This window comes from Phyllobacterium sp. P30BS-XVII, from assembly GCF_014138335.1.
Taxonomy (GTDB): Bacteria; Pseudomonadota; Alphaproteobacteria; order Rhizobiales; family Rhizobiaceae; genus Phyllobacterium; species Phyllobacterium meliloti.
Window position 1 is genome coordinate 738,816 of sequence record NZ_JACGXO010000001.1, and the last position, 56,208, is coordinate 795,023.

At 55.6% G+C, this 56,208-nt stretch carries 62 protein-coding genes (2 of these 62 running past the window's edge); 38 read left to right on the plus strand and 24 right to left on the minus strand.

Annotation, left to right across the window (positions count from 1 at the left end; translation table 11 throughout):
• The 9 genes from mdh to lpdA all read left to right on the plus strand — a co-directional run.
• Positions 1–639, plus strand: the 3' portion of a protein-coding gene (gene mdh, locus FHW17_RS03635; protein ID WP_091879456.1) for a malate dehydrogenase. The gene continues 324 nt to the left of window position 1, outside the view; 639 of the gene's 963 nt are visible here — the last part of the coding sequence; its start codon lies beyond the left edge, outside the window; its stop codon occupies positions 637–639.
• Between the two features lie 65 nt (positions 640–704).
• Entirely contained in the window at positions 705–1,901 is a 1,197-nt protein-coding gene (sucC, locus tag FHW17_RS03640) for an ADP-forming succinate--CoA ligase subunit beta (protein WP_112522829.1), read from the plus strand.
• A 3-nt stretch (positions 1,902–1,904) separates the two neighbouring features.
• Positions 1,905–2,819 (plus strand): succinate--CoA ligase subunit alpha, encoded by a 915-nt coding sequence (sucD, locus tag FHW17_RS03645; RefSeq protein WP_112522830.1) that lies wholly within the window; start codon positions 1,905–1,907, stop codon positions 2,817–2,819.
• Positions 2,820–3,005: 186 nt separating this feature from the next.
• Positions 3,006–6,014 (plus strand): 2-oxoglutarate dehydrogenase E1 component, encoded by a 3,009-nt coding sequence (locus FHW17_RS03650; protein WP_112522831.1) that lies wholly within the window; start codon positions 3,006–3,008, stop codon positions 6,012–6,014.
• A 47-nt stretch (positions 6,015–6,061) separates the two neighbouring features.
• Positions 6,062–7,345, plus strand: a complete 1,284-nt coding sequence (gene odhB, locus FHW17_RS03655; RefSeq protein WP_112522832.1) for a 2-oxoglutarate dehydrogenase complex dihydrolipoyllysine-residue succinyltransferase — start codon at positions 6,062–6,064, stop codon at positions 7,343–7,345.
• Positions 7,346–7,529: 184 nt separating this feature from the next.
• Positions 7,530–7,976 (plus strand): VOC family protein, encoded by a 447-nt coding sequence (locus tag FHW17_RS03660; protein ID WP_112522833.1) that lies wholly within the window; start codon positions 7,530–7,532, stop codon positions 7,974–7,976.
• Between the two features lie 5 nt (positions 7,977–7,981).
• Complete coding sequence (locus FHW17_RS03665; RefSeq protein WP_182509230.1) at positions 7,982–8,617, plus strand: LysE family transporter; 636 nt, start codon at positions 7,982–7,984, stop codon at positions 8,615–8,617.
• A 7-nt stretch (positions 8,618–8,624) separates the two neighbouring features.
• Complete coding sequence (locus FHW17_RS03670) at positions 8,625–9,155, plus strand: hypothetical protein (RefSeq protein WP_162700336.1); 531 nt, start codon at positions 8,625–8,627, stop codon at positions 9,153–9,155.
• Between the two features lie 33 nt (positions 9,156–9,188).
• Complete coding sequence (gene lpdA, locus FHW17_RS03675; RefSeq protein ID WP_182509231.1) at positions 9,189–10,595, plus strand: dihydrolipoyl dehydrogenase; 1,407 nt, start codon at positions 9,189–9,191, stop codon at positions 10,593–10,595.
• A gap of 70 nt (positions 10,596–10,665) precedes the next feature.
• On the opposite strand, the gene FHW17_RS03680 is transcribed toward lpdA, so the two are convergent.
• The 3 genes from FHW17_RS03680 to FHW17_RS03690 form a co-directional block, all read right to left on the minus strand.
• Positions 10,666–10,917: a hypothetical protein gene (locus FHW17_RS03680; RefSeq protein WP_112522836.1), complete on the minus strand. Its 252-nt coding sequence runs from the start codon at positions 10,915–10,917 to the stop codon at positions 10,666–10,668.
• Positions 10,918–11,059: 142 nt separating this feature from the next.
• Positions 11,060–12,127, minus strand: coding sequence for a TraB/GumN family protein (locus FHW17_RS03685; RefSeq protein ID WP_182509232.1), 1,068 nt, complete (start codon positions 12,125–12,127; stop codon positions 11,060–11,062).
• An 80-nt stretch (positions 12,128–12,207) separates the two neighbouring features.
• Entirely contained in the window at positions 12,208–13,164 is a 957-nt protein-coding gene (locus tag FHW17_RS03690; protein WP_182509233.1) for a tyrosine recombinase XerC, read from the minus strand.
• Positions 13,165–13,304: 140 nt separating this feature from the next.
• Between FHW17_RS03690 and rimM the strand changes: the two genes are divergently transcribed.
• From rimM to FHW17_RS03720, 6 genes are all read left to right on the plus strand, one after another.
• Complete coding sequence (gene rimM / locus FHW17_RS03695) at positions 13,305–13,883, plus strand: ribosome maturation factor RimM (protein WP_112522839.1); 579 nt, start codon at positions 13,305–13,307, stop codon at positions 13,881–13,883.
• On the plus strand, positions 13,880–14,593 hold the full coding sequence (trmD, locus tag FHW17_RS03700) for a tRNA (guanosine(37)-N1)-methyltransferase TrmD (protein ID WP_182509234.1): 714 nt from the start codon (positions 13,880–13,882) through the stop codon (positions 14,591–14,593). Before rimM ends, trmD begins: the two co-directional genes overlap by 4 nt.
• Positions 14,594–14,607: 14 nt before the next feature.
• Entirely contained in the window at positions 14,608–15,135 is a 528-nt protein-coding gene (locus tag FHW17_RS03705; protein ID WP_182509235.1) for a GNAT family N-acetyltransferase, read from the plus strand.
• A gap of 192 nt (positions 15,136–15,327) precedes the next feature.
• Complete coding sequence (rplS, locus tag FHW17_RS03710) at positions 15,328–15,780, plus strand: 50S ribosomal protein L19 (protein WP_091880211.1); 453 nt, start codon at positions 15,328–15,330, stop codon at positions 15,778–15,780.
• A 211-nt stretch (positions 15,781–15,991) separates the two neighbouring features.
• Positions 15,992–16,786: a basic amino acid ABC transporter substrate-binding protein gene (locus tag FHW17_RS03715; RefSeq protein ID WP_112522841.1), complete on the plus strand. Its 795-nt coding sequence runs from the start codon at positions 15,992–15,994 to the stop codon at positions 16,784–16,786.
• 9 nt (positions 16,787–16,795) lie between these two features.
• Positions 16,796–17,608, plus strand: coding sequence for an amino acid ABC transporter permease (locus FHW17_RS03720; RefSeq protein ID WP_348643707.1), 813 nt, complete (start codon positions 16,796–16,798; stop codon positions 17,606–17,608).
• On the opposite strand, the gene FHW17_RS03725 is transcribed toward FHW17_RS03720, so the two are convergent.
• Positions 17,605–18,258 carry a DUF1287 domain-containing protein gene (locus FHW17_RS03725; RefSeq protein WP_112522843.1) on the minus strand — a complete coding sequence of 218 codons (654 nt, stop codon included), beginning with the start codon at positions 18,256–18,258 and terminating at the stop codon, positions 17,605–17,607. The two genes, FHW17_RS03720 and FHW17_RS03725, sit on opposite strands and share 4 nt — an antisense overlap.
• Positions 18,259–18,453: 195 nt before the next feature.
• Here FHW17_RS03725 and leuC point away from each other — a divergent pair, with 195 nt between their 5' ends.
• Positions 18,454–19,863 (plus strand): 3-isopropylmalate dehydratase large subunit, encoded by a 1,410-nt coding sequence (gene leuC, locus FHW17_RS03730; RefSeq protein ID WP_112522844.1) that lies wholly within the window; start codon positions 18,454–18,456, stop codon positions 19,861–19,863.
• 113 nt (positions 19,864–19,976) lie between these two features.
• On the opposite strand, the gene FHW17_RS03735 is transcribed toward leuC, so the two are convergent.
• From FHW17_RS03735 to FHW17_RS03760, 6 genes are all read right to left on the minus strand, one after another.
• Positions 19,977–20,405: an OsmC family protein gene (locus tag FHW17_RS03735; protein ID WP_112522845.1), complete on the minus strand. Its 429-nt coding sequence runs from the start codon at positions 20,403–20,405 to the stop codon at positions 19,977–19,979.
• A 19-nt stretch (positions 20,406–20,424) separates the two neighbouring features.
• Positions 20,425–20,886: a preQ(1) synthase gene (gene queF, locus FHW17_RS03740; protein WP_112522846.1), complete on the minus strand. Its 462-nt coding sequence runs from the start codon at positions 20,884–20,886 to the stop codon at positions 20,425–20,427.
• A complete protein-coding gene (locus FHW17_RS03745; protein ID WP_112522847.1) occupies positions 20,883–21,269 on the minus strand; it encodes a 6-carboxytetrahydropterin synthase in 387 nt (128 codons plus the stop codon). The genes queF and FHW17_RS03745 overlap by 4 nt, the downstream gene beginning before the upstream one ends.
• Before the next feature lie 49 nt (positions 21,270–21,318).
• On the minus strand, positions 21,319–21,978 hold the full coding sequence (gene queE / locus FHW17_RS03750) for a 7-carboxy-7-deazaguanine synthase (RefSeq protein WP_182509237.1): 660 nt from the start codon (positions 21,976–21,978) through the stop codon (positions 21,319–21,321).
• On the minus strand, positions 21,975–22,685 hold the full coding sequence (queC, locus tag FHW17_RS03755; RefSeq protein WP_112522849.1) for a 7-cyano-7-deazaguanine synthase QueC: 711 nt from the start codon (positions 22,683–22,685) through the stop codon (positions 21,975–21,977). The genes queE and queC overlap by 4 nt, the downstream gene beginning before the upstream one ends.
• A 76-nt stretch (positions 22,686–22,761) precedes the next feature.
• Entirely contained in the window at positions 22,762–23,178 is a 417-nt protein-coding gene (locus FHW17_RS03760; protein WP_182509238.1) for a hypothetical protein, read from the minus strand.
• Between the two features lie 194 nt (positions 23,179–23,372).
• On the opposite strand from FHW17_RS03760, the gene FHW17_RS03765 reads away from it, so the two are divergent.
• From FHW17_RS03765 to FHW17_RS03785, 5 genes are all read left to right on the plus strand, one after another.
• On the plus strand, positions 23,373–23,846 hold the full coding sequence (locus FHW17_RS03765) for a GNAT family N-acetyltransferase (protein ID WP_091879490.1): 474 nt from the start codon (positions 23,373–23,375) through the stop codon (positions 23,844–23,846).
• 383 nt (positions 23,847–24,229) lie between these two features.
• The gene (gene sdhC, locus FHW17_RS03770; protein WP_182509239.1) at positions 24,230–24,628 is read left to right on the plus strand and encodes a succinate dehydrogenase, cytochrome b556 subunit; all 399 of its coding nucleotides are present in this window, start codon (positions 24,230–24,232) and stop codon (positions 24,626–24,628) included.
• Between the two features lie 13 nt (positions 24,629–24,641).
• Entirely contained in the window at positions 24,642–25,025 is a 384-nt protein-coding gene (gene sdhD, locus FHW17_RS03775; RefSeq protein WP_112522851.1) for a succinate dehydrogenase, hydrophobic membrane anchor protein, read from the plus strand.
• Positions 25,026–25,027: 2 nt separating this feature from the next.
• Positions 25,028–26,875 carry a succinate dehydrogenase flavoprotein subunit gene (sdhA, locus tag FHW17_RS03780; protein ID WP_112522852.1) on the plus strand — a complete coding sequence of 616 codons (1,848 nt, stop codon included), beginning with the start codon at positions 25,028–25,030 and terminating at the stop codon, positions 26,873–26,875.
• 18 nt (positions 26,876–26,893) lie between these two features.
• A complete protein-coding gene (locus FHW17_RS03785) occupies positions 26,894–27,673 on the plus strand; it encodes a succinate dehydrogenase iron-sulfur subunit (RefSeq protein WP_182509240.1) in 780 nt (259 codons plus the stop codon).
• 178 nt (positions 27,674–27,851) lie between these two features.
• Here FHW17_RS03785 and FHW17_RS03790 read toward each other — a convergent pair whose 3' ends face one another.
• Positions 27,852–28,289: an OsmC family protein gene (locus FHW17_RS03790; protein WP_112522853.1), complete on the minus strand. Its 438-nt coding sequence runs from the start codon at positions 28,287–28,289 to the stop codon at positions 27,852–27,854.
• A gap of 190 nt (positions 28,290–28,479) precedes the next feature.
• Between FHW17_RS03790 and FHW17_RS03795 the strand changes: the two genes are divergently transcribed.
• A complete protein-coding gene (locus FHW17_RS03795) occupies positions 28,480–29,010 on the plus strand; it encodes a hypothetical protein (RefSeq protein ID WP_112522854.1) in 531 nt (176 codons plus the stop codon).
• Between the two features lie 21 nt (positions 29,011–29,031).
• Positions 29,032–30,069: an aldo/keto reductase gene (locus FHW17_RS03800; protein WP_182509241.1), complete on the plus strand. Its 1,038-nt coding sequence runs from the start codon at positions 29,032–29,034 to the stop codon at positions 30,067–30,069.
• Positions 30,070–30,086: 17 nt separating this feature from the next.
• Here FHW17_RS03800 and FHW17_RS03805 read toward each other — a convergent pair whose 3' ends face one another.
• The gene (locus FHW17_RS03805; RefSeq protein ID WP_182509242.1) at positions 30,087–31,340 is read right to left on the minus strand and encodes a ubiquinone biosynthesis hydroxylase; all 1,254 of its coding nucleotides are present in this window, start codon (positions 31,338–31,340) and stop codon (positions 30,087–30,089) included.
• Between the two features lie 121 nt (positions 31,341–31,461).
• Between FHW17_RS03805 and tesB the strand changes: the two genes are divergently transcribed.
• The 6 genes from tesB to FHW17_RS03835 all read left to right on the plus strand — a co-directional run bounded on the left by tesB (position 31,462) and on the right by FHW17_RS03835 (position 39,233).
• Complete coding sequence (gene tesB / locus FHW17_RS03810; RefSeq protein WP_112522857.1) at positions 31,462–32,331, plus strand: acyl-CoA thioesterase II; 870 nt, start codon at positions 31,462–31,464, stop codon at positions 32,329–32,331.
• A gap of 253 nt (positions 32,332–32,584) precedes the next feature.
• Positions 32,585–32,923, plus strand: coding sequence for a P-II family nitrogen regulator (locus FHW17_RS03815; RefSeq protein WP_091879505.1), 339 nt, complete (start codon positions 32,585–32,587; stop codon positions 32,921–32,923).
• 26 nt (positions 32,924–32,949) lie between these two features.
• A complete protein-coding gene (locus FHW17_RS03820; RefSeq protein ID WP_112522858.1) occupies positions 32,950–34,329 on the plus strand; it encodes an ammonium transporter in 1,380 nt (459 codons plus the stop codon).
• A gap of 463 nt (positions 34,330–34,792) precedes the next feature.
• Positions 34,793–37,423: a DNA translocase FtsK gene (locus tag FHW17_RS03825; RefSeq protein ID WP_112522859.1), complete on the plus strand. Its 2,631-nt coding sequence runs from the start codon at positions 34,793–34,795 to the stop codon at positions 37,421–37,423.
• Between the two features lie 210 nt (positions 37,424–37,633).
• On the plus strand, positions 37,634–38,302 hold the full coding sequence (locus tag FHW17_RS03830; RefSeq protein WP_112522860.1) for an outer membrane lipoprotein carrier protein LolA: 669 nt from the start codon (positions 37,634–37,636) through the stop codon (positions 38,300–38,302).
• A 124-nt stretch (positions 38,303–38,426) separates the two neighbouring features.
• Entirely contained in the window at positions 38,427–39,233 is an 807-nt protein-coding gene (locus tag FHW17_RS03835) for an exodeoxyribonuclease III (protein WP_112522861.1), read from the plus strand.
• A 15-nt stretch (positions 39,234–39,248) separates the two neighbouring features.
• On the opposite strand, the gene FHW17_RS03840 is transcribed toward FHW17_RS03835, so the two are convergent.
• Together FHW17_RS03840 and FHW17_RS03845 are read right to left on the minus strand one after the other, a co-directional pair.
• Complete coding sequence (locus FHW17_RS03840) at positions 39,249–39,707, minus strand: cyclic nucleotide-binding domain-containing protein (RefSeq protein WP_112522862.1); 459 nt, start codon at positions 39,705–39,707, stop codon at positions 39,249–39,251.
• Positions 39,708–39,847: 140 nt separating this feature from the next.
• Positions 39,848–40,531, minus strand: a complete 684-nt coding sequence (locus tag FHW17_RS03845) for a response regulator transcription factor (protein WP_112522863.1) — start codon at positions 40,529–40,531, stop codon at positions 39,848–39,850.
• Positions 40,532–40,670: 139 nt separating this feature from the next.
• Between FHW17_RS03845 and FHW17_RS03850 the strand changes: the two genes are divergently transcribed.
• Positions 40,671–41,195, plus strand: a complete 525-nt coding sequence (locus FHW17_RS03850; RefSeq protein WP_112522864.1) for a L,D-transpeptidase family protein — start codon at positions 40,671–40,673, stop codon at positions 41,193–41,195.
• On the opposite strand, the gene FHW17_RS03855 is transcribed toward FHW17_RS03850, so the two are convergent.
• From FHW17_RS03855 to tsaD, 5 genes are read right to left on the minus strand one after another with little or no spacing between them, the layout of a single operon-like run.
• Positions 41,192–41,863: a methyltransferase gene (locus FHW17_RS03855; RefSeq protein WP_112523110.1), complete on the minus strand. Its 672-nt coding sequence runs from the start codon at positions 41,861–41,863 to the stop codon at positions 41,192–41,194. The two genes, FHW17_RS03850 and FHW17_RS03855, sit on opposite strands and share 4 nt — an antisense overlap.
• A gap of 57 nt (positions 41,864–41,920) precedes the next feature.
• Entirely contained in the window at positions 41,921–42,349 is a 429-nt protein-coding gene (locus tag FHW17_RS03860; protein WP_112522865.1) for an EVE domain-containing protein, read from the minus strand.
• A gap of 8 nt (positions 42,350–42,357) precedes the next feature.
• Positions 42,358–42,648, minus strand: a complete 291-nt coding sequence (locus FHW17_RS03865; RefSeq protein WP_112522866.1) for a YciI-like protein — start codon at positions 42,646–42,648, stop codon at positions 42,358–42,360.
• A gap of 30 nt (positions 42,649–42,678) precedes the next feature.
• Positions 42,679–43,665 (minus strand): NAD(P)H-dependent glycerol-3-phosphate dehydrogenase, encoded by a 987-nt coding sequence (locus FHW17_RS03870; RefSeq protein WP_112522867.1) that lies wholly within the window; start codon positions 43,663–43,665, stop codon positions 42,679–42,681.
• On the minus strand, positions 43,662–44,741 hold the full coding sequence (tsaD, locus tag FHW17_RS03875) for a tRNA (adenosine(37)-N6)-threonylcarbamoyltransferase complex transferase subunit TsaD (protein WP_112522868.1): 1,080 nt from the start codon (positions 44,739–44,741) through the stop codon (positions 43,662–43,664). Before tsaD ends, FHW17_RS03870 begins: the two co-directional genes overlap by 4 nt.
• 96 nt (positions 44,742–44,837) lie before the next feature.
• Between tsaD and hemC the strand changes: the two genes are divergently transcribed.
• The 6 genes from hemC (at position 44,838) to FHW17_RS03905 (ending at position 50,962) form a co-directional block, all read left to right on the plus strand.
• The gene (gene hemC, locus FHW17_RS03880) at positions 44,838–45,767 is read left to right on the plus strand and encodes a hydroxymethylbilane synthase (protein ID WP_112522869.1); all 930 of its coding nucleotides are present in this window, start codon (positions 44,838–44,840) and stop codon (positions 45,765–45,767) included.
• A complete protein-coding gene (locus tag FHW17_RS03885; protein WP_112522870.1) occupies positions 45,767–46,492 on the plus strand; it encodes a uroporphyrinogen-III synthase in 726 nt (241 codons plus the stop codon). The genes hemC and FHW17_RS03885 overlap by 1 nt, the downstream gene beginning before the upstream one ends.
• 91 nt (positions 46,493–46,583) lie before the next feature.
• Positions 46,584–47,906, plus strand: coding sequence for a mitofilin family membrane protein (locus FHW17_RS03890; protein WP_182509243.1), 1,323 nt, complete (start codon positions 46,584–46,586; stop codon positions 47,904–47,906).
• A 12-nt stretch (positions 47,907–47,918) separates the two neighbouring features.
• Entirely contained in the window at positions 47,919–49,628 is a 1,710-nt protein-coding gene (locus FHW17_RS03895) for a heme biosynthesis protein HemY (protein WP_182509244.1), read from the plus strand.
• 112 nt (positions 49,629–49,740) lie between these two features.
• On the plus strand, positions 49,741–50,217 hold the full coding sequence (locus tag FHW17_RS03900) for a TerB family tellurite resistance protein (protein WP_113095551.1): 477 nt from the start codon (positions 49,741–49,743) through the stop codon (positions 50,215–50,217).
• Positions 50,218–50,227: 10 nt separating this feature from the next.
• On the plus strand, positions 50,228–50,962 hold the full coding sequence (locus tag FHW17_RS03905; RefSeq protein ID WP_112522873.1) for a glutamine amidotransferase: 735 nt from the start codon (positions 50,228–50,230) through the stop codon (positions 50,960–50,962).
• Here the strand turns inward: FHW17_RS03905 and FHW17_RS03910 are convergent.
• A complete protein-coding gene (locus tag FHW17_RS03910; protein WP_112522874.1) occupies positions 50,959–52,200 on the minus strand; it encodes an MFS transporter in 1,242 nt (413 codons plus the stop codon). The genes FHW17_RS03905 and FHW17_RS03910 overlap by 4 nt on opposite strands.
• A gap of 148 nt (positions 52,201–52,348) precedes the next feature.
• Positions 52,349–53,038 carry an aquaporin Z gene (gene aqpZ, locus FHW17_RS03915; protein ID WP_112522875.1) on the minus strand — a complete coding sequence of 230 codons (690 nt, stop codon included), beginning with the start codon at positions 53,036–53,038 and terminating at the stop codon, positions 52,349–52,351.
• 258 nt (positions 53,039–53,296) lie between these two features.
• Between aqpZ and FHW17_RS03920 the strand changes: the two genes are divergently transcribed.
• Both FHW17_RS03920 and FHW17_RS03925 read left to right on the plus strand, forming a co-directional pair.
• On the plus strand, positions 53,297–53,587 hold the full coding sequence (locus tag FHW17_RS03920; protein ID WP_091879534.1) for a YggT family protein: 291 nt from the start codon (positions 53,297–53,299) through the stop codon (positions 53,585–53,587).
• 8 nt (positions 53,588–53,595) lie between these two features.
• On the plus strand, positions 53,596–53,913 hold the full coding sequence (locus FHW17_RS03925; protein ID WP_182509245.1) for a DUF167 family protein: 318 nt from the start codon (positions 53,596–53,598) through the stop codon (positions 53,911–53,913).
• 5 nt (positions 53,914–53,918) lie between these two features.
• On the opposite strand, the gene ppa is transcribed toward FHW17_RS03925, so the two are convergent.
• The 3 genes from ppa to typA form a co-directional block, all read right to left on the minus strand.
• A complete protein-coding gene (gene ppa / locus FHW17_RS03930) occupies positions 53,919–54,455 on the minus strand; it encodes an inorganic diphosphatase (RefSeq protein ID WP_091879537.1) in 537 nt (178 codons plus the stop codon).
• Between the two features lie 221 nt (positions 54,456–54,676).
• Complete coding sequence (locus FHW17_RS03935; RefSeq protein ID WP_112522877.1) at positions 54,677–55,183, minus strand: GNAT family N-acetyltransferase; 507 nt, start codon at positions 55,181–55,183, stop codon at positions 54,677–54,679.
• A gap of 129 nt (positions 55,184–55,312) precedes the next feature.
• Positions 55,313–56,208, minus strand: the final stretch of a protein-coding gene (gene typA / locus FHW17_RS03940) for a translational GTPase TypA (protein WP_112522878.1). 934 nt of this gene lie beyond the right edge of the window; only the last 896 of its 1,830 coding nucleotides appear in the window; its start codon lies beyond the right edge, outside the window; its stop codon occupies positions 55,313–55,315.

Consider the following 56,208-nt stretch of genomic DNA (forward strand, 5'->3'; position numbering starts at 1 on the left):
AAATATGCACCTAACGCTTTCGTCATCTGCATCACCAACCCGCTCGATGCGATGGTCTGGGCCCTGCAGAAGTTCTCCGGCCTGCCAAAGAACATGGTTGTCGGCATGGCTGGTATTCTCGACAGCGCCCGCTTCCGTTATTTCCTCGCCGATGAGTTCAAGGTTTCGGTCGAAGACGTCACAGCTTTTGTTCTCGGCGGTCACGGCGATTCGATGGTGCCGCTGGCCCGTTACTCAACCGTTGCCGGTATTCCACTGCCGGATCTCGTCAAGATGGGTTGGACCAGCCAGGAAAAGCTCGACCAGATCATCCAGCGTACCCGTGATGGCGGCGCAGAGATCGTTGGCCTGCTGAAGACCGGTTCGGCCTTCTACGCACCGGCTTCCTCGGCAGTCCAGATGGCTGAAGCCTTCCTGAAGGACAAGAAGCGCGTTCTGCCTGTTGCGGCGCATCTTTCCGGTCAGTACGGCGTCAAGGACATGTATGTCGGCGTGCCTGTCATCATCGGTGCTGGCGGCGTGGAACGCATCATCGAAATCGATCTCAACAAGACCGAAGAAAAGGCCTTTGAAAGTTCAGTGGCTTCCGTCGCTGGTCTTTGTGAAGCCTGCATCGCCATCGCGCCGAACCTCAAGTAATTCGGCCTGAACATTCTGAAACGATCCTGTGTTTGTGCCGGATTTTTCGTAGAGGAAATTAACTGATGAATATTCACGAATATCAGGCCAAGCGCCTGCTCCACTCCTTCGGTGCGCCGATAGCCAATGGTGTTGCCGTCTATTCCGTCGAACAGGCGGAAGAGTGGGCAAAGACGCTGCCCGGTCCGCTTTATGTGGTGAAAAGCCAGATTCATGCGGGCGGTCGTGGCAAGGGTAAGTTCAAGGAACTCGGTCCTGACGCGAAAGGCGGCGTTCGCCTTTCGAAGTCGGTCGAGGAAGTCGTTGCCAATGCCAAGGAAATGCTCGGCAATACGCTTGTTACCAAGCAGACGGGCCCGGCTGGCAAGCAGGTCAATCGCCTCTACATCGAAGACGGTGCCGACATTGACCGCGAGCTTTATCTCTCGATCCTCGTTGATCGTTCGGTTGGCCGTCCGGCTTTTGTGGTTTCCACGGAAGGCGGCATGGACATCGAAGGTGTAGCGCACGACACTCCGGAAAAGATCATCACCGTGGCGATTGATCCGGAAAAAGGCGTGACAGCGGATGATGTAAAGAAGATCAGCGATGCTTACGGCCTGACCGGCGAAGCACGTACGGACGGCGAAACGCTGTTCCCGATCCTCTACAAGGCCTTCACCGAGAAGGATATGAGCCTGCTCGAAGTTAACCCGCTGATCGTCATGAAGAATGGCCGTCTGCGCGTTCTTGATGCCAAGGTCTCCTTCGATGGCAACGCGCTGTTCCGTCATCCTGATGTGGTTGAACTGCGTGACACCACGGAAGAAGACGCCAAGGAAATCGAAGCTTCCAAGTATGATCTCGCCTATGTCGCCCTCGACGGCAATATTGGCTGCATGGTCAATGGTGCCGGTCTTGCCATGGCAACGATGGACATCATCAAGCTTTATGGTGCGGAGCCTGCAAACTTCCTCGACGTTGGCGGCGGCGCCAGCAAGGAGAAGGTTACGGCTGCGTTCAAGATCATCACTGCCGATCCGGCGGTTGAAGGTATCCTGATCAATATTTTCGGCGGCATCATGAAATGTGATGTGATTGCTGAAGGTGTGATTGCGGCGGTCAAGGAAGTGGGCCTCAAGGTTCCGCTGGTTGTCCGTCTTGAAGGCACCAATGCTGAGCTTGGCAAGAAGATCATCAATGAAAGCGGCCTTAACGTCGTTTCTGCTGATGATCTTGATGACGCGGCTCAGAAAATCGTCAAGGCTGTGAAGGGAAACTAAGGCATGTCTATTCTTGTTAACAAAGACACCAAGGTTCTCGTTCAGGGCCTGACCGGAAAGACCGGAACATTCCACACCGAGCAGGCGCTTGCCTATTACGGTACCCAGATGGTTGGTGGTATCCACCCGAAAAAGGGCGGTGAGACCTGGGAAGGCAAATTGCCGACCGGTGCTGGCGCCCAGTTGCCGATCTTCGCATCGGTTGCCGAAGGCAAGGATCGCACCGGCGCCAACGCCTCGGTGATCTATGTGCCGCCAGCAGGCGCTGCGGAAGCCATTCTTGAAGCAATCGAGGCGGAAATCCCGCTGATCATCTGCATCACCGAAGGTATTCCGGTTATCGACATGGTTCGCGTCAAGGCTCGCCTCGACCGCTCCAGTTCGCGCCTGATCGGCCCGAACTGCCCCGGCGTCCTGACCCCTGAAGAATGCAAGATCGGCATCATGCCGGGCAATATCTTCCAGAAGGGTTCGGTGGGTGTTGTATCCCGCTCCGGCACACTTACCTATGAAGCTGTGTTCCAGACAACGAATGAAGGCCTTGGCCAGACAACAGCAGTCGGTATTGGCGGCGATCCTGTAAAGGGCACCGAATTCATCGACGTGCTCGAGATGTTCCTTGCGGACGAAGCAACCAAGTCGATCATCATGATCGGCGAAATCGGCGGCTCGGCTGAAGAAGACGCAGCACAGTTTATCGCTGACGAAGCCAAGCGCGGTCGCAAGAAGCCAATGGCCGGTTTCATCGCCGGACGTACGGCTCCTCCCGGACGCACCATGGGCCATGCCGGCGCTGTTATTTCGGGCGGCAAGGGTGGCGCAGAAGACAAGATCGCGGCCATGGAAGCTGCAGGTATCCGCGTTTCGCCATCACCGGCGCAGCTCGGCAAGACATTGGTTGAAGTCCTCAAGGGCTAAAACCTCAGCCGGGCAGATTTCTGCCCGGATTGAAGACCAAGACAGATCGGGGCGGATGTTCGCCCTGATCAATCCACGGGGATTTCCCGGCAAGGGCCGGAAACCTCAACCCAGAGTGTTCTTGGGTCACGATGATCCCGGACGCTCTCATCAAGGGAGACGGAGCGGGTGCTCCGGTCAACACACATGGCACGTCAAGAACAGGCCAACGACATTTTCGCGCTCACATCATTTCTCTATGGTGGCAATGCCCACTATATCGAGGAACTGCATGCGCAGTATGAGAAGGACCCGGCATCGGTTGGTCCCGAATGGCAGGAATTCTTTGCCAATCTCAATGACACCAAAGCCGATGTCATCAAGAACGCGCAGGGCGCATCCTGGGAGAAGCCAAACTGGCCAATCGCTGGCAATGGCGAACTCGTCTCCGCGCTCGACGGCAATTGGGGTGAAGTCGAAAAACACATCACCGACAAGCTGAAGGCCAAAACAGCCAATGGCGCAGCGAACGGTGCGGCAGTATCGGCCGCCACAGCCACGGCGGACATTATCCACGCGGCCCGCGATTCCGTACGCGCCATCATGATGATTCGTGCCTACCGCATGCGCGGTCATCTGCATGCCAAGCTCGATCCGCTTGGCCTTGCCGAGGTGAAGGAAGATTACAACGAACTGTCGCCCGAGAGCTATGGTTTCTCGCCCGCAGACTATGACCGCAAGATCTTCATCGACAATGTGCTGGGTCTCGAATATGCGACGATCCCGCAGATGCTCGACATTCTGCAGCGTACTTACTGCTCGACCATCGGTGTTGAGTTCATGCACATTTCCGATCCGGTCGAAAAGTCGTGGATTCAGGAACGTATCGAAGGCCCGGATAAGGGCGTTGCCTTCACCGCTGAGGGCAAGAAGGCCATTCTGTCGAAACTGATCGAGGCCGAAGGCTTTGAGCAGTTCATCGACGTCAAGTATAAGGGCACGAAACGTTTCGGTCTTGACGGCGGTGAATCACTCATCCCCGCGCTGGAACAGATCGTCAAGCGCGGCGGCTCGATGGGCCTCAAGGAAATCGTCCTTGGCATGGCGCACCGCGGCCGTCTCAATGTGCTCAGCCAGTTTATGCGCAAGCCGCATCGCGCAATCTTCCACGAATTCAAGGGCGGCTCCTACGCGCCTGATGACGTCGAAGGTTCCGGCGACGTGAAGTACCATCTGGGTGCATCATCGGACCGTGAGTTCGATGGCAACAAGGTCCATCTGTCGCTGACAGCCAATCCGTCGCACCTGGAAATCGTTAATCCGGTTGTCATGGGCAAGGCGCGCGCCAAGCAGGATCTGCTGGCCGGTCGTGATCGCGATGACATGGTTCCCTTGTCCGAGCGCGCCAAGATCATGCCGCTGCTGCTGCATGGCGATGCGTCGTTTGCCGGTCAGGGTGTGGTTGCAGAATGTCTTGGCCTTTCCGGCCTGCGCGGTCATCGCGTTGGCGGCACGGTGCATTTCATCATCAACAACCAGATCGGTTTCACCACCAATCCGCGCCTGTCGCGTTCTTCGCCCTATCCATCCGATGTGGCGAAGATGATCGAGGCACCGATTTTCCACGTCAATGGCGACGATCCGGAAGCGGTTGTTTATGTGGCAAAGATCGCCACCGAATACCGCATGACATTCCACAAGCCTGTTGTCATCGACATGTTCTGTTATCGCCGCTTTGGTCACAATGAAGGCGACGAGCCTGCATTCACGCAGCCGCTGATGTACAAGACCATCCGCGGCCAAAAGACAACGGTTCAGCTCTACTCTGCCAAACTGATCGAGCAGGGCCTGATTACTGAAGCCGATGTCGAGAAGATGCGCTCCACCTGGCGTGAAAATCTCGAACAGGAGTTCGAAGCCGGCCAGCATTACAAGCCCAACAAGGCCGACTGGCTGGATGGTGCGTGGAGTGGTCTGCGTACGGCTGACAATGCCGACGAACAGCGTCGTGGCAAAACGGGTCTTCCATTGAAGACAGTCAAGGAAATCGGCAAGAAGCTTGCCGAAGTTCCAGCTGGTTTCAATGTACACCGGACGATCCAGCGCTTTCAGGACAACCGCGCCAAGATGGTCGAAACCGGCGAAGGTTTCGATTGGGCTATGGCTGAAGCCCTGGCTTTTGGCTCGCTGGCCATTGAAGGTCATCCGATCCGTCTGTCGGGCCAGGATGTCGAGCGCGGTACATTCAGCCAGCGTCATTCGGTTCTCTATGATCAGGAAACCGAACAGCGTTATATTCCGCTCAACAACCTGCAAAAGGGTCAGGCGATCTACGAAGTCATCAACTCGATGCTTTCGGAAGAAGCTGTCCTTGGTTTCGAGTATGGCTATTCACTGTCCGATCCGCGTGCGCTGACCCTGTGGGAAGCCCAGTTCGGCGATTTCGCCAACGGTGCGCAGGTCGTGTTCGACCAGTTCATCTCGTCGGGCGAACGCAAATGGCTGCGCATGTCTGGCCTCGTCTGCCTTCTGCCGCATGGTTATGAAGGTCAGGGTCCGGAGCATTCCTCGGCTCGTCTTGAGCGTTATCTGCAGCTTTGTGCGGAAGACAATATGCAGGTGGCCAACTGCACCACACCTGCCAATTACTTCCATATCCTTCGCCGCCAGATGAAGCGCGACTTCCGCAAGCCGCTGATCCTGATGACGCCGAAGTCCCTGCTGCGTCATAAGCGGGCCGTGTCGTCGATCAGCGACTTTACCGGTGATTCCTCGTTCCACCGTCTGCTGTGGGATGATGCGCAGCTGCTGAAGGATCAGGTTATCAAGCTGCAGAAGGACTCGAAGATTCGCCGCGTCGTCCTGTGCTCGGGTAAGGTCTATTACGACCTTTACGAAGAGCGCGAGAAGCGCGGCATAGACGATGTCTATCTCTTGCGCGTCGAACAGCTTTATCCATTCCCGGCCAAGGCGCTGATCACTGAACTGTCCCGTTTCCGCAATGCGGAAATGGTCTGGTGTCAGGAAGAGCCCAAGAACATGGGTGCCTGGGCCTTTATCGATCCTTATCTGGAATGGGTTCTGGCGCATATCGATGCCAAGCATCAGCGCGTTCGTTACACCGGACGTCCTGCCGCTGCATCGACTGCAACAGGCCTTATGTCCAAACACCTTGCACAGCTCGAAGCATTCCTTGAAGATGCCCTCGGCTCCTAAACCACAACAAACAGAAGTCATCTGACGATCAACGGAAGAGCAAGATCATGGCAACCGAAATTCGCGTCCCAACGCTGGGCGAATCCGTTTCTGAAGCGACCATTGGCAAATGGTTCAAGAAGGTCGGCGAGGCAATTGCTGCCGACGAGCCGCTGGTAGAACTCGAGACCGACAAGGTAACACTTGAGGTTCCGGCTGCCGCTGCCGGTGTCCTTGAAGAAATTACCGCCAAGGAAGGCGATACGGTCGAGGTTGGTGCTTTGCTCGGAATGATCGGCGCAGCTGGTGCTGCACCGGCTGCCAAGAAGGAAGAAGCCAAGCCGGAAGCCGTTGCACAGGCATCGGGTAGTGCAGCTGCGGCCTCCACTGCTGAAGCGTCTGTCAAGACTGCCGAAGTTGCCGGTGAACCAGCGATAACCGCACGCAAGGAAAGCGAAATGCCCGCTTCTCCTGCAGCCTCCAAGCTGCTGGCTGAAAAGGGTGTTTCCGTTTCGCAGGTCGATGGTTCCGGCAAGCGCGGTCAGGTACTCAAAGGTGATGTGCTCGATGCCGTTGCCAAGGGTATCGCTGCACAGCCAGCCGCCGCTCCTGCACCGCAGGCCGCCCGTCCAGCCTCTTCGGCGGATGACGCGTCGCGCGAAGAGCGCGTGAAGATGACCCGCCTGCGCCAGACCATTGCGCGCCGCCTCAAGGATGCGCAGAGCACCGCAGCGATGCTGACCACTTACAATGAAGTGGACATGTCGGCGGTGATGGATCTGCGCAACCGCTACAAGGAAATCTTTGAAAAGAAGCATGGCGTAAAACTCGGCTTCATGGGCTTCTTCACCAAGGCCGTGACCCATGCGCTGAAGGAAATTCCTGCGGTTAATGCAGAAATCGACGGCACTGACATCATCTACAAGAACTTTGCCCATGTCGGCGTTGCTGTCGGTACGGATAAGGGGCTGGTGGTTCCGGTTGTGCGCAATGCTGATCAGATGTCGATTGCGGAAATCGAGAAGGACATTGGCCGTCTCGGCAAGGCAGCCCGCGATGGCGCGCTTTCGATGGCCGATATGCAGGGCGGCACCTTCACCATCTCCAATGGCGGTGTCTATGGCTCGCTGATGTCATCGCCGATCCTGAATGCACCGCAGTCCGGCATTCTCGGCATGCACAAGATTCAGGATCGTCCGGTTGTTGTCGGCGGCCAGATCGTCATCCGCCCGATGATGTATCTTGCCCTGAGCTATGACCACCGCATCGTTGACGGCAAGGAAGCCGTAACCTTCCTCGTCCGCGTCAAGGAAAGCCTGGAAGATCCGGAACGTCTGGTTCTCGACCTCTAAGGACAGCAATCGCCGGCCCTGTTCTCTCAAAGGAACGGGGCTGCACTTTGCGGTGTGGTGAATCGGATCAGGTTGAGTTATTTTCGCTACCCGATCACAAGGCCGGTGCCTCTGCGGTCGATACGTCTGGTATCCATGTTTTGCCGATCTTCGGAAGAACGGCATGAGATGAAAGGCAACGCAAATGGCTTTTGGACCGAACTTCCCACCGCTTGAACCTCATATCTGCGTCAAAGGCGGCCTTGAAGCGATCGCCTTTTACGAAAAGGCCTTTGGCGCTGAAAATACATTCACGCAACTGGCCGAAGATGGCAAACGCGTCATGCACGCCAATATTCATCTCTTCGGTGGTTCGTTCATGCTGCATGACGAGTTTCCGGAGTACAAGAATCAAGGCGGTGAGAACGATGTGATGTCGCCGCTCACCCGTGGCGGAGCCAGCGTTGCGCTCAATGTCAACCTATCCAAGCCAGCCGATGTTGATGCGGCGGTGGACCGGGCAGTCAAGGCAGGCGCCACCCTGATCATGCCGGTTCAAGATACGTTCTGGAATGCCCGTTATGGCCGTATTCGTGACCCGTTCGGGCATGTCTGGGCTTTTAATGCCGCCCTTGAGGCTGCGGGAGAATAATAAGCATGTCGCATTACATGTATGAGTTTCTGGGCCTCATGGCGGTCTTCTCGATCATGATCGTTTCGCCGGGTGCCGACTTTGCCATTGTTGTACGTCAGAGCATCGTGCATGGCCGTCGCAGCGCCATCATGACCAGTTTTGGCATCGGCGCTTCACTGCTCTTTCATATCAGCTACACCATTCTCGGCCTTGGCCTGCTGGTGTCGAAATCCCTGTTCCTGTTCGGCATGTTGAAATGGGCCGGTGCGGCCTATCTCTTCTATCTCGGCGTCAAGGCGCTGCGTGCGCCCGGAATGGAAGCGCCTGCCATTGTCGCAGGTGAGAAGGACAAGAATATCTCCGATTGGCGTTGTTTCCTGATGGGTTTCGTCACCAATGCGCTCAACCCAAAGCCTGTTTTATTCTTTTTGTCGTTGTTTTCGGCTCTCGTCAGCCATGAAACGCCAGCGCTGGTGCAGGTGACCTATGGCCTGTTCATGGCGATAGCGCTGATCGCCTGGTTTGTTGCGGTTTCGACGTTCTTTACCATGCAATCCGTGCGCGACAGGTTTGTATCTTGGGGACGCTGGTTCAACCGTGTGACCGGGCTTGTCTTCATCGGGCTTGGAATCAAGCTCGCAACCCAGCAGGCGAGCTAGAGCACTGATGATCTTGTCCTCTCGCCATCGTCTGGGAAAGTGTGCTGCCGTTCTTGCGGTGTTCGGTGTGATGGTGTCGCAACCGGCTTTTGCCGCGTGCCTGCAGGATCACGCCGTCTATACGGATAAGGACGATGATTTTACGCTGACGTTCAAAAGCGTCCCCGATGACGGACCGGCAATCACGGCGAATGAATTCACAATCCGGATGAATGACAGCGATCTCAAGCTTGATGGTGTTGTCATGTGGGACAAGGATGGGGGCAGACCCAATGCCACTGTCATGTACAAGTGCCCCACGGGCGATGTAACCGGTGACGAATTGCAGCGATGCACCGTCTGGAAAGGCGTTGTCTACGCCTTGAAGGAGGGCGCGGACGCTGAACTCCTGCCAACGGCCAAGGAGCCTTCCGCACAGGCACTGCTCCTGCCGGATTTTTCCGGCGCGATGAGCAGTTTCAATTTCAAACTCGAAAAACCCCTTGAGACTTTTCCATGGGAAGTCTTCCGTTTCAAAGAATGCGTACCCGAACAGTAGTTTCGAGTTGCGTCACAGAAGAAGGATTTAATCATGTCATATGACGTCGTCATCATCGGAACAGGTCCGGGCGGTTATGTCTGCGCGATCAAGGCTGCGCAGCTTGGCCTGAAGACCGCGGTGATTGAAAAGCGCGATACGTTTGGCGGCACCTGCCTCAATATCGGCTGCATTCCCTCCAAGGCATTGCTGCACGCTTCGGAAGTGTTCCATGAAGCAGGTCATTCGCATGCGACGCTGGGTGTGGAAGTTGGTACACCAAAGCTCAATCTGAAGGCGATGCTGGCGCACAAAGACGCAACGGTTGAATCCAACGTCAATGGCGTGGCCTTCCTGTTCAAGAAGAACAAGATTGATACGTTCAAGGGCACCGGCAAGGTCGTGGCTGCGGGCAAGGTTTCCGTGACCGGCGATGATGGCAAGGTACAGGAAATCGAGACAAAGAATATTGTCATCGCCACCGGTTCCGACGTTGCCGGTATTCCCGGTGTGAATGTCGAATTTGATGAAAAGGTCATCGTTTCCTCGACTGGCGCGCTGGAGTTTACCAAGGTTCCGGAAACGCTCGTGGTTGTTGGTGGCGGTGTTATCGGCCTCGAACTTGGTTCGGTCTGGGCGCGTCTTGGCGCAAAAGTTACCGTTGTTGAATTCCTCGACAAGATTCTCGGGCCAATGGATGGCGAAGTATCGCGTCAGTTCCAGCGTATGCTGGAGAAGCAGGGCATTGAGTTCAAGATGAGCGCCAAAGTCACCGGCGTTGAAAAATCCGGCAAGGGTGCCAAGGTTACATTTGAGCCAGTCAAGGGCGGTGAAGCCCAGTCGGTTACGGCTGACGCCGTGCTTGTTTCAACAGGCCGCCGCCCCTATACGGACGGTCTTGGCCTGAAGGAAGCCGGTGTTGACGTTGATAATCGCGGACGCGTTGCGATCAATGATCATTGGCAGACCAATGTGGCTGGCATTTATGCCATCGGCGACGTGGTTCAGGGGCCGATGCTGGCGCATAAGGCGGAAGATGAAGGCATCGCTGTTGCGGAAATTCTGGCCGGTCAGGCCGGTCATGTGAATTTCGATGCCATCCCGAGTGTCGTCTACACGCAGCCGGAAGTGGCTTCAGTCGGCAAGACGGAAGAAGAGCTGAAAGCAGCCGGCATTGAATACAAGGCGGGTAAATTCCCGTTCACAGCCAATGGCCGGGCGCGTGCCATGCTGCACACGGACGGCTTCGTCAAAATCCTTGCGGATAAGGCGACGGATCGTGTGCTCGGCGTCCATATCGTTGGTTTTGGCGCTGGCGAGATGATCCATGAAGCGACCGTGCTGATGGAGTTTGGCGGTTCATCGGAAGATCTGGCTCGCACAACGCACGCACATCCGACCATGTCGGAAGCAGTGCGTGAAGCGGCTCTGGCGACCTTCGCCAAGCCGATCCATATGTGATCCGGATTATAGAGAAATAAGAAAAAGGCCCGGGATACCGGGCCTTTTTAGTTTCACTAGCCATCCGGCATTAATTGTTGCTAGGAGCCGGTGTGGTTGGTGCCGGGGCAGGCGTTGCAGGTGCCTGTGTTGTTGGCGCTGGCGGTGTCGGAGCATCCATTGTCGAACTGCCATTCAGATAATAATAACCGCCAATAACCAAAGCGGCGATCAATATACCCGCAATCAGGAAGCCGCTGCCGCCTCCGCTCGACTGAGCCATTTTTGGTTCACGATCTGTCTGCGCGTCTACGGGACGCTGCAAGTTAGGATCATAGGTCATCTCATGTCCTCCGTAATGCTCTTGCGTTCAGGAAGGATAACGGTTCAGTGCGTTGTAAGTTCCAATATTGCGCGGATAGGTTGTGATAATTACGGGATATATCATTCAAAACCAAGTATTTATTCGGTGCCGAGAGTGATAATTATTGCGCGGTAACTGTGTATCCCTTGGCGCGGAAGAGCGTCACAAGCCCGTTTTTTCCTGGAAGATGCAGGGCTCCAACAGCAATAAAGACATTTCCTTTGTCGATGATGGGGATAGCACGCTCCACCATGACCCGGTTGCGGGCATCAACCATCTTCTCTTCAAAAGCCGCGTAGTTCTCGCCGGTCGCCGTACCATCCGGAGAAAGAGAACGCATGAAGGGAAAGATCATGGCCGTATCACCATGGGTATAGAGCACCACCATGGTTTCGAACATGTCAGGCACCTTTGATGCTAGGTTAAGCGTCTCGACCAGACCGTCGACATGGAATTTCAGCGGCAGGGATGCCATGGCGCTGAGCTGATCCTTGATGGTTTCAAGCCCGGCAATTTCCTTGCCCTGTGTCTTGGCATCGCGGGCAAGCTTGATATCGAGAAAGGCCTGGCCGCTTTTGCCACGTTCAAGCTCGCAGGGTGACATGGCAAGCATGCTGGTGATGATCCAGGGCTGCATTTTGTTGAGCGCCGCCAATGACAGGCCCCGCGCAGCAAGTCCCGTTTTCACGTCTTCAAGCTTGTCGGCCGGTATGAGCTTTTCCAATGTGTTGTCATCGGTAAACATCATCAGTCCCGGATCTTGCGCCATGACTTTCAACGGCGCTTTGGGATCAAGGACTTCATCTGTCTCGATCACTACCGTTCCTGCGTCCTGATAGGCGCGTTGCGCTGTATCGGAGAGCTTCAAAACGCGTGGATCGGTCAGATGCATGGTGCCAAAAAGCCATGATGGTTTCGTTCCGGGCTTTTCGATCTTCCACAGAATGCTTTTGCCGTTCTCCGTGGCTTCCGCTTCCTTTCGCAAGGCCGCAAGTTTTTCAGGATCTGACTTGGCCATTTCGGCGATGAGGTCATGCCCGCCGCAGGATATGTCTTCGGCACGCGCATGGGTTGCGGTGAATGCGACAATCAGGAAAGAGGCGAGCAAAAGCCAGCTCAAGAAAGCCAGAAAACGCAGGGCGCCATCGGCTATACGATCAAGTGAAATGGTTGGGCCGGTATGGGTCATGGTCTGTACATATATTCGGTTTGGCAAAAAGGCGTTAAAGCCATTCTGCAAATTATTTGTAACACAGATATTGTCGGTCTTCAGGCGCGGGGATGTGCCTTGTCATAGATTTCCATCAGCCGCTCCGTGTCAACACCGGTATAGACCTGTGTTGTGGAGAGGCTCGCATGGCCGAGCAGTTCCTGAATCGTGCGTAGATCACCGCCGCGTCCAAGCAAATGAGTGGCGAAGGAATGGCGTAGCGCATGCGGGGTTGCCGTGTCGGGTAGGCCAAGCGCACCGCGCATCTTCTGCATGTCGCGCTGGATGATTGCCGGATGCAATTCGCCACCGCGCGCGCCGCGGAACAGCGGCTTTCCCGCTTCCAATTCGTAAGGGCACAGCTTGCGATATTCCTCTACAGCCCTGTGAACGATGGGCAAAAGCGGCACCATACGCGTCTTGTTGCCCTTACCTGTGATGGGAATAGAGCGGGCGGAGGGGTCAAGCAGGGCGGTACCATCGAGGTTAAGCGCCTCGGAAATGCGCAGTCCGCAACCGTAAAGCAAGGTCAGAACCGCTGCATTGCGTACAGCGATCCATGGTTCCTCATTGAGCTGTTCGCCCTTTTCCACCACGCGCCGGGCGTCAATAGTGGTCAATGGCTTGGGCAGAGATTTGGGCTGTTTCGGCGCGCGCATGGCGATGGAAGCCGCTGCATTGGCCATGCCCTGCTTTTCCAGATACCGCAAAAAAGAACGAATGCCCGCAAGACCACGGCCTAGTGTGCGTGCCCCGGCACCATCATTGCGTCGGCGCGCCAGATAGGACCGCAGATCAGCAATACGCAAAGTTGCAACGTCTTTCAGCGACGGCGGTTCGGCGAGATGACCGGTGAGAAACTGAAAAAACTGACGGGTGTCGCGCTCATAAGCCTCCAGCGTATTGGCGGCAAGACGACGGGTATTTTTCAGTGATTTCAGCCATTCTTCCCGCGCCGCAATCAGGTCAGGCCGGGCCGAAACCAGAAATTCGGCATTCTGTGGCTGCACGACCATGGCAATACTCCTCAACCCTATTTCCGCCTGACAATGCCACAGCAGTCCTTACGGAGTCGTTTCGCTTGTCCTTCTCACTTGGCGTTTGGCCAAAGACAGAGTAATTCCTCCATCGGAGAAGATAGGAATGGAAAAGGCCTATGGCAAAATTGAATGATCCGGTGCAGCTCGCCGTTATCGGTGCAGCGCATGGAACGCGCGGTGAAGTGCGGGTGAAGACTTTTACCGGCGATCCCCTGGCATTGGCTGATTACGGCCTGCTTTATGATGTGACCGGCAGAAGCTTTGAGATATTGGCAATCCGCCCGGCCAATACTGTTGTCGTTGTGCGGTTCCGCGGTGTCAATGACCGCACAATGGCCGAAGCGCTGAATGGGACCACATTGTTTATTGATCGCTCGCAACTGCCAGAGGAACTCGATGAAGACGAGTTTTATCATGCCGATCTGATCGGGCTTGATGCGGTTGACGGTGAGGGCAAACCCTATGGCAAAGTCTCGGCCATGTTCAATTTCGGGGGCGGTGATCTCATCGAATTGACGATACCGGGCCGCCGACCGATGCTGGTTCCGTTTACACAGGCCGCTGTCCCGTCCATCGACGTAAAGGCTGGGCAGATCGTCATTGATCCGGCTGCGGCCGGACTGATTGCCGATGAGAATGAGGAAGAGGAACGGCGCAGACAGCTTGGTGGTGACGGCGGGAAAGAGCGTCCATGAGCGATAATGCCGGGTTCCGTGCCACTGTTCTGACGCTCTATCCGGAAATGTTCCCGGGACCGCTTGGCGTATCCCTTGCGGGCAAGGCATTGGCCGACAAGGCATGGTCGCTTGAAACGGTGCAGATACGCGAATTTGCCACGGACAAGCACCGCATGGTCGATGATACACCGGCTGGCGGTGGTGCCGGTATGGTGATGAAGGCGGATGTGCTGGCGCGCGCCGTAGACCAGGTGGCTGACGGGCGGCCAAGGCTGTTCATGAGCCCGCGCGGCAAACCGCTCAGTCAGGAACGGGTGCGAGAGCTTGCCGCAGGTCCGGGGGCTGTCATTTTGTGCGGCCGGTTCGAAGGCGTTGATGAACGGTTGATCGAAGCGCGGCAGTTTGAAGAAGTCTCGATCGGTGATTACATCCTGTCAGGCGGTGAGACTGCGGCCATCGTGGTTCTTGATGCGATTGTGCGACTTCTTCCCGGCGTGATGGGCAATGCGCAGTCAGGCGAAACGGAAAGCTTTGAGACCGGTCTGCTGGAGCATCCGCAATACACCAAGCCGCAGGAGTGGGAAGGGTGGCGTATCCCCGATGTGCTGCTTTCGGGCAATCACGGAGCCATCGAGAAGTGGCGGAAGGCGGAGGCTGAAAAGCTGACGCAGGAGCGACGCCCCGACCTTTGGGATCGCTATCCGCAGACGAAGAAGCCGCGCAAATAGGCGGAGCCGACACAATGCAGTTTCGAAGCGGTGCGGTGGGTGATATTCCCGCCATTGCAGCAATTGAACGGGCTTCCGCGTCGCGATTCCTTGATATCGGCATGGTGGAGATCGCCAATGACGATCCGACACCTGGTGCTGTCTTGCTTGAGCGGATCGGTCAATATCGGCTTTTTGTCGCCGTTGATGCGAAGCCGATTGCCTATGTGATTTTTGGCTTGGTCGATGACCAGCTTTATATCGAACAAATCGACGTCGACCCGGAATATACAGGAAAACGCATCGGGGCGGCGCTGATCGGGCTGGTGGAAGAGCGAGCCCGCAAAGAAGGCAGGCAGGGGCTTTTGCTTTCAACCTTCCGGGATGTCCCTTGGAATGCACCCTATTACCGCAGGCTCGGTTTCACCGATATTGCTGATGCAGCATTGAGTCCGGCGTTGGTGCAAATCCGGCAGGAACATATTGAAAGAGGTCTCGACGAAACGCGAAGGGTTTTCATGCGAAAACCTCTCAAGCTCGACTCTACGAGCAATCAGCGTTAAAAAGAATCGCTGCCAGAGGTGACAAAGCGACTTTTATGGTGTATCTGGCCGCCAACTCGGGAAAAACCCAAGTCCACAATCAATGGATGGTGAATTCGCTCCTGCCTCACTAGAGGCATAGAAATGCGGCCAAAGATGCTGCATGGCAAGTGTTGAGCGCTCTGACTGTTTGAAAAGAAAAGGATGAAGACGATGACCGTCGATATTATTCGTCAGCTCGATCTCGAACAGAGAGCCAAGATCGAAGCAAAGCGCACACTGCCTGATTTCAAGCCAGGCGACACAGTCCGCGTTAACGTACGCGTGACGGAAGGTACACGTACCCGCGTTCAGGCTTATGAAGGCGTTTGCATTGCGCGCAATGGCGCAGGCATCAATGAGAACTTCACAGTTCGCAAGATTTCCTACGGTGAAGGCGTTGAACGCGTATTCCCGATTTTCTCGCCACTCGTTGAAGGTGTTGAAGTGGTCCGCCGCGGTAAGGTCCGTCGTGCGAAGCTTTACTACCTGCGTGGCCTGACCGGTAAGGCAGCCCGCATCGCCGAGAAGAAAGACAACCGTAAGGGTAAGACTGCTGTTCCAGTGACTGGTACAGCTGAAAAGGTAACGGAAGAAACCGTTGCCAAGGCGCCTGCTGCTGAATAAGCGCAGTCCATTTTTGAATTTGAAAAGGCGGTCTTCGGGCCGCCTTTTTCTTTTGCGCCATGTTCGTCGCAGTTGTCATTCTACAGTTGAAAAAATGATGCTTGCGCAATAGCAAATAAAGCAGTTGCATGCCGCTTCAGGGGATTGACGGGGCCTTTGCAAAGTGGAATTTGTGCTTCGCTTGATCAAAACGCAATATTAGAGGTCTAACATGAATTTGCGATCCGTTATTCTGGCGGGGCTTATGCTCGCTACCGTGCCGCTTTCGGCTTTGGCTGCGCAACTGCCCGATCTGGGTGGCAAGAAGGTTGCCGTTGTTACGGAAAATGCCTATCCGCCGCTGCAATTTATCGATCCAAAAACCGGCAAGGCTGTGGGCTGGGAATATGACGCCATGAATGAAATCGCCAAGCGATTGAATTTCAAGGTGGAGTATCTGAATACGAGCTGGGATGCGATGATTCAGGCCGTTGCCGATAATCAGTATCAGATCGGCATGACCGGTATTACCATCAACGACGAGCGCAAGCAGAAGGTGGATTTTTCCGAGCCCTATATGCGTTCGGAACAATTCATGCTGGTTCGCAGCGATGAAAAGCGTTTCTCCGATGCAAAAGGCTTTGCAGAAATCAAGGATAGCCTCGTCGGGGCTCAGCCCGGCACAACCAATTTCTATGTAGCCGTCTACAATCTGCTGGATGGTAACGAGCAAAACCCGCGTATCAAGCTGTTCGAGACGTTCGGTGCGACCATTCAGGCACTCAAGACCGGTGACGTCGATGTCGTTCTGACAGACAGCACGGCGGGTAAGGGCTATGTGGATGCATCGGATGGCAAGTTGAAGCTCGTTGGTGGCCCGCTGGGCGCGGAAGATTTCGGTTTCATCTTTGCCAAAGGTTCTGATCTTGTCGCCCCTGTTAATGCGGCCATTGCTGCCATGAAGGCTGACGGCACCTTTGATACGCTGAACAAGAAGTGGTTTCTCGACTACAAGCTTGGCCAATAATAGTTGTCGATTCCCTCACAGAACAGAAGTCCTTTTGTCAAAAAGGACTTCCCCTGGTGGCTGGTCGTTGCGGTGGCAATTGCCATTGCGCTTGGCATAGCCATTCTCGTCAGTGATATTTACGGGCAGGTTTTTTCCACAGTCTCGCAAGGCATCTGGATTACCATCTGGGTATCGCTTCTTGCCTTCTGTCTGGCCTCCGGTTTGGGGCTTCTGCTCGCAGTCATGAGCCTTTCCGAACATATCATCTTGCGGCAGACGGCGCGGTTCTATGTCGAGATTGTCCGCGGCATACCCTTGCTGGTGCTTCTGTTCTACATCGCATTTGTTGGCGCACCTGCCATTGTGGCGCTCTGGAATTTCATTGCCCAGCCGCTGCAAAATGCCGGACTGCTTGAGCCTTTGCAGGTGCGGGATTTCTCGTTGCTATGGCGGGCAATCATCGCGCTAACGCTCGCCTATGCGGCGTTTCTGGCGGAAATTTTCCGTGCTGGCATTCAGGCCGTTGATAAGGGGCAGATCGAGGCGGCCAAGGCGCTTGGCCTGAAACGGTTCCAGCGGTTCCGTTTGATCGTAATACCGCAGGCGCTGCGCACGATTCTGCCACCCTATGGCAATGACTTCATTTCGATGGTGAAGGATTCTTCGCTTGTATCCGTGCTTGGCGTTGTTGATGTCACGCAAATGGGCAAGGTCTACGCATCAGGATCATTCCGTTTCTTCGAGACCTATTCCGTTGTTGCTTATGTCTATCTGATCCTGACGATCAGCCTGTCACTGGGATTGCGCTGGATCGAGGCACGGTTGAACGATCGGGCTTAAGCCTGCGGTACGTAGCGGAAGTGCCCGGTGATTTTGAATTCGAACAGACGATCTTCGAGCCTGGTGCCCGCGCCGATGTTGTGAACCAGAAGCGGCCGGGTACCATCGGCATTTGCGCGTTGGGTTACGATACCGATATGCGGGAGATTGCCCGGCAGCATATGGGTGACGATATCGCCGGGCCTGTAATCCCTTGCCTCGGTGCTGATGGGCAGCGCGGCTCCGGCTCGTTTAAAGAATATCGCCAGATTGGGAACACGCCGATGGTCAATATTGGTGTCGGTTCGTTTTGACCCCCACGACTTGGGATACTCGCCAAAGGCTGCCTTCATATCGCGGTGGACGCGCTCCTGAAGATCAATCTCTGCCGATTGGCGATAGGCACGGATAATAACGTCCGTACAAACACCGCGGTCGAGTGATACATCGCCCATGGGATAGGCCATCCGGGTATAGGCAGGATCATAAAGTATAGTCTGGCCGATCTGGCTTTCTGCGGCGGCAATCAGCCTGCTCGCCCAAGCATCCGCCTCAAGAAATGGCTTTGCGTTATCGGCCAAAGCGCGGGTCGCAAATGGCAGGCGAAAGAAGCCGGAAACGGAAGCTACGGTCGCAAGACCACCCAGCACAACAATACGCCGCGAAACCATTTTGTGCTCCCTTTTGCCGCCCGCAAACGAAATGGCTCGAGAATCGCGGCAAAATCATGGAGAAACCGGCTGCCATCGCGGCGCTTTGTCGCCGAAATATTACTTTTATCGCTTGTTTCTTGACGTAAGTGGGCACCGAGTGCATATGTCCACGACATAATCTTACAGCACCATACCATTGCCGAGGATATCGCGATGACTGCGCCACGTACACTCTATGACAAGATCTGGGATGATCATCTGGTTGATCAGCAGGCCGATGGCACCTGCCTTCTTTATATTGATCGTCACCTTGTGCATGAAGTGACCAGTCCGCAGGCTTTTGAAGGGCTCCGTCTTACGAACCGCAAAGTCCGTCATCCCGAAAAGACGCTTGCCGTGGTTGACCACAATGTGCCGACCTCGCCGGATCGCATCAACGGCATCAAGAACGAGGAAAGCCGCATTCAGGTCGAGGCGCTTGCCAAGAACGCTGCGGATTTTGGTGTCGAGTATTATTCCGAAAAGGATATTCGTCAGGGCATCGTACACATCATAGGACCGGAACAGGGCTTCACCTTGCCGGGTATGACGATTGTATGCGGCGACAGCCACACCTCGACGCATGGTGCCTTCGGTGCGCTGGCCCATGGTATCGGTACGTCGGAAGTCGAACACGTATTGGCAACCCAGACGCTGATTCAGTCAAAAGCCAAGAACATGCTGGTGCGTGTTGACGGCGTTCTGCCTGCTGGTGTTACCGCCAAGGACATCATTCTGGCCATTATTGGCGAGATCGGTACTGCTGGAGGCACCGGCTATGTCATCGAATATGCGGGCGAAGCCATTCGCGCGCTGTCGATGGAAGGCCGCATGACCATTTGCAACATGTCAATCGAAGGCGGCGCTCGCGCAGGTCTGATTGCACCCGATGAGACGACATTCGCCTATGTTAAGGGCAAGCCACGTTCGCCGAAGGGTGAAACCTTCGATCAGGCGGTTGAATATTGGAAAACGCTCCAGACCGATGAAGGTGCGCATTTCGACAAGGTTGTTGTGCTGAACGCTGCTGACCTGCCACCAATCGTTTCCTGGGGGTCATCGCCTGAGGATGTGATTGCCATTACCGGTGCCGTCCCAAATCCGGATGAAATTCCGGATGAAACCAAACGTACATCGAAGTGGCGCGCGCTCGACTATATGGGTTTGAAGCCGGGTACACCGATTACCGATATCAAGCTGGACCGGGTCTTCATTGGCTCCTGCACCAATGGCCGTATCGAAGATTTGCGCGCGGTTGCCAAAGTCGTGGAAGGTCGCACGGTGGCTGAAACCGTTGATGCGATGATTGTTCCGGGCTCCGGGCTGGTCAAGGAACAGGCGGAAGCTGAAGGTCTCGACAAGATTTTCAAGGCGGCCGGGTTTGACTGGCGTGAGCCCGGCTGTTCCATGTGTCTGGCGATGAATGATGACCGGCTGAAGCCGGGCGAGCGCTGTGCATCCACTTCGAATCGCAATTTCGAAGGACGGCAGGGCTTCAAGGGCCGCACGCATCTCGTTTCGCCAGCCATGGCGGCAGCGGCGGCGATTGCCGGCCACTTCGTCGATATCCGCGAGTGGAAGTAAGCTTCTTCTACGTTTCGAACTGCAACATGACGGGGCCAATGGCCCCGTTTTTTTTAACATGAATGATGCGGGCTTATTCTTGCAGTGAATGCCAATATTGGGCGTCTGAAGCGTTAATCTGCCAGCGTCGTTGTGAAAGCGGGATTGCCTTGCAATGTGTTGCTCACGGTACAGATCTCGGTCTCGGCTGCCTCAACGATGGCATGTCTTGTCGCTTCATCGATATCGCCTGTTATCGTGAAGGCGATTTGGAAGCGCTCTATGCGGGAAAGCCCTTCCTTGGCCTTGTCGCCGGTAACGTGCGCCTGAACAGATTCCAGCTTATCGGCTACACCGAGACGGGAAGCCGCTATTTTGGCACTAAGGACAAGGCAGGCGGAAAGCGATGCATAAAGCAGATCAAGCGGTCCAAAACCCGGTTCTGAAACCGAATGGGCGACGTTCAGCACGCCGCCCGTATGGGAAGTAACAACCGGTTGGCCACCGCGCTGCAGAAGAGCCGTCGCGCCAACATCCCGTGTTCTTACCTTAAGCTCCGCCATTTGATTGTTCCCTTTGTGTCTAGCCGCGCCCACGATAGGCAGGTACGCCCTGATCAGGCAACCAGAGACCTTCCGGCACTGGGCCTGTCTGCCAGAATACATCAATCGGGATGCCGCCGCGCGGATACCAATAGCCGCCGATACGCAGCCACAAAGGCTTCACGGCTTCGACAATCCGCTTGCCGATACTCACGGTGCAGTCTTCGTGGAATGCACCATGGTTGCGGAAGCTGGTCAGAAACAGTTTCAGCGACTTGGATTCAAGCAATGCCTGATCCGGCGCGTAATCGATCACCAGATGGCCGAAATCCGGCTGGCCAGTCACCGGGCACAGCGAGGTGAATTCCGGGCAGGCAAAGCGGGCGAGAAAAAGAGTTCCAGCCTGCGGGTTTGGCACGGCATCAAGCAGCGCCTCATCGGGATGATGGGGAATCGGAACATCCTTGCCCAGCATCGTTGCCTGTTCTGCGTAATGACTCATGCCGCCTCCTCCAGCGTTTCGAACTCGCCCTGATATTCGCAGCCCTCCCCGCAACTGTCGCGGTAGATGCCGATTTCGGCCAGTGCCGGAATATCCGAAACAATGCGCCGCCATAGCCATATGGCGATGCTCTCCAGCGTCGGCAACTCCAGACCGGCAATTTCGTTGAGATATCGATGGTCTAGTGCATGACGGGCGCTTTTAATGGCGGTTTTGACGGTGCCCAGATCAGCAATCAGCCCGGTTTTCGGATCAGGCCTGCCCTGCAGGGTGACGCGAACACGGAAACTGTGGCCATGCAGGCGCTGGTTGACGTGCCCATCCGGAAAAGAGTGCGGCAGATGATGTGCCGCTTCAAATGTGAAGTCGGTAAAGATTCTCATGGTGTTCCTCATCGGCACTGGCGCAAGAGGCGCCCGCCAAAACTGCCCTTTAGGGCAAGCCAATCAATTTATGTGTCTGCGTGCTCAGCCGCCAAAGCGGATGGGCGAGGCAATAGGCCGCTGCAGATGCCACATGCCGGGCGGTTTGCGCCGGATCACCGATGACGTCAAGAGGCTGCAAATAGAAATGCTGAAATGAGAGCCGTTCGAAATGGATGGGATCGGTTGCCGCTTCCGCCTGCGGATAGACGAGTTTGATCTCGTGACCACTGGTCTGAACAAGCTTTGTATTGGCCTTGGGTGAAACGCAAATCCAATCGATACCCTCAGGGGCTGCAATCGTGCCATTGGTTTCGACGCCAACTTCAAATCCTCTGGCGTGAAAGGCGTCAATCAACGGCTTGTCCAATTGCAGCAGGGGTTCACCGCCTGTGCAGATGACATAGGGCTTGCCACTGGAGCGTTCGCCCTTTGGCCATGCACTGGCAACAGCATCGGCAAGTGCGTCCGCCGTTTTGAACTTGCCGCCGCCGGGGCCATTGACGCCGACGAAATCCGTATCGCAGAACCGGCATTGCGCATCTGCCCGGTCGCGCTCAAGCCCTGACCAGAGATTACATCCCGCAAACCGCATGAACACGGCAGCGCGGCCTGTGTGATTGCCCTCGCCCTGAAGCGTCAGATAGATTTCTTTGACGGCGTAGGTCACGCGGCTTCCGCCTTGAATTTGTGCCAGCCACCAGCGCGTAGTTCGCAAGCCGGGCAGGTACCGCAACCATAGCCCCATGCATGGCGGGTCGATCGGTCGCCGAGATAGCAGGTGTGGGTGTTTTCAACAATCATATCGAGCAATGGTTCGCCGCCGATATCGCGGGCAAGGGCAAAGGTCTCGGCTTTGTCCAGCCACATCAACGGTGTTTCGATGGTGATGCGGCGATCCAGTCCCAATGAAAGCGCCACCTGCTGCGCCTTGAGCGTGTCGTCGCGGCAATCAGGATAGCCGGAATAATCGGTCTCACACATGCCGCCAACAATGACACGCAGACCGCGGCGATAGGCAAGAGCGGCCGCAAGAGTGAAAAACAGCAGATTTCGTCCCGGAACAAACGTATTGGGTAGGCCATTTTCAGCCATTTCAATGGCAATGTCTCCAGTCATGGCGGTCGCTCCAAGCTGGCCAATCACACTGGCATCCAGACGGTGATCATCGCCAAGCCGCGCAGCCCACTGTGGAAACTGCTCAATCAGCTTGGCCCGGAAATCATCCCGTACTTCAAGTTCGATCCGGTGGCGCTGGCCATAGTCGAAACCGGCTGTTTCCACCCGGTCAAACCGGGAGAGCGCCCAGGCGAGACAGGTCGCGGAATCCTGCCCGCCGGAAAAAAGGACGAGTGCGCCGTCAGCATTACGAGCCATGAATGAACCTCTTCAATGAAGCGGCCCCCATACAGGGCATGGGTCAGCGAGGCAAATCAAATGTGAAAAGATTGGGCTATTGGCAGCCCGGAAGGCCGAGAATGGGTGTTTCGTTGCGGTCAATGCCGTACATATAGCCGCGTCCCCGGATGACGATAGGACTATCGCAGCTGGTGTTGGGTGCCGGTATAACATCGACCACATAGGGGTCGCCGGGTGGTGAGATGATCGCAGGCCCCCGGCCACGTTTGTAAACGGGAACTTTCCTGCGCAATTCCTGAACGAGAGCATCGGATTTGGCGGATGTCGAACCAACGAAGATCATCTTGGGACCGGATGGGTCCTGCACGATGATATTGCCATATTCGTCACCATAGGCATCGGCCAGATTAATGTCGTATGCGGCGGCATTTTGCGTTGCGGCAAGAGAAGCCGTGAATGCCACGACGCCGGACAATAACAGCGCAGTCATTTGTCTGTGTAGGACGAACATGGACAAGCTCCCGTAGCGATCCGGTTCCGATCACCATAAGCATTAACCTATTATTAACGCTTGTCATCCGCCAAAAAGCTTTTGAATCGATTTTTGCCGGGGTCCGCCGGTTGACGTGCGCAGCACAATCAACCAATCCTCAATGTCAGCGGGACAGCCGAAAGCGCTGCCAGAATGAAAGGGACGATGCGACCATGACGACAAAGACCGCAGACGAACACGCCGTCGACATTTCTCTGCTGCATCTGAATGATGCCCATGAGTTTGCGCCCCTTCTGGCAAGCTATGCGCAGGCGCTGAAACGTGGCGCACCCCGCCGTCCTGATGATTATTACGCCGAAAACCTGTTGCGTGACCGCGCTGCGGAAATCGCTGGCGCAAGGCTTGACGGTCATCTGGTGGGTTTCGTTATTTTCTATGATTTGCCTGAACCCGTTTCAGGTATGCGGGCGGGGCAGGTGGATCACATCTATGTGCATCATGATCATCGCGGCAAAGGCATAGCCAAGGCACTGATCGACGTGCTTGCCGACAAGGCGGAAGAGCGCGGCTGGACCAAATTGTCGCTCAATGCACCGCGCCTTCCGGAAGATGGCCGCAAACTTTACGAGCAGATTGCGGCGCCTGCGGACTGGACGAGTTTCATTATCCGCTTCGGCAACCAGTAAAAATTGGCCACCGCCCTTGTACTAAAGACGAACGGAACATCCTGAGAACGACTCGGAATGTTCCGTTCGCGTTTGCACAACAGGGCGTCCCAAGGCGGCAAAATCGATTAAACTGGACAGACTCACTCAAATAAAATTGATCGGGTTTAAAGGGTAAAATGAGTGCCTTTTGAACCCGATATCGCGCTTTAAACGATTGAATTTTCTAAACAAACCTTATGGGCTTGCTATTGGTGCCAATTCGCCGCATGAGGGGGGTGAATGGGCCTTTGACGCAGTGCAAAAACGGGACTAAAACCCTTCTAAATTTGCCTCTATCCAGCCTTTCGGCCCTGCCCGTCAATCAAGGTTCAAATGGCGCGGCGCTTATCATTGGGGACGCTATGAGCAAGACAAACCTGCATGCGAACCGGCCACTGTCGCCGCATCTGCAAATCTATAAACCAATTCCCACCATGGTCATGTCCATCGTTCACCGTATCACTGGCGGAGCGCTCTATTTCGGCACGCTGCTGGTGGCCTGGTGGTTGATTGCGGCGGCTACAAGCGAGGCGCAGTTCAACTTCGTCAGCTGGGTGCTGGGTTCGTGGATCGGTCTGCTGGTTTTGCTTGGTTATACCTGGGCGCTTGTTCACCACATGATCGGCGGCATCCGCCACCTTATCTGGGATACAGGCCGTGGCCTCGACAAGCACACCACCACAAAGATGGCATGGGCTTCTCTTGTTCTCTCCATCGCGTTGACGGCCCTGATCTGGGTCGCCGCGTTCACGTTTTTGTAAAGGAGGCGGGACAATGAGCGATATGCGCACACCGCTTAAGAAGGTTCGCGGACTTGGTTCTGCGCACGAAGGTACGGATCATTTCTGGCGCCAGCGGCTGACGTCGGTTGCCAACATTCCGCTGCTTCTGTTTTTCATCGGGCTGATCGTTTATCTGCACGGCGCAAGCTTTGCAGAAACGAGAGCCGCTCTCTCACACCCGCTGATTGCGCTTGTAATGTTGATGGTGATCATTTCTGGTCTTGTTCACATGCGCTTGGGCATGCAGGTCATCATCGAAGACTATGTAACAAGTGAAGGCAAGAAGATCGCCTGTCTGATGCTGAATACGTTTTTCACCCTCGTGGTGGGCGTTGCCTGTGTCTTTGCGATCATCAAGCTGAGCTTCGGAGGCTAATCTTGGCAGCAACAGACAAGAACAGGACTGTCGGCAAGGACGGCAAGGCCTATACATTCGTAGATCACAAGTTCGATGTGGTTGTGGTTGGTGCTGGCGGAGCAGGCTTGCGTGCAACATTGGGCATGGCTGAGCAGGGTCTGAAGACCGCATGCATCACCAAGGTTTTCCCGACCCGCTCGCACACGGTTGCCGCACAGGGCGGTATTGCCGCTTCACTGAGCAATATGGGCCCGGATTCATGGCAGTGGCACATGTACGATACCGTCAAGGGATCGGACTGGCTCGGTGACACGGATGCCATGGAATATCTGGCACGCGAAGCACCAGCTGCGGTCTACGAGCTGGAACATTACGGCGTTCCTTTCTCGCGCACGGAAGCGGGTAAGATTTATCAGCGTCCCTTCGGCGGCCATATGATGAATTATGGTGATGGTCCGCCCGTGCAGCGCACATGCGCAGCCGCTGACCGTACAGGCCACGCGATCCTGCACACGCTTTACGGCCAGAGCCTGCGCCACAATGCGCAGTTCTTTATCGAATATTTCGCGCTTGATCTCATTCAGGATGCGGATGGCACGATCACAGGTGTCGTCGCCTGGAACCTCGATGACGGCACCATCCATCGCTTTGCCGCCAAGATGGTTGTTCTGGCAACCGGCGGTTACGGACGCTCCTATTTCTCCGCAACATCAGCCCACACCTGTACCGGTGATGGCGGCGGCATGGTGGCCCGTGCCGGTCTGCCTTTGCAGGATATGGAGTTCGTTCAGTTCCATCCGACGGGTATTTATGGTGCGGGCTGCCTGATTACTGAGGGCGCACGCGGCGAGGGCGGCTATCTTGTCAATTCCGAGGGCGAGCGCTTCATGGAGCGCTATGCACCATCGGCCAAGGATCTGGCTTCACGCGACGTGGTTTCCCGCTGCATGACGCTGGAAATCCGCGAAGGCCGCGGCGTTGGCAAGAACAAGGATCATATCTTCCTGCATCTTGACCATCTGGACCCGGCTGTTCTGCATGAGCGTCTGCCCGGAATTTCGGAATCGGCCAAGATTTTCGCCGGTGTCGACCTCACCAAAGAGCCGATCCCGGTTCTGCCGACGGTGCATTACAATATGGGCGGCATTCCGACGAATTATTGGGGTGAAGCACTCAACCCCACCAAGGATGATCCGGATCGTATTCAGCCGGGTCTGATGGCTGTCGGTGAAGCGGGTTGCGCTTCCGTGCATGGCGCTAACCGTCTTGGCTCGAATTCACTGATCGATCTTGTGGTGTTTGGCCGTGCGGCTGCAATCCGCGCCGGTCAGGTTATTGACCGCAACGCCAAGATCCCGACGATCAACGAAGCATCGGTCGAAAAGATCATGGAGCGCTTTGACCGTCTTCGTTTTGCCGATGGCGGTACGCCGACGGCTGTCCTGCGTGAAAAGATGCAGAAGACAATGCAGGAAGACGCAGCCGTGTTCCGCACATCGGAATCGCTGAAATCCGGTGTTGAGCGGATGGAGAAAATCTGGAGCGAGCTGCCAGATGTGAAGGTCACCGACCGTTCAATGATCTGGAATTCCGATCTGGTGGAAACGCTGGAACTGGAAAACCTGATGGCCAATGCGTTGACGACAGTGGTTGCCGCCGAAGCCCGCAAGGAAAGCCGCGGCGCCCATGCGCATGAGGATTTCCCGAAGCGTGATGACGTCAACTGGCGCAAGCACAGCCTTGCCTGGCTTTCGCCCGAAGGTGAAGTCAAGCTCGACTACCGTCCTGTTCATCTTGATCCGCTGGTCAAGGAAGAGGATGGCGGCATCAGCCTCGCCAAGATCGCGCCGAAAGCGCGCGTTTATTGATCAAGGGACCAGAGCATTATGGTTGAACTTGCACTTCCCAAAAATTCGAAGATGCGTCCCGGCAAGACCTGGGACCGTCCGACGGGCGCCAACAATATCCGCGAATACCGCATCTATCGCTGGTCGCCAGATGATGGCGAAAACCCGCGGATTGATACCTATTATGTCGATCTCGACGACTGCGGTCCGATGGTTCTCGACGGCCTGTTGTGGATCAAGAACAAGATCGATCCAACGCTGACCCTGCGCCGCTCCTGCCGTGAAGGTATTTGCGGTTCCTGCGCAATGAATATCGACGGAACCAACACGCTCGCCTGCACCAAGGGCATGGACGAGATCAAGGGTGCGGTCAAAATCTATCCTCTGCCGCATCTTCCCGTGGTCAAGGATCTGGTGCCTGATCTGTCGAATTTCTATGCCCAGCATCGTTCGATTGAGCCTTGGCTCAAGACCGTATCGCCTGAGCCCGCGAAAGAATGGCTGCAGAGCCACGATGATCGCGCCAAGCTTGATGGGTTGTATGAATGCATCCTGTGCGCCTGTTGCTCGACATCCTGCCCGAGTTACTGGTGGAACGGCGATCGCTATCTCGGACCGGCAGTCCTGTTGCAAGCCTATCGCTGGCTGATCGATAGCCGCGACGAGGCGACGGGCGAGCGCCTCGACAATCTGGAAGATCCGTTCCGACTCTATCGTTGCCATACAATCATGAACTGCGCGCAGACGTGCCCCAAGGGATTGAATCCTGCCAAGGCCATTGCCGAGATCAAGAAGATGATGGTCGAACGCCGGGTTTGAGGCCCTTCGACAGGCTCAGGGTGAGGGGAGCTTTATTCTGCAACGTTTGCGATTAGCGTTGCATCCTCACTCTCCCTCATGGTGAGCTTGTCGAACCACGAACCACGAACCACTCACAACAGACTGAAATAACGGGCGCATAAGCGCCCGTTTTGTTTGAAACGTGGTAAGCATTCGATCACGCCAGCTTTACATCAAGCGTTACCTGAATAGCACCAAGCGCCTTGGAAAGCGGGCACGATGCCTTCGCCTGTTCGGCCAGTTTGGCAAACGTATCCGCATCAATGCCGGGCACATTGCCGACCAACGTGATTGCGCTTTTTGTGATTTCAAAACCGCCGCCTGCGGCAGGATTAATGCTCACGGCTGCTTTGGCATCGAGCTTTTCAGCCGGCGTGCCGTTCTCCGCGAGAAAGTGGGAAAGCTGCATGGCAAAGCAGCCTGCATGCGCCGCTGCCAGAAGCTCTTCCGGATTGGTCCCCGACGTGCCGCTCGCATCTTCGAAACGCGCCTTGAAGTTGTAGGGAAGGCCCTTGAGCGCGCCACTTTGCGTATCAAGCGTGCCCGTGCCGTCTTTCAAGGCGCCTTTCCAGATTGCCGTCGCTTGTCTGTCCATCGCTCATTCTCCCTTGGTTGGTATGTCCGGGCTTCCTGCCCTCTTGCTAACGCCAGAATGCTACAGCAGTTCCGTGTCATAGATACGATGTTGGAACTTGCTAGATTTTACAAGCTGCGGCAACAATGGGGTCTTTTCCAAAGACGGACTTTTGATTAATCAATTTATTGGGGCGAATGGGGTTTTAAATATGCATATTGTACTTGCTGTGATTGGAATTTTGGGCGCAGGGCTTATCTGGTGGTATCGCATTCGCATGCTGGGGGACGCAGCCAGCGAGGTTGCCGATGGTGTTGGCCGGGCGCGCGGCTATTTCCGCAGGCAGAAAATCCGGCGGCAAACGGAACATTCGCCGCTTACGGCAATCAACGATCCAGTGCTCGCAGCCGCCACGGTTATCTACGCCATTATTACGGAAGATATGCCGCATTCGGATAGTTATGCCGAGGCCGTGCGTGCGGAAATTCTGGAAATCAGCGATGCCGCCAAGGCTGAGGAATCCGTCATTTATGCCAAATGGGCAAATGATCAAATTGGTGACGCGGTGATCGTGATCAACAAAACGTCACCTTTGTTGCGCCAGCAGTTGAACGATGTGGAAAAGCAGGATTTGATTGCTATGGTGGCCAAGGCCGCTGCCGCAGTGCAGACCTCCCCTCATTACGGGCAGCGCGTCCGGAAGCTGAAGCAGAAGCTCGGCCTCGAAATCGATCGCTCTTGAATTCAAAACAGGAAAATCCCCGTGAAACTGAAAAAGCTTGGCCGGACGGATATTGACGTCACGGAAATTTGCCTCGGCACCATGACCTGGGGCGTACAGAATACCGAAGCGGATGCGCATTCCCAGATCGACCATGCGCTGGAGTCTGGAATAAATTTCATGGATACGGCGGAGATTTATGCCGTTCCACCAACTGCTGAAACCTATGGCAAGACCGAAACCTATATCGGTACATGGTTCAAGAAGACCGGCAACCGCGATAAATTCGTGCTGGCAACGAAAATTGCCGGCGGCGGACGCAATAGCTGGATTCGCGGCGGCAGCCTGATGAGCAAGTCGACGATTGCCGAAGCGGTTGATGGCAGTCTGAAGCGCCTGCAGACTGATTATATCGATCTCTATCAGGTACACTGGCCGGTGCGCGGCCATTATCATTTCGGTTCCGGCTGGGAATATGCGCCGCATCATCAGAACAGGGCCGAAGTGATTCCGCAGATTGAGGAAGCGCTCGCCGGTCTCGATGACATGGTGAAGGCGGGGAAAATCCGGCATATCGGTCTTTCCAACGAAACCGCATGGGGTATTGCGCAATGGCTGAAACTGGCCGAACGCAAGGATCAAGCGCGCGTTGTTTCGGTGCAGAACGAATATAGCCTTCTGCAGCGTGCCTTTGACCTTGATCTGGCGGAACTTGGCCATCACGAGGATGTCGGGCTTCTCGCCTATTCGTCTCTGGCTTCGGGTGTTCTCACCGGCAAGTATCTGGATGGAAAGGTGCCCGCTGGCTCTCGCGCATCACTACAAGCGCTGTGGCGCAACAATGCGCATGCCGAACCGGCAATCCGGGCCTATATCGACCTTGCGCGCAAGCACGGGCTCGATGTGGCTCAACTGGCTATTGCGTTTGCGTTGAGCAGGCCGTTTGTCACGTCAGTCATTATCGGCGCGACAACCATGGAACAGCTGAAGATCGATATCGGTGCCGCAGATGTAACGTTAACGCCTGACATCTTGAAGGAAATCGAGGCGATCCACCGCACCTATCCCCGACCGCTTTAAGGTAAGGAGAAACTGCTTCAGATCGATTGACCCTGAAGCAGTTTCGGCGATGTCGTTGACAATCCTGCGGCTTGACGGATGAAAAATCCCTTGAGCCGTGGCATGCGCTCCACAAGACCAAGGCCGAAATCGCGTAGGGCCCGCACCGGTACATTGTCATTGGAGAACAGGCGGTTCAGAACGTCAGTGGTCACGCCCATCTGCACCGTGTCGAACCGGCGCCAGGTCTGGTAGCGCTCAAGCACAGCGATAGAGCCGATATCAAGACCAAGGCGATCAGCATCGACAATGGTTTCAGCAATCGCTGCTGCATCCTTGAATCCGAGATTAAGCCCTTGTCCCGCAATCGGGTGAATACCATGGGCCGCATCGCCGACCAGTGCAAAACGCGGTTTTACGAAATCGCGGGCCAAGGTTAGCCCAAGCGGGAAGGCCTTGCGCGAACCTTCAATACGCAGCTCTCCGAGCTTCAAGCCAAAACGCTGTTCAAGTTCCGCTTCGAAAACAAAATCATCTTCTTTGATCAACCGCTCTGCGTCGGCTGTACGCTCGGTCCAGACGAGCGACGAGCGATTGTCGCTGAGCGGCAGGATGGCAAAGGGGCCAGCGGGAAGGAAATGCTCTTCCGCGCGGCCATTGTGGGGGCGCTCATGCGCAACGGTGCAGACAATGCCGGACTGGCCATACTCCCAGTTTACCGTCTTGATGCCTGCCATATCGCGAAGCCGCGATTTCACGCCATCGGCAGCCAGAAGTAGCCGCGCGCGCAGGCTCTTGTCATCGCCATAACGGACGGTCAGATGAGTTTCCTCATGGTCAAAGCCATGGACGGGAGCACCTTCAATAAATGTGATGCCAATTGCGTCGGCCTTTGAACGCAGGGACGCATTGAGCACGCGATTCTCGACCATGTGCGCAAAGGGTTCACCGGGCTCGATCTCGCCATTGAAGGTGAGATATACAGGGCGCACGGGATCGGAGGTGCGCGAATCCGTAACGATCATCTCGTTGATTGGCTGCGCTTTCGGCAGGATTTCCTCCCAGCAGCCCAATCGGTCAAGCATACGGCTGGCAGCCGCTGCGATGGCCGAGGCGCGGGTGTCATTGCGCCAGACGCCAGCCGGGGCTGCATCAATCACCGTAATGGCAAGATGCGGTGCGGAAGATTTGAGGGCGACAGCCGTTGCCATGCCCACATAGCCAGCGCCTGCGATAATGATATCCGTGCTGTCGGGAGTCTTGGATGTATGTGTCCGGGTTCTTTCAGCCATGATTGCCTCCGGTTTCCCTTTGCTCTTGCGCCCATGTGACGCTTGACTTGTTCACCTGTTCCTGTTGCAAGCGGATTCAGGCACTATTATGCCGACCGTAAGAACAGGAGTCGCGCCCATCATGTCTGATGCCATGAAAGAGCTTTTGTCCATACTCGACCTTGAGACACTTGAACACAACCTGTTTCGAGGTCGCAGTCCGCAAGTTGGCTGGCAAAGGGTTTTTGGCGGGCAGGTCATCGGTCAGGCACTGGTGGCAGCGCAACGCACGGTCGATCCTGAGCGCCATGTGCATTCATTGCATAGTTATTTCATGCGTGCGGGCGATCCAAAAGTACCGATTATCTATGAGGTCGACCGCATTCGGGACGGCTCGAGTTTCACCACCCGCCGTGTCGTGGCGATCCAGCACGGACATGCGATCTTTTCGCTCGAAGCTTCCTTTCAGATTGAGGAAAAAGGTCTCGAACATCAAAAGCCAATACCGCTCGATGTGCTAGAGCCGGAAAAACTGATGAGCGACAAGGACCTGAAGGAACAGTATCTGCAGAATGCACCGGCCAATGTGCGCAAATATTGGGAGCAGGACAGGCCCATCGAAATGAAGCCGCTGTCACTGACCCACTATTTTACCCGGGAAAAGTTGCCGCCGGAGCAGAATGTCTGGATCAAGGCAACGGGAGCGGTGCCGAATGACCGTGCTGTGCAGGCAGCGGTTCTGGCTTATCTCTCGGATATGACGCTGCTCGATACATCGCTTTACGCCCATGGCCGTTCGATTTTCGACAAGGATTTGCAGGTGGCAAGCCTTGACCACGCCATGTGGTTTCATCGCCCCTTCAATTTCGATGACTGGCTGCTTTATACGGCAGACAGTCCAAGCGCTGCGGGTGCGCGGGGCTTTAATCGAGGCGCTTTGTATAGCCGCGACGGCACTCTGATTGCCTCAACGGCGCAAGAAGGCCTAATTCGTGTGCATCCGTCCGAATGAAGGCTGGTTGCCTTGGTATAAATGCCTAATTTTTAATCACATTGCCGGATAACGCATTGTGCGCTGCCGAAGTGATAAAAATATCTTTATATAATCAATAAGTTAGTATTATTTTTCGAGTCTGGCACGGAACTTGAATACTCCTCACCAGTCACCAAGGGCCATCAAGGCTTAGGGGATGGGTTCAACGCGGATAGCTGCTGTTCGGGTAATTCCACCTGAAGGGTTCCGCGCTAGCGCAGGGGTATAGTCAATGAAAATTGTGATGGCCATCATCAAGCCGTTCAAGCTGGACGAAGTGCGCGAAGCACTTACCGCTGTCGGCATTCAGGGCCTGACCGTCACCGAGGTGAAGGGTTACGGCCGCCAGAAGGGACACACCGAGATTTATCGTGGCGCGGAATATGCCGTCAGCTTTCTTCCCAAACTGAAAGTGGAAGTGGCTGTGGCGTCAGAACTCGTCGACACCGCCGTTGAAGCCATCACCGCGGCTGCCAAAACCGGCCAGATCGGTGATGGAAAAATCTTCGTTCTCAGTATCGATCAGGCTGTCCGTATCCGTACGGGCGAAACTGACACTGATGCGCTTTGAGTCATTTGGGGTTTAAGGAGAAAATAATGAAAATTCCAACCAGTTTGACATCCGCGGTGCGCAGTACCCTTCTGGGTTCACTGGCGCTGACCGCATTCGGTTCGCTGGCCGCGCTTGCACAGGAAGCTGCGCCTGCTGTAGCGGATGCTGCCGCCGCTGCCGCGCCGACAGTCGACAAGGGTGACACCGCGTGGATGATGATTTCCAGCGTCCTCGTCCTGTTTATGATCGTTCCGGGCCTTGCCCTGTTCTATGGCGGCCTTGTCCGCGCCAAGAACGTGCTTTCCGTCCTGATGCAGTGTACCGGTATCGCTGCCGTCGTGATTGTTATCTGGGTCCTCTATGGATACTCCTTCGCCTTTGGTGGCGGCACCAGTCCCTATTGGGGCGGTCTTGGCAAGGTATTCCTTTCCGGCGTCACCAAAGATTCCGTGGCTGCGACCTTCACCAAGGGCGTCGGCATACCGGAATTCGTTTTCATCTGCTTCCAGATGACCTTTGCCGCGATTACACCGGCGCTGATCATCGGTGCCTTTGCTGAGCGCATTAAATTCTCGGCAACGATCCTGTTCGTCATTCTCTGGGTCACATTGGTGTACTTCCCGATTGCCCATATGGTCTGGGACCCGGCTGGTTTGATCATGAGTTGGGGTGCGCTTGATTTTGCGGGTGGTACAGTCGTTCATATCAATGCCGGTATTGCTGGTCTCGTTGGTGCTCTTATCATTGGCAAGCGCGCAGGTCTCGGTCGTGACATGATGGCTCCTCACTCTATGCCATTGACGATGATCGGGGCCTCGATCCTGTGGGTTGGCTGGTTCGGCTTTAACGCGGGTTCGGCACTTGAAGCCAACGGTCAGGCAACACTTGCCATGATCAATACATTTACGGCGACAGCCGGTGCGATCGTTGCCTGGGTTGTCATTGAAGCGCTTGCCCGCAAGACAGCTTCGATGCTGGGTGCTGCATCAGGTGTTGTTGCCGGTCTTGTTGCTGTAACACCAGCTGCCGGGACGATTGGTCCGGTCGGCGCGATCTTCCTTGGGGCTATCGCCAGCCTCATCTGCTACTACATGGTAGCCGTTGTGAAGCCGAAGCTTGGCTATGACGACAGTCTTGATGTCTTCGGCGTGCATGGCGTCGGGGGTATCATTGGGGCGATCGGAACGGGTATCTTCACCAGCACCACGCTTGGTGGTATCGGCTATGCCAGTGAAAGTATCACAATGGGCTCGCAGGTTTACGTGCAGATCAAGGCCGTGCTCCTCACGCTGGCTTGGAGCGGTATCGGCTCGTTCATCCTCTACAAGATCGTTGATGTTGTGGTTGGTCTGCGTCCGACAGCCGAAGCTGAATCCATTGGCCTCGACCTCACTTCACACGGTGAAGCCGCATACCATAATTAATATTTGGTCTATAGCCAGATTTAAGAGGGCCCGGTTTTCCGGGCCCTTTTTGTTGCAATAATGCGTGGGGGATGAGTGCCGTGCGTGCGTGGTTCGTGGTTCGACAAGCTCACCATGAGGCCCTTCGACAAGCTCAGGATGAGGGGAGCTGAATTCTGCAATGTTTGTGATTTGCAATCTTTATGATCTGAAATGTTTATGATCTGAAATGTGGGCGATTAGCGTTGCATCCTCACTCGCCCTCATGGTGAGCTTGTCGAACCACGAACCACGAACGAGCAACCACACCCGCGCAACGGCTTTCCCGGAGTGTGAATTTTCATAGCAAAATGACAACGATGAAGGGAATTTTGCTCAAGTCCGCCATGGTTAATGCCCCCTTAACCATCCGCACCGTAACGTGGGAATCGAATCTGCGGTTATTCACGACCGCCGTGCGTGCGTTTACTTAGGGCGAGATTTCATGCGTCAAGGATATTCAGCCTCCTATGCGATTGATGAAAACCGGCACGGGTTGACGACCCTCTTTCGCCGGCAGATACAGATTGTCTGGGGGTTGGCACTTTTCTGCTTTGTGGCCTTCGCCATTGGCAGTCTTGCAACCTGGAATGTCATCGATCCAAGTTTCAGCCACGCGACATCCAACCCGGTGCGCAATGCGCTTGGCTATGCGGGCGCCGTCTTTGCTGACCTTGGCATGCAATTCTTTGGCCTCTCGGCGCTGGTCGCTCTCATGCCCGCGCTATTCTGGGGCGGCCTGATGCTGACTGGCCGGGGTGTAGACCGCTTGCCGCGCCGGGCAATCGCCTGGTTCTGCGCTTCGCTCATGGCGGCGGCAATGGCTGGGTGCTTCAATATCCCCGCAAGCTGGCCTATGCCAATCGGCCTTGGCGGCGTCTTTGGCGATATGGTTCTCAAAATCCCAGCCATCTTCACCGGAACATTTCCGCGTGGTGGTCTCGCCATGATCCTTGTCGCGGTCCTTGCCCTGCCAACGCTGTGGATCTTCGGCTTTGCCTGCGGCCTGACCTATCGTGACAGCGAGCCAGTGGTGGCAAAGAAGTCCGGCCGTCAGGTGACGCGTGAAGAAGACTTTGACGACGAGGATGAAGATGACGAGGAAAGCGATGGTGGCAGCTGGCTGGCACTTGGAGCGCTCACCCATTGGTTCCTGAGCATAAAAGCCCTTTTCCGCCGCATCTTCGGCCGTAGTGCAGGCCTCTACAACAGTGCGCGCAGCATGACCGCCCGGCACAATGACGATGACAATATGTTCAACGACGCGCCGGTTGCGCGGCAGGATGGCACCCGCCGTGATCCGGGTTTTTATGACGAAGCGCCGCGTATCGAAGCGCCGTCCATTGACATTGGCAATGACGATTTTGATCGCGAGACCGATGACTACGACCCAATCGCTTTCAGTGAAGAGGACGAGGTTGACGACTGGGCACCGCAGGCAGCACCCGCCCGACCCAGTTCAGTGCCGGGTGCAAAGGTTCGTGTCGACACACCAGCACCCGCACCGAAGACCGGTGTTCGAGTGCAGCGTGAGGCGCAGACTTCCCTGATCAAATCTGACGCGTTTGAAATGCCGCCGCTGCATTTCCTCAGCGAGCCGAAGAATGTGGTTCGCAATCCGAGCCTGTCGAAGGAAGCGCTGGAGCAGAATGCGCGGCTGCTTGAGGGCGTGCTTGAGGATTTTGGTGTGCGCGGTGAAATCATCCACGTACGCCCGGGTCCGGTTGTCACGCTTTATGAACTTGAACCCGCACCGGGCATCAAATCCTCGCGTGTTATCACGCTTGCCGATGATATTGCCCGCTCAATGAGCGCTATTGCGGCGCGCGTCGCTGTCGTGCCGGGACGTAATGCCATTGGTATCGAATTGCCAAACCAGACGCGCGAAATGGTTTATTTGCGCGAATTGCTGGCAAGCCGGGATTTTGAACAGACCAAGACCAAGCTGGCGCTGGCGCTGGGCAAGACCATCAACGGTGAAGCCGTGATCGCTGACCTCGCCAAGATGCCGCATTTGCTCGTCGCCGGTACGACCGGTTCGGGTAAATCCGTTGCTATCAATACCATGATCCTGTCGCTGCTCTACCGGATGACGCCCGAGCAATGCCGCCTGATCATGATTGATCCGAAGATGCTGGAACTGTCTATTTATGACGGTATTCCGCATTTGTTGACCCCTGTTGTGACCGATCCGAAGAAGGCCGTCGTGGCGCTGAAGTGGACGGTCAAGGAGATGGAAGATCGCTACCGCAAGATGTCGAAGGTCAGTGTGCGTAACATTGACGGCTTCAATCAGCGGGTGGAACAGGCGCAGAAAAAGGGCGAGCGGATCGCACGCACCGTGCAGACTGGTTTTGACCGGGCAACAGGCGAGGCAGTTTACGAGACTGAAGAACTTGATTTGCAGCCCATGCCTTACATCGTTGTGATCATCGACGAAATGGCCGATCTGATGATGGTTGCCGGTAAGGATATTGAAGGCGCGGTGCAGCGTCTGGCGCAGATGGCGCGTGCCGCCGGTATCCACGTCATCATGGCAACCCAGCGTCCATCGGTTGACGTGATCACCGGTACAATCAAGGCCAACTTCCCGACGCGTATTTCCTTCCAGGTGACGTCCAAGATCGATTCGCGCACCATTTTGGGCGAGCAGGGCGGCGAACAGCTGCTTGGCATGGGTGACATGCTTTATATGGCCGGTGGCGGCCGCATCCAGCGTGTTCATGGTCCGTTTGTCGGTGATGATGAAGTTGAAAAAATCGTCAATCATCTGAAATTGCAGGGCGTGCCTGAATATCTCGATGCGATTACCGAAGAGGACGACGAGGATGATATGGGCGGTGGCCCAGCCGGAACGTCGAATCTCGAAGATTCGGATGATCCCTATGATCAGGCTGTTGCGGTGGTGCTTCGGGACAAAAAGGCCTCGACCAGCTATATCCAACGCCGCCTTGGCATCGGCTACAACCGTGCTGCTTCGATTATCGAGCGCATGGAACAGGAGGGGATTGTCGGTCCTGCCAATCATGCGGGCAAGCGCGACATTCTGGTGCCAACACAGGATGATGATTTCTAAGTGTTGTTACGTAACATTTTTGAATGTTCGTCCTGTAACAGGCCCTAACGAATGACTACATAACGGTCTGGGCATTGTTACGTAACCCGCTTGCAGGAGATGCGTGACAAATTTGAGGAACAAGTTGCGGTTTCCCGCCGTTTCTCGGCCATAGTCAGGTCAAACTGACCGGGTACAAAGCAAGAGAATAGCACAGGAGACAATATCACCATGACAACGACAAAAGCTTCGTTCCGCACGATTGGCACCTTTGCCCGGACATGTGCTGCGGCTTCCGTGGTTGGCATGGGGCTGCTTTTCGGTGCAACAGCAATTTCCGCTCAGGCGAACGCTCAGGCTGCGCCCGCCGCAATCAGCGGTGCGCAGCAGATTGCGAACCAGTTTTCCAGCGTCAAGACAATGACCGGTGATTTCGTGCAGTTTGGCCCGCGCGGTGAACAGACCGAAGGCACGTTCTATATCGAACGTCCGGGCAAGATCCGCTTTACCTACAACAAGCCATCGCCAATTCGCGTGATTTCCGATGGCGAATCAGTGGTCATCAACAATCGTAAGCTCGATACATGGGATCTCTATCCCCTGTCCAAGACACCGCTGAAGCTTCTCCTGGCCGATCAGATCAATCTGACCGGCGACCGGGTCAAATCGGTTAAGGAAGACCCGGATATGACAACGATTGTTCTCGGCGACAAATCGGTTTTCGGCAATTCAACCATCACGATGATGTTTGACCCGAAGACCTATGAGCTGCGTCAGTGGACAATCACTGATGCGCAGGGTCTCGACACGACTGTAATGATCACCAATGTCCGCAAGGATGTGAAATTCGCCAAGGACATGTTCACGATTGATTACACGCGCATTGCGATGAAGCGCTAATTCGATTCCCAAAGGCCGCTTTGCACCACCAATCGCGTGTGGACGAGCGGCCTTTCGGTTTTCAATCAATTCAAACATCGTCTAGTCTCGCGCCAGCCTCATCATACCGCGAGCTTGTCCCCCGATGCCTTTTTCCGTTGCCACCTGGAACATCAATTCCGTGCGCCTGCGCCTTGATCTGGTTCTGCAGTTTCTGCGGGACTATCAACCCGATGTGCTGTGCCTGCAGGAAACGAAATGTCCTGATGAACTTTTCCCGCGTGAAGCCTTTCACATGGCTGGCTATGAGCATATCGAGATCAGTGGCCAGAAGGGCTATCATGGTGTTGCAACGATTTCGCGGCGACCGCTAACGGAGCCTGCGCGGGTGGGTTTCTGCAATATTGCCGATTGCCGTCACCTGAGTACAATCGTCACTGCCGGCTCAAAGCGGCTGCGTATTCATAATTTCTATGTGCCGGCGGGCGGTGATGAGCCCGACCCGGCCATCAATCCGAAATTTGCGCATAAGCTTGGCTTTCTCGAAGAAATGAAGGCGATGAATGCCGTCTATGGCGACGGCCATGCGTCGCTGCTCGTGGGCGATCTGAATATCGCGCCGCTTGAGACGGATGTCTGGTCACACAAGCAGTTGCTGAAGGTGGTCAGCCACACGCCGATCGAGACGGAGACCTTTGAGGCGCTGCGCAAGAATGGTGGATGGAGCGATCTGATGCGCCATTATATTCCGCCGCACGAGAAGATTTATACATGGTGGAGTTATCGCGCCGCCGACTGGGCCGCGGCTGACCGCGGCCGCCGTCTTGATCACATCTGGGGATCGCCCGATCTGGAGAGCGATCTGGCCAGCATCACTATCCTGCGGGAAGCGCGTGGCTGGGACCGCCCGTCCGATCACGTTCCGGTCATCGCCCGTTTCAATCTGGATTAAGGGTGGGGTTGGCGATTACCGCTCGCCGAACAGGTGCTCATATTTGCTGATTGCTGCAATCATATCGTTGAGATCGGCGGAAATCTGCGTGTGCAGGGCAGCGGCAATCTCGGGATATTCCTCGAGAATGCGCCGGAACAGGGAGCGGTTGAGACGGATGACCTCGGTTTCCGTATCTGCCATAGCGCTGGTGAGGCGTTTGGTCTGGGCAATAATTGCCATTTCGCCTAAAACTGCACCGGGTCCGACACTCTTAAGCACCACACGCCCGCTCTGGCCCTCCCGAAACAGCGAGATTGCCCCCCGGTCGATGACATAGGCGCAATCGGCCGATTGACCTTCGCGGTAAAGCTCGCGGCCTTCCCTTAAAACGAGACGCTCTGTTCCGAAGGCAAGCAGGCGCAGCTGGTCACGGGTGAATGTCCCGAACAGCCCCACCGTCTCCAGAATGCGAATATCATCTTCAATTGCCATGCAAGAACAGACATATACCTAGATTGACCGCACGCATAACCCCAAAAAATCCCCTGTGGTTTTTGGCAAGGATTGTGCGCAAATCAGAAGTCTTACTGCGCCCTTATGCGCCAAAAAGGCGAAAGGCGCAGTAACCGGCATCAAGGAATGAGTTTGTATCCCCCGCTTTCCGTAACAAGTATGCTCGAATTCGACGGATCGTGCTCGATTTTTTGGCGCAACCGGTAAACATGCGTTTCCAGCGTATGTGTCGTAACGCCTGAGTTGTAGCCCCAGACCTCTTCCAGAAGCACGTCGCGTGTGATGACCTTGCCGCCCGCACGGTAGAGATATTTGATGATGGCGACTTCTTTTTCCGTCAGCCTGATCTTGCCGCCCTTGGCGTCAATCAGCATTTTCTGACCGGGTTTGAAGGTGTAGGGACCGACGACAAAGGTCGCGTCTTCACTCTGCTCGTGCTGGCGCAGCTGTGCGCGAATGCGGGCAAGCAGCACAGCGAAGCGGAATGGCTTGGTGACATAGTCATTTGCGCCTGATTCGAGGCCAAGAATCGTATCCGAATCAGTATCATGCCCGGTCAGCATGATGACGGGAGCCTTGAATCCGCCCTTGCGCAGAAGCTTCACCGCTTCACGCCCGTCCATATCAGGCAGGCCGACATCCATGATCAGGAGATCAACGACACCATTGCGTGCCGATTGGATACCCTTGGTTGCATTATCTTCCTGAATGATCTGGAATTCTTCATAGAGGCTCAACTGCTCAACCAGGATGGCGCGAAGATCAGTATCATCATCGACGATAAGAATGGTGCGTGCTGTCATATGGTTTCCCGCCCAGTGGAAAGAAGTGATTGGAATTTAAGTCGAATTGTTCCGGAAAGAAAGGGTACCGGCTTGATATTGCTTATGCGGCGCATCAGTCTGACACAAAAATGCTTTTTATGAGGCAAGCGTGAGTCGCATGACGTTGAAAATGATTGATGTTCGCCGAAAACCCGGCCACCGCAGCCGCGGGCAGCTGATTGCAGGCCAAATGGTGCTGCACTGTGCTTTGGGCAAAGGTGGCATCTCGGCATTCAAGCGGGAAGGGGACGGGGCGACGCCTTTGGCACGCATGCGTTTGCTTTATGGTTTCAAGCGACCGGACAAGCGGGTGATTGCACCAACAAGCCTTAACCTGCGTGCGCTGCGCCGGAATGACGGCTGGTGTGAGGTGGGTGATGACCGCAATTATAACCGCAAGGTGCGTATCCCCTATGGTGCCAGCCACGAAACCATGTGGCGCAAAGATAATCTTTATGATGTCTGCATTGTCATGGACTGGAATATCAGGCCAAGGCGGCGTTCCGGCGGTAGCGCCATCTTCTTTCATCTGGCACGGCCCGGCTATACCCACACGGAAGGTTGTATAGCCCTGAACCGACGTGACATGGACCGGTTGCTCCCCTTTCTGTCGGCAGAAACGGTCATACGGGTCTTGCGTTAAGCGGTAGGGCTGCTTCGAAACCGCCAGACTGTTGTGCGCTTCACTTCCGAATCTTCGAGAATTCGCGTCACGGGTACTGAGTATACGGCCAGTTCTTCCGTTAAATTTTTCGGGAAGTATGAGCGTCCGGGATCGCCAACCACGACGTTCGCACCGCGTGCTGCTAGCGCCGTAAACCACGGGATCAGGCGGTCTGCCAGCGGCTTTTCATAAAAGACATCGCCTGCCAGAATCACATCCCAACCATGATCTGTGTCGATCAAATCATGAATGAGCGTCTCCACCGCAACATTGTTGGCCTTGGCATTGAGGTTGATGGCTGGGCGGGTAAAGGGGTCGATATCACAGGACGTAACGCGTGCTGCACCTGCAATAGCTGCGGCTATGCCGACAAGACCGGAGCCGGAGGCAAAATCCAGAACAGTTCTGTGCTTCACTACATCAGGATGATCAAGCACATAGCGCGCAATGCCCTGACCACCGGCCCATGCAAATGCCCAGAAGGGCGGCGGCAGACCTATGGTTGCCAGCTCCTCTTCCGTCTTGTGCCAGAGATCGTGGGCTTCATCGGCGAGATGAAGCTTTATTTCTGGCACATGCGGCGGCGACTGCAGCATGGTATTGGCAAGGACAAAGCGGCGGTAGCGTTCACTGTCGGGATCAAGCACCTGCTCATCCATGACAGAAGACTCTGGCACGACAAAAGACTCTGGCATGACAGGCAATCATTGGGGGGCGGGAACAAGCCCGGCCATGCGGCAAACTTCTTCCCACTCATCCGGCATGACCGGCTGCACGGAAAGGCGCATGGATGTCACCAAGGCCATTTTTTCCAGCTTCGGGTTTGCCTTGACGTCCTTGAGTGTTACCGGCTTTGGAATGTCCATGACCGCACGGATGTCGACGCATTCCCAGCGGAGATCATCGGTGGTCGAATCATGATGCACCAAGGCACAGACCTCGACAATGCCAACAACCTCAAGACCTTCATTGGAATGGTAGAAGAAGCCCTTATCGCCAAGCTGCATGGCCCGCATATTGTTGCGGGCGAGATAGTTGCGCACGCCGGTCCATTCGGTGCCCTTTTTGCCCGCTTCTTTCTGCTTATCCCAGGACCATGCGTCGGGTTCAGATTTGAAAAGCCAGAATGCCATGTTTGATCCTATTTATTATCCGGATTCTTGATTGCCCAGTTCCACGGGCGGATGTCGACTGATGCGAACAGGCCTGCTTTGGCATAGGGATCGCCCGCAGCAATGTCCGTTGCACCGGCAAGATCAGCCGCTTCAATGACGACAAGGCTGCCATTTGGCTTGGAATCGTCACCGAGGAAAGGTCCGGCGAATTTCAGGCGATCACCAAGGCCGTTCAGATAATCGAGATGCGCGGCGCGGGTGTCGAGACGTACCTGCAGATGATCGGGCTTATCGTTGCAAAGTAGAGCATAGAGCATGCGGTTTCTCCGGTGCGGACAATCAGATTTCTAATCTTCGTTTTTCAGCGGCCGTGCAAGAAGGGCCTCAACAGCTTCATCGATGGTAATGCTGCGATCCAGAATCCGGACAACGGTTTCGATGATGGGTGCTTCGATATTATGTCTGGCGGCTAGTTCCGCAGCAATCACGGCTGTTGCCACGCCTTCCGCCAGTGGCCTGCCGGTCAGATCTTCGCCCCGGCCGAGTGCAATACCATAGGAATAGTTGCGCGATTGCGCGGTTGAGCAGGAAAGAAGCAGATCGCCGAGACCGGAAAGACCCATGATCGTTTCCGGGCGAGCGCCAAGCGCCTGTCCGATACGGCGCAGTTCGACGAAACCGCGCGTGACGAGAGCGGCCTGCGCACTGGCGCCAAAACCCCTGCCGATAGCGGCACCGGCGGCAATGGCGAGCACGTTTTTCAGCGAACCGCCAATTTCAACACCGACAAGATCATCCGTCGAGTAGCAGCGAAATGTCGGGCCTGAAAGTGCAAGTGCGATACGATCAGCCACAGTCTGGCTTTCGGCGGCAACCGTAACGGCAGTTGGCAGGCCGCGGGCCACGTCGCTGGCAAAACTTGGACCCGACAGGGCCGCCAATACCTGATCCGGGATGATCTTCCTGACCAGACTGGACATGAGAAGTCCGCTTTTTCGATCAATACCTTTGGCGCAGATGATCAGCGGCACAGAAGCGGGGATCAATGGTTTCAATTCTTCGAGAGCGCCCGCCATCGCTTGCGCCGGAATGACACAGAGGATGAAATCGCAGTCGGCAAGCACGTCGCTTGTCTGCGTGCTGGCGATCAAGGATGGTGAGAGATCAATGCCGGGCAAATAGGCTTCATTGCGATGATGGGTGTTGATGGATGCGACGATTGCGGGGTCGCGGGCATAAAGGCGCACACGATGGCCATTTTGTGCCGCCATGGAGCCGAGTGCTGTACCCCACGCGCCGCCGCCAAGCACAGCGATATTGTGCAGGGAATTCATGCCTTGGCTCCACGGCGTCCGGCGCCGATGAGGGGTGCGGATTGCATGTCCAGTGGCCAGCGCGAGCGCGGTGCGATATCGAGCGAATCAGCAGTCATCTGATCCGCCCGTTCCGCACCGGCCCAGGCGATCATTGCCGCATTGTCGGTGCAAAGGGTCATTGGCGGAGCGATGAAGCGGAACCCATTGCCTGTACATAGATCTTGCAGGCAGGCGCGCAACACCTTGTTGGCAGCAACGCCGCCCGCAACGACCAGTGCCGGTTCCTTGACCTCGGGGAAAGTCGCACGAAACCGTGCAAGCGAGCGGGATACGCGATCATTCAGTGTATCGGCCACGGCGTCCTGAAACGCAGCGCAGATATCGTTGACATCCGCTTGTGATAGCGGCTCAAGCGTCGTTGCCAACTGGCGCACGGCTGTCTTGAGGCCGGAAAACGAGAAATCCAGTCTCTCTTCACCCTTGAGCGGCCTTGGCAGTGAGAAGCGGCTGGAATCGCCAAGAAGCGCAGCTTTTTCAACCTCGGGTCCGCCAGGGTAAGGAAGGCCAAGCAGCTTTGCGGTCTTGTCAAAGGCTTCGCCCAAAGCGTCATCAATGGTCGTACCGAGCCGCTCATAGTCACCAAGACCTTTGACCAGAACCATTTGGGTATGGCCACCGGAAACCAGCAAAAGCAGATAGGGAAAATCGATCTGGTCGGTCAAACGCGGTGTCAGTGCGTGGCCTTCGAGATGATTAATGGCGTAAAAGGGTTTTTGCGCGGCCATGGCAATGGCCTTGCCGGTCATCAGGCCGACGATCAATCCGCCAATCAGGCCGGGGCCAGCGGTTGCTGCTACCGCATCCACATCGTCAAGTGTTATCTCGGCTTCGTGCAGGGCTTGTCCGATCAGGCGGTCAAGCACTTCGACATGGGCGCGTGCGGCAATTTCCGGCACCACGCCGCCATAGGGCGCATGGTCGTCAATCTGGCTCAGAACCACATTGGAGAGAATGCGGCCATGACCATCGCTGTTGCGTTCGACAACCGCAGCAGCCGTCTCGTCACAGCTCGTTTCTATACCCAAAACACGCATTGATGACCCTGACATCCTTCGCCGCATTGCCCGTAGCACAAAAGCCCGTTAGTTAGGGCCCGATAATTCAAACTCGCGTAACACGGACTGCGACTAATGCAAACAAAAACGCTCAAGATCGGTACACGTGGGAGTGCATTGGCGCTCGTACAAGCCCGTCAGACGCGTGATCGGCTGGTTAAAGCCCACGGTATGCGCGAAGAGGACATTGAAATCGTCGTGATTTCGACCAGTGGCGACAGGATTCAGGATCGCCCGCTATCGGAAGTCGGTGGCAAGGGACTGTTCACTCTTGAGATCGAGGAACAGCTGACCGATGGCCGCATCGACCTGGCCGTGCATTCCTCCAAGGATATGGCAACCGTTCTGCCTGAAGGATTGCATCTTTCGGTTTTCCTTGAACGGGAAGATCCGCGTGACGCTTTCATTGGCCGCAACGTCAAGACATTGATGGAATTGCCTTTGGGCGCTGTCGTTGGTTCGGCATCGCTCCGGCGTCAGGCTTTGATTTTGCGGGCGAGGCCGGATCTGAAAGTCATAAACTTTCGTGGCAATGTCGATACGCGTTTGCGCAAGCTCGCTGATGGCGAAGTCGACGCGACCTTCCTCGCCTATGCGGGACTACGGCGTCTTGATCTCGGCGATAGAGTGACCGCACTGATGGATGTCACAACGTTTCCGCCTGCGCCGGGTCAGGGGGCCATTGCGCTGGAAACCCGCATTGGCGATGATCGGATCGATGCGCTGGTTGCACCGCTCAATCATTTTGAAACATCAACCGCGCTAGCCTGCGAACGTGCGTTCCTTGGAGCGCTTGATGGTTCCTGCCGCACGCCAATTGCCGGACTTGCGACGGTTTCCGGCGGGCGTCTGAGATTTCACGGTATGATTTTGCTGCCGGATGGGACAGAAGCCCATGAAGTGACAGGCGAAGGTGATGTGGCTGATGCCATTGCCATCGGACAAGATGCAGCGGCGCGCGTTCGGGCAAAGGCCGGGGCGCATTTCTTTACGGATTGGCTCTGATGGAAAAGACGGTTCTGGTCACACGGCCCTTGCCAGCTGCGACCAGAACCGCTGACCGGCTGCGTGCCTTAGGCTATTTGCCCATCATTCTGCCGCTGACTGAAATTGTACCACTGAATCCGGCAGCGCCTGAGGGCGTGTTTGACGCCGTTGTTGCAACGAGTGCCAATGCGTTGCGTCACGCCAGTGGGGAATTGCTCGCTCCACTTTTGCAACTGCCCTGTTTTACCGTTGGGGACGCAACTGCTGATGCCGCCCGAGCGCGCGGGTTTGAGACCGTTACAACAGGGGATGGGGACGGAGAAGCACTGGCAGATACGATTGTTGAAGAACTGCGCTCGGCGGGTTCCCTGCTTTATCTGACAGGCCGCGTGCGGTCTCCGGGATTTGAACGGGCGGTGACGCTTGCGGGTTTTCATTGTGCGCCTTTGGCGATCTACGATACGATTTCAGTCAGTTATACAACTGACTTTTGGATGAAATCGCTTGGTTCAAGAAGTATTGATTACTGCCTGCTCTATTCGCGGATGGGTTCTGCGGTTCTGTCCGTTTCGATTGAGGCGGCAGGATTGGGGCATGTATTTGATAAAACAATATTTTTATGCCTGTCAGAGCGCATTGCCGAGAGCATCTCAGGGTTAAAAGAACCTGACGTCAGGGTTGCGGGCAGACCCGACGAAGATGCATTGTTCGACCTTCTGGCGCGTGTGCAGGACGACCAGTGAATGGCATTCGTCGCTTAGCGACATTTGCGAAGTGGAACTTCCCTGCTAGCTTGGTGTTTCAGTCAACCCAATTGTTCTGAAGAGAGTATCCATGGCCAAATCATCCGTTCCCCGTCATTCCAAGTCAGCCCGGAAGCCTGTGACGATTGAACTGGAGCCATCGGATGTTGTGAAGAACCCCGCTGGGGGAAGCGTGCCGCAACCGGAGCCTGTCGGGTTTGACCCGGATACCAGTGTGAAAGCGCGGGAATCAAAGAGTGAGCCAGTCAAAGCAGCTGCTGTGAGCAGCGAAGACAAGCCCAAAATTGAGACTGCGTCACAGCAGACGTCGTCGTTTGGCAGGTCGCCATCTGCCGAACAACCGAAACCAGCCGCGCCCGCATCCGTACCACCGAAGGCCGGCGATCCGCTCGGGCGTCTGACATCAGGCCTTATCGGCGGTGTGGTTGCTTTGCTTGGTGCAGCCGCTTTGCAATGGGCTGGCGTATTGCCGTCACCCAAATCGGATCTTTCGTCAGTCGAGCAACAGATCGCCGAATTGCGCAACGCTGCTCCCGCCAAGGCCGCGCTTGATGAGGGCTCGCAGGTTGCGCTGAATGGTGCCGTGGAGAATGCCAAACAGGCTTTGGGTCAGGTCTCCGGTCTGGCTGATGAGTTGAAGGCTCTGAAGCAAAGTGTGGCTGAAACGGCGAATGCGGCAGGCACGGGCACAACAGTTGATACAAGTGCTATTGATGCACGTATCGCGACGCTGGAATCGCAGCTAATGGCCAGTCAACAGAAAGTGGAGCAGGCCGCAGGCGCGCTTGCCGGTGAAGCGCAGACCTCTGCCGCCTTGCAGACGCGCCTTGCCGCTCTGGAAACCAAAATTCAGGACAATTCCGGCCAGAACAACATGGCGCTGGCTATTGCTGCTACCGGATTGAAATCCGCCATTGACCGCGGAGGGCCTTTTGCAGCGGAGCTTGATACCTATCTTGCCGTTGCGCCTGCTTCCGCCGATGTGGAAGGATTAAGGACGGCGGCGTCTGCTGGCGTTCCTACGGTAAGCATGCTGGCGAGCCAATTTGGCGATGTGGCCACAAAAATTATCGCGACAACACGAACAGTCGACCCCAATGCGGGTATTCTCGATCGTCTGTGGTCGAGTGCGGAAGGACTGGTAGAGTCGCGTCCGGTGGGCCTCATCGAGGGTGAAGGCGTTGATGCCATTACCGCCCGTATTGAAGCGCACCTTAATGCCGGTGATCTGAATGCCGCCATTGCCGAATGGGACAAGCTTCCAGAATCGGCCAAAGCTGTCTCAACGGATTTTGCCAACACCATGCGCGCGCGTCAGAAGGCCGGGGATGTCGTGTCCAAGGCGCTCTCCAATGCATTGACCGGTATGAAAACACCGGCTGCGGCACAATAAGGAAAGACGATCATGATCAGAGTTCTGTCTTTCCTTCTCGTTGTTCTGGTATTGGGCTTTGGTTTTGCGTGGCTTGCCGACCGCCCCGGCGATCTCGTTATCACCTTTGCCGGAATGCAGCATAAGGTCAGCCTCATGGTGGCTGCATCAGCCATTGTGGCGCTGGTGGCCGGTGTCATGCTCATCTGGTGGATCATTAAAAGTGTTATCACCTCTCCCTATGCCCTGCGGCGCCATTTCCGTGCCCGCAAGCGCGACCGTGGCTATCAATCCCTGTCGACGGGTCTGATTGCTGCGGGTGCAGGGGACGGGCAAACGGCGCGGCGCATGATCAAACAGGCGGAAAAGCTTCTGAATGTTGATCAGGAACCACTGATCAAGCTTCTCGATGCACAGGCTGCCATGCTGGAAGGCCGCACCGACGATGCGCGGGCGAAGTTCCAGGCCATGCTGGATGATCCGGAAACAAAACTTCTGGGTCTGCGCGGACTTTATCTCGAAGCACAGCGGCTTGGTGCGCGCGAGGCATCGAAGCAATATGCGGAGGAGGCGGCGCTTCTGGCACCAAATGTGGAATGGGCAGCAACAGCGGCGCTTGGCCAGAAGACCGCACATGGTGATTGGGATGGTGCTCTGGAACTGCTGGAAAAGCAGAAATCGAGCAAGCAGATTGACAAGGATACGGCCAAGCGCGAACGCGCCGTTCTCCTGACGGCCAAGGCTATCGACACATTCGAGAGTGATCCAGTTACCTCGAAGCCGATCGCTATCGAGGCCAATAAACTGGCGCCAGATCTGGTGCCGGCAGCGATTGTTGCGGCCAAGGTGTTGTTCCAGCAGGGCGACCTGCGCAAGGGATCAAAGATTCTGGAACAGGTCTGGAAGAAAGAGCCGCAACCGGAAGTGGCGGAAACCTATGTGCATGCACGGCTTGGCGATTCTGTCTTTGATCGTCTCAAGCGCGCGCGTCATCTGGCAACGCTTTATCCGCATCATCCGGAATCAAGCCTTGCCATTGCCCATGCGGCTCTGGCAGCTGGAGAGCTGAAGGAGGCGCGTGAGGCAGCCGAGGCCGTTCTGCGGACAGCGCCGCGTGAGAGCGCCTATCTGTTGCTGGCAGACATAGAAGAGGCCCAGACGGGTGATCAGGGCCGCGTGCGCCAATGGCTGTCGCGTGCTGTCAAGGCTCCCCGTGATCCAGCGTGGACTGCTGATGGCTATGTTTCTGAGCGCTGGGCGCCTGCCTCGCCTGTAACGGGCAAGCTGAATGCTTTCGAGTGGAAAGTTCCCGTCGAACAATTGGGAACGGTGATCGATGCGCGTGAGGATTTTGATAGCGCACTGGCGGCCAGACCTGTTCGGACAGCGCCCAAACAGGAGGCGACAGAACCCTTGATCCCGACAAAATCGGTGATTGTGCCTGAGAAGCCGGTTTCACGCGTCATCGAGCCGGATGCGGATATTGCCGATGCAGAAATCGTATCGGCTGAACCGATTTTGAAGCCGGAGCCCGTGAAGACGCCAGAGGGATCGCCTGTTACCAAGCCGGAAGAACCGCAGGCGCACGAGCGGATTGCATCCGTATTGCCGCCGCTGCCGGAAAAGGCCGCAGTGGCAACGGAGCGCGATGAGGAAAAGCTAGTTATTCCGGTACCCGATGATCCCGGCGTGCAGCCCGACGAAGAGGACGAGCGGCCAAACAAGAAGTTCCGTCTCTTCTAACACATTAATTTCAATAGCGGTCTTTGCGGCAAGATGCACAATGGCGGGGCCCCGTCAGCCAAGCTATCAGTTGATTCGGGCCATTGGTAACAACGCTGAAAGATCTGTATTTATGCTGGACCGCCTCGTAACCTTCTTCAAGGCTCTGCCCTCCGGCGAGAGCGGCAAAGGGCGTTTTTCCAAAAATGACCCGCGTCTTGCCGCGGCAGCATTGATGTTTCACGTCATGGATGCGGATGGCGAGCGTCGCAAAGTGGAACGCAAGCGTCTGTCGCAGCTGATTTCCGAAGCCTATGGCCTGAAAGGCGAAGCGCTGAAGCGCCTGCTTGAAGATAGCGAGCAGGCTGATCAGGAGGCCGTGGATCTCTACACCTTTACCAGCGTTCTCAAGCGCAACCTTGACGAAGAGGCACGAATTCATTTCATTGAGCTGATGTGGGACGTGGTTTTCGCCGATGGGTCCGCGCATGAGCTGGAAGAGAATGTCGTCTGGCGCGTGGCGGAACTGATTGGCGTCTCTTCCCGTGATCGCGTGACAATGAAGCAGAAGGCAGCCCTTCGCGCCAAACAGCCGGTGCAAGAGGAATAGGATCGAAAGAATGTTCCAGACGGACTGGGCGGAGAACAGGCAAGTGAAACGCCCGAAAATCCTCACGGTCCTGCATCAGGAACGCTCCAGTCCCGGCCGTGTCGGCCAGCTGCTGCTACAATCCGGCTTTGATCTTGATATTCGCCGTCCGCCGCTTGGTGATGATTTGCCTGAAACGCTGGAAAATCATGCGGGCGCCGTCATTTTTGGTGGCCCGATGAGCGCCAATGATCCGGATGAATTCGTTACAAGAGAAACCGACTGGCTGTCCGTACCGCTTGCGGAAAACAAACCCTTTCTGGGTATTTGCCTTGGCGCTCAGATGCTTGCCAATCATATTGGCGGCACGGTTGGTCCACATCCCGAGGGTTTGGTGGAAATCGGCTGGTATGAACTTGAGGCCACCGAAGCCGGCAAGGCTCTGATGGATTGGCCATCAATGGTCTATCACTTTCATCGCGAGGGTTTTGATCTGCCACGCAGTGCCACGCTTCTGGCAACCGCCAAGGCCTATCACAATCAGGCCTTCCGCTATGGTGAGAATGCCTGGGGCGTGCAGTTCCATGCGGAACTCACCCGCGCCATGATGCAGCGCTGGGTGGTACGTGGTTCCGAGCGCTTCACCATGAGCAATGCCCAGCAGGGACGTGAACATCTGGAAGGCCGTCTTGTCTACGATGCCATGCTCAAGGCGTGGCTTCAGCGGTTCCTTGGCACGATTTTTGGGACGCCTGTTCTGGCTTAAGTTCGGCCTTGCAGATTACGTGCCTTGCGCAATTGCGGGAACCAGTAGGCCCACAGCCCTGCCACAGCGATTGTGCCAATGCCACCGAACACCACGGCAGGAATCGTACCTATCATGGATGCCATAATCCCGGCGCGGAACTCGCCCAGTTCGTTCGACGCGCCGACAAACACCATATTGACGGCATTGACGCGGCCACGGACATGATCAGGCGTCCAGAGTTGGAGCAGCGTTTCTCTGATATAGACACTGATCATGTCAGCAGCGCCCATCAGCGCCAGCAAGGCGATGGACAGCCATGCGAGATGGGACACGCCGAACATGATCGTCAGCAAGCCGAAGAGAGCGACGAACAGGAACATGATCATGCCCGCATGATCGCGGATCGGATGGCCAGCCAGCCAGAGCGCGGTCAGAATAGCGCCTATGCCGGGTGCTGCCCGCAGCATGCCAAGTCCCCATGGGCCCAACTGAAGAATATCACGGGCATAAACGGGCAAAAGCGCCACGGCACCACCCAGAAGCACGGCGAAAAGGTCGAGTGAAATCGCACCAAGCACGACTTTCTCTTTCCAGATGTAATGAAACCCGGCCATCAATGTCTGGAATGACTTCTTTTCTGTCAGCGTGTGCTGGGTCGGCTTGGGAATGGAGAAAATGCATATTGTTGCAGCGGCCAGCAGGAGCGAAGCTATGCCATAGGCGATGGCGGGCGACAGGCCATAGAGCAAGCCACCCGCGACAGGGCCAACGATTGTAGCGATCTGCCAGGCCGAGGAATTCCACGATACGGCGTTGGAAAACACCTCTGTCGGTACAAGATTGACAACGAGGGAAGCGGAAGCCGGTCCAAGAAAGGCGCGTCCCACACCAAAGCCGGCCAGAATGGCAAAGACGGCGAGAGGCGTGAATGTATGGGTAAGCGTCAGCAGCAACAACAGGACGGCGCAGATCACTTCGACACCGAGGGCCAGTCCCATGATGAAGCGGCGGCCAAAACGATCAGCTGCCGCGCCAGTGATGAGAACGAGCAGCAGGGATGGAGCAAACTGCACAAGTCCGACCAGCCCAAGATCGAAGGGATCGCGCGTCAGATCATAAATCTGCCAACCCACAGACACACTGATAATCTGGATCGCAAAGGACCCGAAGAAGCGGGACAGCCAATAGCGGGTGAAGGACGAATGGCGAAAAGCGGCGTAACGATCATGGGCCGCATTCGTTTCAGAGAGGGTCATTCGATGAAAGGCTCCGGAATTTGGAGACCTTTTCTAGAGTAATTTTCAGCAAAAAGGGATAAATAAATATGAAATATTATATCGTTGTGAGAGCGTAAAAATTGGGCCGGAAGAACCGGCCCAAATTATTCGTGAATGGATTGGATGCTCAGTCTTTACCGAGAAGCGCCTTCCAGATGATCGCGCCGACTACGGCACCAACAAGTGGAGCAACCCAGAAGAGCCAGAGCTGGCTGAGTGCTGCCGTTTCGGCAAACAATGCAACGCCGGTAGACCGGGCTGGATTGACAGAGGTATTCGTCACCGGAATTGACACCAGATGGATCAGGGTCAGTCCCAGACCAATCGCAATTGGCGCAAAGCCCGCCGGAACGGATGATGACGTTGCTCCAAGGATGATGATGATGAAGAAGGCTGTGAAGACAACTTCAGCAATCAGGGCGGCGGTCAGTCCAAACCCACCTGGAGAAAGTTCACCGTAACCATTGGAAGCAAAACCTTTGACACCGGCAAAGTCTGCCTTGCCCGAGGCTATCAGATAGAGCACCGCAGCAGCGGCGATAGCGCCGATAACCTGTGCGATCCAGTAAGGAATAAGATCCTTGAAGTCGAAGCGTCCCGCTACGGCAAGGCCAAGCGAGACAGCGGGATTGAAGTGGCCGCCGGAGATGCCGCCGACCGCATAAGCCATGGTTAGAACCGTAAGACCAAACGCAAAGGAAACACCAAGCAAACCGATACCAACGCCTGGAAACGCAGCGGCAAGTACGGCACTGCCGCAACCGCCAAGGACGAGCCAGAATGTACCGAAGAATTCGGCTGACAGTTTATTGAGCATGGAAACCCCCTAGATAAAGTGCTTGCCGGAACTGCCCGACTCACAACTATAAGTTATTCCTGTTTTCAAAATTCAACAATAACGTTCAATTGTACCTCCGGAGATGCTGTTGTTCTCTTGATGAAATACGTTCCGGGCAACGGATACTTGGTTTGGCCATTGCCAGAATGGCGCCCGCTTTGATTCTCGCAAAAGCAGCTGCCTCTTGCCCGAGAGCACGCCAATCGCTACATGTCGCGTGATTATCAGGAGAAACCTATGCTCGCTCTTATCCGCACGATTGATCTGGCCCTCGATATCTACACTTGGATTCTGATTGCCAGTGCGATCTTCTCATGGCTCTACGCATTCAACGTGATCAATTCGAGCAACCGGTTTGTCGCTTCAATTGGCGAATTTCTCTACCGGGTGACGGAGCCTGCCTTGCGCCCTATCCGGCGCTTCCTGCCCGATCTGGGTGGTATCGACATATCCCCGATCATCCTGCTGCTGATTATCTTTTTCCTTCGTCAGTTTCTGTGGACCACAATCGCGCCGCTTCTGGTTTAACCGCAGCGTTGAGCACGGCTTTCTTTCGCAAGGAGCGTGACGGTATCACGCTCTTTGTCAGGCTGACGCCAAAGTCAGCCCGCGACGGAATTGACGGTGTTGAAGAAACGGGTGACGGGCGCGCCCATCTGAAAGCCCGTGTGCGGGCGGTGCCGGAAGATGGAAAAGCCAATGCGGCGCTGGAAAAGCTGCTGGCGAAATCGCTTGGAATAGCGGCGCGTGATGTTTCTATTGGCGCTGGCGCCACGTCACGGCTGAAACAGGTAAAGATATCGGGCGATCCGGAAGCGCTGGCCTTACAGCTCGAAACACTGGGATCGCCCTGATATAATCAGGCCTTCTTGGCGTTGTGACGCTCAATGGCTTCAGTGATCAGTTTGCGGGCCGCATCTTCATCACCCCAGTCACCAATCTTCACCCATTTGCCGGGTTCCAGATCCTTGTAGTGTTCGAAGAAGTGCTGGATCTGCTTCAGTGTGATTTCAGGCAGATCCGTGTAGTTGTGGACCTTCTCATAACGCAGGGTCAGGTGCGGTGAAGGCACGGCGATGATCTTCTCATCCTGTCCCTTATTGTCTTCCATGACGAGAACGCCAATGGGGCGCACGTTGATAACGCTGGTTGGCATCAGGGCGCGGGTGTTGCAGATCAGCACGTCAATCGGATCACCGTCATCCGACAGGGTGTGCGGAACAAAACCGTAATTGCCCGGATAGGTCATCGGGGTGTGCAGGAACCGGTCGACAAACAATGCGCCGGAATCCTTGTCGAGTTCGTACTTGATCGGTTGACCGCCGACTGGAACCTCGATGATTACGTTGACATCTTCAGGGGGATTATTGCCGACCGAAATGGCATCAATGCGCATATTTTCAGAGTCCTTGTTGGTTTGGGAGTGCTGTAAAGATTTTTATGGCGTGACGCAAGAATTGCGTCGCCGCACCCTGTCCCAAAGGGGAAGTGATAGGCCTATTCTGTGGAAATAAGTACATAAAAGTCAAAAATGCGCGGAAGGAGCGTCAGATAGCGCTCCTCAGACTGGTACAAGGACCAGCCGCATCGTTGTGTGATGGACTGCATTAGAGGTAATCAGTTCCAGACGAAGGCGATTTTCTTCAAGGTCTTGCCTTCGAAACACTCGACACCTTCGGCTACATCCTTGCCGCCCGCATTCTGATAGAAATTGATTGCAAGGTCATTGTCCTCAAGCGCCCAGACGACCATGCCCTTGAGGCCTTGATCGACAAGGCTGCGGCGCGAAGCACCCAGCAGGCGCGTCCCGAGGCCCAATCCCTGATATTCAGGGCGGATGTAAAGCTCGTAGACTTCACCTTTTTGCGGCAACTGGCGCGCCCTGTTTGGGCCCAGCGTGGCATAGCCAGCAATCACTCCGCCAATATCGGCGACGAGAATTTGTGTGGAACGGCGAATGGCTCTCGCCCACCAATCTGCGCCGCGACGGTGCAACATGGTGTTGAGCGAACGGTGTGGAATAATGCCCCGATAGGCACCTTGCCAGGCAGCCAGATGCACAGCGGAGATTTCGCCCGCATCGGCCAGTTCAGCTCGTCTGATCTCGGTCACATGGGTGTTCATGGTTTCTTAACCATAGACCCGCGCATCAGGATTTCGCAACTGCCATTCAGAACGATTTTTTGTGTATTGCACCAAAAAGAAAAGCGGCGAAAATCGCCGCTTTTCTGATCATTTAATGGGTGTCGTTGCTTATGCAGCGCCGGCAGTCTTGCTGCTCTTTTCAAAACGCTTGCGCTCGTTAGAGTCGAGATAGAGCTTGCGCAGGCGAATGGACTTCGGCGTGACTTCAACCAGTTCGTCGTCCTGAATCCACGACAGGGCGCGTTCCAGCGTCATACGGATCGGCGGCGTCAGCTTGACGGCTTCATCCTTGCCGGCAGCGCGGATGTTGGTCAGCTTCTTGCCCTTGAGTACGTTGACTTCCAGATCGTTGTCACGGGAATGGATGCCGATGATCATGCCGGCATAGACCTTGACGCCAGCTTCGATAACCATCGGGCCGCGATCTTCAAGGTTCCACATGGCGAAGGCAACAGACTCGCCCTGATCGTTGGAAATCAGAACGCCATTGTTGCGGCCTGCGATTTCGCCCTTGAAAGGCTCGTAAGCGCGGAACAGGCGGTTCATGATGGCGGTACCGCGCGTATCGGTCAGAAGCTCCGACTGATAGCCGATGAGGCCGCGCGTCGGTGCGTAGAAAACCATGCGGACGCGATTGCCGCCGGATGGGCGAAGCTCAACCATTTCAGCCTTGCGCTCGGACATCTTCTGCACAACGGTGCCTGAATATTCCTCGTCAACGTCGATCAGGACTTCTTCGATCGGCTCGAGCATGTCGCCGTTTTCGTCCTTCGTCATGACAACGCGGGGACGCGAAACGCCAAGCTCGAAACCTTCACGGCGCATGTTCTCGATGAGAACGGCAAGCTGCAATTCGCCGCGACCCGATACGAAGAACGAATCCTTGTCGCCCGATTCTTCAACCTTTAGCGCGACATTGCCTTCGGCTTCCTTGAAGAGGCGGTCGCGAATAACGCGGCTGGTAACCTTGTCGCCTTCCGTTCCGGCCAATGGCGAATCATTGA

Coding starts and splice junctions, on each gene's coding strand:
- sucC (WP_112522829.1), top strand. CDS start 705: ATGAATATTCACGAATATCAGGCCAAGCGCCTGCTCCACTCCTTCGGT.
- sucD (WP_112522830.1), top strand. CDS start 1,905: ATGTCTATTCTTGTTAACAAAGACACCAAGGTTCTCGTTCAGGGCCTG.
- FHW17_RS03650 (WP_112522831.1), top strand. CDS start 3,006: ATGGCACGTCAAGAACAGGCCAACGACATTTTCGCGCTCACATCATTT.
- odhB (WP_112522832.1), top strand. CDS start 6,062: ATGGCAACCGAAATTCGCGTCCCAACGCTGGGCGAATCCGTTTCTGAA.
- FHW17_RS03660 (WP_112522833.1), top strand. CDS start 7,530: ATGGCTTTTGGACCGAACTTCCCACCGCTTGAACCTCATATCTGCGTC.
- FHW17_RS03665 (WP_182509230.1), top strand. CDS start 7,982: ATGTCGCATTACATGTATGAGTTTCTGGGCCTCATGGCGGTCTTCTCG.
- FHW17_RS03670 (WP_162700336.1), top strand. CDS start 8,625: ATGATCTTGTCCTCTCGCCATCGTCTGGGAAAGTGTGCTGCCGTTCTT.
- lpdA (WP_182509231.1), top strand. CDS start 9,189: ATGTCATATGACGTCGTCATCATCGGAACAGGTCCGGGCGGTTATGTC.
- FHW17_RS03680 (WP_112522836.1), bottom strand. CDS start 10,917: ATGACCTATGATCCTAACTTGCAGCGTCCCGTAGACGCGCAGACAGAT.
- FHW17_RS03685 (WP_182509232.1), bottom strand. CDS start 12,127: ATGACCCATACCGGCCCAACCATTTCACTTGATCGTATAGCCGATGGC.
- FHW17_RS03690 (WP_182509233.1), bottom strand. CDS start 13,164: ATGGTCGTGCAGCCACAGAATGCCGAATTTCTGGTTTCGGCCCGGCCT.
- rimM (WP_112522839.1), top strand. CDS start 13,305: ATGGCAAAATTGAATGATCCGGTGCAGCTCGCCGTTATCGGTGCAGCG.
- trmD (WP_182509234.1), top strand. CDS start 13,880: ATGAGCGATAATGCCGGGTTCCGTGCCACTGTTCTGACGCTCTATCCG.
- FHW17_RS03705 (WP_182509235.1), top strand. CDS start 14,608: ATGCAGTTTCGAAGCGGTGCGGTGGGTGATATTCCCGCCATTGCAGCA.
- rplS (WP_091880211.1), top strand. CDS start 15,328: ATGACCGTCGATATTATTCGTCAGCTCGATCTCGAACAGAGAGCCAAG.
- FHW17_RS03715 (WP_112522841.1), top strand. CDS start 15,992: ATGAATTTGCGATCCGTTATTCTGGCGGGGCTTATGCTCGCTACCGTG.
- FHW17_RS03725 (WP_112522843.1), bottom strand. CDS start 18,258: ATGGTTTCGCGGCGTATTGTTGTGCTGGGTGGTCTTGCGACCGTAGCT.
- leuC (WP_112522844.1), top strand. CDS start 18,454: ATGACTGCGCCACGTACACTCTATGACAAGATCTGGGATGATCATCTG.
- FHW17_RS03735 (WP_112522845.1), bottom strand. CDS start 20,405: ATGGCGGAGCTTAAGGTAAGAACACGGGATGTTGGCGCGACGGCTCTT.
- queF (WP_112522846.1), bottom strand. CDS start 20,886: ATGAGTCATTACGCAGAACAGGCAACGATGCTGGGCAAGGATGTTCCG.
- FHW17_RS03745 (WP_112522847.1), bottom strand. CDS start 21,269: ATGAGAATCTTTACCGACTTCACATTTGAAGCGGCACATCATCTGCCG.
- queC (WP_112522849.1), bottom strand. CDS start 22,685: ATGGCTCGTAATGCTGACGGCGCACTCGTCCTTTTTTCCGGCGGGCAG.
- FHW17_RS03760 (WP_182509238.1), bottom strand. CDS start 23,178: ATGTTCGTCCTACACAGACAAATGACTGCGCTGTTATTGTCCGGCGTC.
- FHW17_RS03765 (WP_091879490.1), top strand. CDS start 23,373: ATGACGACAAAGACCGCAGACGAACACGCCGTCGACATTTCTCTGCTG.
- sdhC (WP_182509239.1), top strand. CDS start 24,230: ATGAGCAAGACAAACCTGCATGCGAACCGGCCACTGTCGCCGCATCTG.
- sdhD (WP_112522851.1), top strand. CDS start 24,642: ATGAGCGATATGCGCACACCGCTTAAGAAGGTTCGCGGACTTGGTTCT.
- FHW17_RS03785 (WP_182509240.1), top strand. CDS start 26,894: ATGGTTGAACTTGCACTTCCCAAAAATTCGAAGATGCGTCCCGGCAAG.
- FHW17_RS03790 (WP_112522853.1), bottom strand. CDS start 28,289: ATGGACAGACAAGCGACGGCAATCTGGAAAGGCGCCTTGAAAGACGGC.
- FHW17_RS03795 (WP_112522854.1), top strand. CDS start 28,480: ATGCATATTGTACTTGCTGTGATTGGAATTTTGGGCGCAGGGCTTATC.
- FHW17_RS03805 (WP_182509242.1), bottom strand. CDS start 31,340: ATGGCTGAAAGAACCCGGACACATACATCCAAGACTCCCGACAGCACG.
- tesB (WP_112522857.1), top strand. CDS start 31,462: ATGTCTGATGCCATGAAAGAGCTTTTGTCCATACTCGACCTTGAGACA.
- FHW17_RS03815 (WP_091879505.1), top strand. CDS start 32,585: ATGAAAATTGTGATGGCCATCATCAAGCCGTTCAAGCTGGACGAAGTG.
- FHW17_RS03820 (WP_112522858.1), top strand. CDS start 32,950: ATGAAAATTCCAACCAGTTTGACATCCGCGGTGCGCAGTACCCTTCTG.
- FHW17_RS03825 (WP_112522859.1), top strand. CDS start 34,793: ATGCGTCAAGGATATTCAGCCTCCTATGCGATTGATGAAAACCGGCAC.
- FHW17_RS03830 (WP_112522860.1), top strand. CDS start 37,634: ATGACAACGACAAAAGCTTCGTTCCGCACGATTGGCACCTTTGCCCGG.
- FHW17_RS03835 (WP_112522861.1), top strand. CDS start 38,427: ATGCCTTTTTCCGTTGCCACCTGGAACATCAATTCCGTGCGCCTGCGC.
- FHW17_RS03840 (WP_112522862.1), bottom strand. CDS start 39,707: ATGGCAATTGAAGATGATATTCGCATTCTGGAGACGGTGGGGCTGTTC.
- FHW17_RS03845 (WP_112522863.1), bottom strand. CDS start 40,531: ATGACAGCACGCACCATTCTTATCGTCGATGATGATACTGATCTTCGC.
- FHW17_RS03850 (WP_112522864.1), top strand. CDS start 40,671: ATGACGTTGAAAATGATTGATGTTCGCCGAAAACCCGGCCACCGCAGC.
- FHW17_RS03860 (WP_112522865.1), bottom strand. CDS start 42,349: ATGGCATTCTGGCTTTTCAAATCTGAACCCGACGCATGGTCCTGGGAT.
- FHW17_RS03865 (WP_112522866.1), bottom strand. CDS start 42,648: ATGCTCTATGCTCTACTTTGCAACGATAAGCCCGATCATCTGCAGGTA.
- FHW17_RS03870 (WP_112522867.1), bottom strand. CDS start 43,665: ATGAATTCCCTGCACAATATCGCTGTGCTTGGCGGCGGCGCGTGGGGT.
- tsaD (WP_112522868.1), bottom strand. CDS start 44,741: ATGCGTGTTTTGGGTATAGAAACGAGCTGTGACGAGACGGCTGCTGCG.
- hemC (WP_112522869.1), top strand. CDS start 44,838: ATGCAAACAAAAACGCTCAAGATCGGTACACGTGGGAGTGCATTGGCG.
- FHW17_RS03885 (WP_112522870.1), top strand. CDS start 45,767: ATGGAAAAGACGGTTCTGGTCACACGGCCCTTGCCAGCTGCGACCAGA.
- FHW17_RS03890 (WP_182509243.1), top strand. CDS start 46,584: ATGGCCAAATCATCCGTTCCCCGTCATTCCAAGTCAGCCCGGAAGCCT.
- FHW17_RS03895 (WP_182509244.1), top strand. CDS start 47,919: ATGATCAGAGTTCTGTCTTTCCTTCTCGTTGTTCTGGTATTGGGCTTT.
- FHW17_RS03900 (WP_113095551.1), top strand. CDS start 49,741: ATGCTGGACCGCCTCGTAACCTTCTTCAAGGCTCTGCCCTCCGGCGAG.
- FHW17_RS03905 (WP_112522873.1), top strand. CDS start 50,228: ATGTTCCAGACGGACTGGGCGGAGAACAGGCAAGTGAAACGCCCGAAA.
- FHW17_RS03910 (WP_112522874.1), bottom strand. CDS start 52,200: ATGACCCTCTCTGAAACGAATGCGGCCCATGATCGTTACGCCGCTTTT.
- aqpZ (WP_112522875.1), bottom strand. CDS start 53,038: ATGCTCAATAAACTGTCAGCCGAATTCTTCGGTACATTCTGGCTCGTC.
- FHW17_RS03920 (WP_091879534.1), top strand. CDS start 53,297: ATGCTCGCTCTTATCCGCACGATTGATCTGGCCCTCGATATCTACACT.
- ppa (WP_091879537.1), bottom strand. CDS start 54,455: ATGCGCATTGATGCCATTTCGGTCGGCAATAATCCCCCTGAAGATGTC.
- FHW17_RS03935 (WP_112522877.1), bottom strand. CDS start 55,183: ATGAACACCCATGTGACCGAGATCAGACGAGCTGAACTGGCCGATGCG.